Source organism: Pantoea phytobeneficialis (assembly GCF_009728735.1).
Taxonomy (GTDB): domain Bacteria; phylum Pseudomonadota; class Gammaproteobacteria; order Enterobacterales; family Enterobacteriaceae; genus Pantoea; species Pantoea phytobeneficialis.
The window spans coordinates 2,232,965-2,290,635 of record NZ_CP024636.1 but is presented as its reverse complement, the minus strand read 5'-3'; the positions used below and the strand labels follow the sequence as shown (position 1 = coordinate 2,290,635).

Sequence of the window (57,671 nt, the reverse complement as noted above, 5' to 3'; positions counted from 1 at the left end):
AGAAAGCCGAACTGGCGCTGCGCAAAGATAAAGATGACCTGGCGCGTTCGGCGTTGATCGAAAAACAGAAATTGACCGATTTAATCGCGGCGTTGCAGCAGGAAGTGACGCAGGTAGAAGAGACGCTGGAACGGATGAAAGGCGAGATTGGTGAGCTGGAGAAAAAACTCAGCGAAACCCGTGCCCGTCAGCAGGCGCTGACCCTGCGTCATCAGGCCGCCTCTTCATCGCGTGATGTACGTCGCCAGCTCGACAGCGGCAAACTGGATGACGCGATGGCACGTTTCGAATCATTCGAACGTCGTATCGACCACATGGAAGCCGAAGCTGAAAGCCAGCGTTTTGGTAAGCCGAAAAGCCTGGACCAGCAATTCGCAGAATTGAAAGCTGATGACGAAATCAGCCAGCAGTTGGCTGCACTGAAAGAAAAAATGAATCGCGGCGAATAATTGGGCTGCCCCCGCGACCGGTTAAATGATTAAGGAGAGTCAATGAGCGCACTTTTTCTGGCCATACCGCTGACCATCTTCGTGCTGTTTGTCGCACCGATTTGGTTATGGCTCCACTACAGCAACAAACGCAACGGCGGTGCGGAGCTATCATCAAACGATATGCAGCGTTTGCAGCAGCTGACCCAGGATGCACGCCGGATGCGCGAGCGTGTTGAAGCACTGGAAGCGATTCTGGATGCAGAACACCCGAACTGGAGGCAGCCATGAGCGGAAACAGCCTGAAGGGGCGCAAGCTGTGGCGTATTCCTCAGCAGGGCAAAGTGCGTGGCGTCTGCGCGGGCGTGGCCGAGTATCTCGACATTCCGGTGACGCTGCTGCGAGTGATTGTGGTGTTGTCGATGTTTTTTGGTTTGTTCGGCTTCACCCTGATCATCTACTTTATTCTTGGCTTTGTGCTGGATGTAAAACCCGATGATGAACCGGCTGACCGCGCGCCGAGCGCCAGCCAGTTGTTGGATGAGCTGGATGACGCGCTCAAATTCGATGAACGCCATGTGCGGGATATTGAACGCTACGTCACCTCGGAAACATTCAGTGTGCGTAGTCGTTTTCGTCAAATCTGATGCTGGAGGTTGCCTTGTCTGACCAACGTTTTTCTACTCTGCGCCGCCGCGCAGCACCGGCGTTGAAGTCGGCGGGGAAATTTATCATTATCAGTGCAGTCACTTACGCGCCTGGCGGCATTGCGGGCTGGGCGGTAAAATCGGTGGCGCGTCGTCCGTTACGTCTGTTACTGGCGGTCGCGCTGGAACCGTTGCTGAGCAAGGTGTTTAACCGCCTGTCAGCACGCTTCATCAGGGAGAGCGATGAAAAGACTGCAAAATGAATTGATGGCGTTGGTGAATCGCGGTGTCGATCGTCATCTGCGCCTTGCCGTGACCGGTCTGAGCCGTAGCGGCAAAACCGCCTTTATTACTTCGCTGGTTAATCAGCTTCTCCATGTCCACAGCGGCTCCCGATTGCCGCTGTTCAGCGTGGTGCGCGAAGAGCGTCTGTTGGGCGTGAAACGGGTGCCGCAGCGCGAATTGGGTACGCCGCGTTTCACCTACGACGAAGGCCTGGCCCAGCTCTATGGCACGCCGCCCATTTGGCCCACACCTACCCGGGGTGTCAGTGAAATCCGTCTCGCGCTGCGCTATCGTCCGGATGAATCGCTACTGCGGCATTTCAAAGATACCGCCACGCTGTACCTGGAAATTGTCGATTATCCGGGAGAATGGCTGCTCGATTTACCGATGTTGGCACAGGATTATGCGGGCTGGTCGCGGCAGATGCTCGGTTTGTTGCAGGGCGATCGCGCGATATGGGCGCAGCAGTGGCGCAGCCTGTGTGCCGATCTCGATCCCTATGCTCCTGCTGATGAAAACCGGCTGGCGGCGATTGCCGCTGCCTGGACCGATTATCTGCATCAATGCAAAAACCAGGGTCTGCATTTTATCCAGCCTGGCCGCTTTGTTTTACCGGGAGACATGGCAGGCGCACCGGCGTTGCAGTTTTTCCCGTGGCCGCAGGTGGAGGACATCCAGCGCCAGGCCCCGGCAGGCAGCAACTACGCGATGTTGCAGCAGCGATTTAACTACTATTGCCAGCATGTGGTGAAGGGCTTCTACAAGCATCATTTTCTGCGTTTTGATCGTCAGATTGTCCTGGTCGATTGTTTGCAACCGCTGAACAGCGGGCCGCAGGCGTTTAATGACATGCGACTGGCACTGACGCAACTGATGCAGAGTTTTCATTACGGTCAACGCACGCTGTTTCGCCGCCTGTTCTCCCCGGTGATCGATAAGTTGTTATTCGCAGCCACCAAGGCCGATCACATCACCGCCGATCAGCACGCCAATATGGTGTCGCTGTTACAACAACTGGTGCAGGATGCGTGGCAAAACGCGGCGTTCGAAGGTATCAGCATGGATTGTCTTGGCCTTGCCTCAGTGCAGGCGACCGAGAGTGGGCTGGTGGATCATCGGGGCGAAAAACTGCCAGCGCTGCGCGGGCATCGTCTTGAAGATGGCGAAGCCCTGACATTTTATCCCGGCGAAGTGCCGCCACGTTTGCCCGGCCACAGTTTCTGGCAGCAACAGGGATTTCAGTTTGAACAGTTCCGGCCGCAGCAGCTCGATGTTGATCGTCCGCTGCCGCATATTCGCATGGATGCCGCGCTGGAATTTTTACTGGGAGATAAATTGCGATGAACGATGAAACACCGTTAAAACCGCGGATTGATTTTGCCCGCCCACTGGAAAGCAACGTGGAGAAACCACTGCGTGCCGCGCAGACCTTCGACGCTGATGCCGAAGGAGCCTTTCTTGCTCTGCGTGAAGAGGAGCCGCTGGAGGAGGGCGCGGGTGAAAAAGCGGTGGAAGCCGCCCTGCGTCCGAAACGCAGCCTGTGGCGCAAAATGGTGGGGGCAGGCCTGGCGATTTTTGCTGTCAGCGTGGTGGCCCAGGGGGTGCAGTGGATGCATGATGCCTGGCTGACGCGCGACTGGTTTGCGCTGGGCAGCGGCGTGGCGGGTGGCTTGATTGTCGCTGCGGGTGCCGGAGCGTTGGCTGGTGAGTGGCGTCGGTTGTATCGCTTGCGCCAGCGCGCGGAGGAGCGCGATGTGGGGCGCGAGTTGCTGCACAGCCACGGCATCGGTCAGGCGCGTGCGTTCTGTGAAAAACTGGCGCAGCAGGCCCAACTCGATCAAGCGCATCCGGCGTTGCAACGCTGGCACGCGGCGTTGCATGAAACCCATAACGATCGCGAGATCGTCACGTTGTATGCCCAATTGGTGCAGCCAGTGCTGGACCGCCAGGCACGGCGCGAAATCAGTCGCCATGCCGCAGAAGCGACGCTGATGATCGCCGTCAGCCCGCTGGCGCTGGTGGATATGGCGTTTATCGCCTGGCGCAACCTGCGGCTGGTGAACCGCATCGCCACTGTTTACGGCATTGAGCTGGGCTATTTTAGTCGTCTGCGTTTGTTCCGTCTGGTGTTGCTGAATATGGCGTTTGCCGGTGCCTCTGAACTGGTGCGCGAAGTGGGTATGGATTGGGTGTCACAGGATATTGCCGCTCGCCTGTCAGCCCGAGCCGCACAGGGGATTGGTGCCGGGCTGTTGACGGCACGCCTTGGCATCAAAGCGATGGAGCTGTGCCGCCCGCTGCCGTGGCTGGAAGATGATAAACCGCGACTGGGTGACTTCCGCCGCGAGCTGATCGGCCAGTTGAAAGAAACCCTGAGCAAAAGTGAGGGCAAAGCAGGGCAGAGTGCTAAATAATCGCTGCCTGCTCACCTTTCACACTAAAAAGTCTGTGAAAGGTGAGATTTTCTTTGTTAATTGTGATTTTTGACGGGATTAATCGTGGTTGTTCCGTTACAATTTTGCCCATCGCCTGCCTCTGACTGTCAACTTTTCCTGACAGGCCCCTTCTGAGGCGTCGCAAGTTAGCGTATTATCACTAAAATCGAAACCTGATTAAGGCCATCGCAATGCGTTTGGAAGTTTTCTGCCAGGACCGTATCGGTCTGGCGCGCGAGCTGCTCGACCTGCTGGTTGCACGCAATATCGACCTGCGCGGCATTGAAATTGCCCCGCTTGGCCGTATCTACCTCAACTTTTCTGCCCTGGAATTCGAATCTTTCAGTTCGCTGATGGCGGAGATCCGCCGTACACCTGGCGTGACAGACGTTCGTACCGTGGCGTACATGCCGTCAGAACGCGAGCACCGTGCGCTCAGCGCCTTGCTGGTGGCGATGCCGGAGCCAGTGCTGTCTATCGACCTGAAATGCAAAGTCGAACTGGCTAACCCGGCAGCACAAAACCTGTTTAACCTCGACGAACAAAAGATCCGCAACCAGAATGCCGGTTCCTTAATCAGCGGTTTTAACTTCCAACGCTGGATTGAAAACGATCGCGTGGAAGCGGAAGTGCAACATGTGGTGATTCAGGGGCGTGATTTCCTGCTGGAAGCACGGCCAATCTATCTGGCGGAAGAAGAGGGGCAGAGCGATCAGCCGGTTGGCGCAATGATCACCCTGAAATCCACCGCCCGCATGGGACGTCAGTTGCAGAATCTGACTGTGACGGATGAATCGGAGTTTGATCATATCGTCGCGGTGACGCCGAAAATGCGTCAGGTGCTGGACCAGGCGCGCAAGCTGGCGATGCACGATGCCCCGTTGCTGATTGTTGGTGACACCGGTACCGGCAAAGATATGCTGGCGCGGGCCTGCCATCTGCGCAGCGCGCGCGGCAAGAAGCCGTTCCTCGCGCTGAACTGCGCCTCGTTGCCCGATGACGTGGCGGAAAGTGAACTGTTTGGTCACGCCGCAGGCGCTTATCCCAATGCGCTGGAAGGCAAAAAAGGATTCTTCGAGCAGGCTAACGGCGGTTCGGTGTTGCTGGATGAAATCGGTGAGATGTCACCGCGTATGCAAACCAAACTGCTGCGCTTCCTTAACGATGGTACTTTCCGCCGGGTGGGTGAAGAACACGAAGTGCATGTGGACGTGCGCGTGATCTGCGCGACGCAAAAGAATCTGGTGGAACTGGTGCAGCGCGGCGAATTCCGTGAAGACCTGTTTTATCGTCTCAACGTGCTGACGCTCAATCTGCCGCCGCTGCGTGAGCGCCCGCAGGATATCCTGCCGTTGACCGAGATGTTTGTCGCGCGCTTTGCCGATGAACAGGGGTTGCCAAGACCTCGGTTGTCACCGCAACTGACTGCTTTCCTGACACGCTACAGTTGGCCCGGCAACGTGCGACAGTTGAAAAACGCGCTGTATCGCGCGATGACGCAGTTGGAAGGATACGAGTTGCGCCCACAGGATATCGTCCTGCCGGAACAGGCGTTGGATGTGTCCATGGGGGAAGAGGCGATGGAAGGTACGCTGGATGAGATCACCAGCCGTTTTGAGCGTTCAATCCTGACGCGGCTGTATCTTTCTTATCCCAGTACGCGCAAGTTGGCGAAACGACTCGGTGTATCGCATACCGCGATTGCCAACAAGTTACGTGAATACGGCTTGAGCCAGAAGCGTAACGACAGCGAATAACCGGGAATGATCCCGTAACGGTGCGATTTATCGCGCGATTCTTTATCAGACGCGCGATAAATCGCGCCGCTACGGGTCAGTGCCGTGACTTAGTTCAGTGCAGCCAGCGCCGCATCGTAGTTCGGCTCGCTGGTGATTTCGTTCACCAGTTCGCTGTAAATCACTTTATCGTTCTCATCCAGTACCACCACCGCACGGGCGGTCAGGCCTTTCAGCGCGCCATCGGCAATCGCCACACCGTAATCTTCTTTAAATTCTGCACCGCGCAGCGTTGACAATGTCACCACGTTATTCAGGCTTTCAGCACCACAGAAACGTGACTGCGCAAACGGCAGGTCAGCGGAGATGCACAGCACCACGGTGTTGTCAGCTTTGCCAGCCAGTTCGTTGAACTTGCGCACAGAAGCGGCACAAACGCCGGTATCAATGCTCGGGAAAATGTTCAGGACTTTACGTTTGCCTGCATACTGAGAAAGGGTCACATCAGCGAGATCTTTAGCTACCAGAGAGAACGGTTTAGCCTGTGCGCCTGCCTGTGGGAACTGGCCTGCTACTGGCACCGGGTTGCCCTGGAAGTGAACATTCTGAGACATACGATTTCCTTTTAACGATGAAAAAATCTGACTTTTACTTGGTCAGAACAGGTATAGCCGTTGTTTATGACATATTTTTTAAGGGTTTTCGAGGGCAAATCGTAGCGGAAACTGCGCCAGCTCGCATTTAAGTGATGGATTTAAGGAGAAATAATGAGAAAGGTGAAAAGTTATCCGGAAGCCTGGCCGCTGCATTCCCCTTTTGTGATTTCGCGTGGTAGCCGCACCGAGGCGCAGGTGGTGGTGGTGGAAATGGAAGAAAATGGCGTTCGTGGCATCGGTGAGGCCACGCCTTACGCGCGCTATGGCGAAAGTGAAGCCTCGGTGCTGGCGCAGATTGCCTCAGTGCTGACGCCGTTGCAGAACGGTATGACGCGCGCGGCGTTACAGCAGGCGCTGCCGGCTGGCGCAGCACGTAACGCGATTGATTGCGCCCTGTGGGATCTGGAGCGCCAGCAACAGCAGCAAAGCCTGGCTGAGTTATGTGGCGTCACTCTGGCATCGCGCATCGTCACCGCCCATACCGTCAGCATCGATACCCCTGACGCTATGGCCAGTAGCGCGCTGGCGCTGTGGCAACATGGTGCGCAGCTTTTGAAAATAAAGCTGGATAATAACTTTATCAGCGAACGTCTGGTCGCCATTCGCAGCGCGGTGCCGGAGGCCACGCTGATTGTCGATGCTAACGAATCGTGGCAGGCAGAAGGTCTGGCGGCGCGCTGCCAGTTGCTGGCCGACCTCGGGGTAGCAATGCTGGAGCAACCATTGCCCGCGGCGCATGACGCCACGTTAGCGAATTTTATCCACCCGCTGCCGATTTGCGCCGATGAAAGCTGCCACACGCGTGACAGCCTGGCAGCCCTGCGCGGGCGTTATGACATGGTGAATATCAAACTGGATAAAACCGGTGGCCTGACGGAAGCGCTGGCGTTGGCGGTCAGTGCGCGGCAGCAGGGCTTCGCTATTATGCTCGGCTGTATGCTGTGCACCTCGCGTGCAATTCGGGCGGCCTTACCGCTGACGCCGCTGGCGCAATTCGCCGATCTCGACGGCCCCACCTGGCTGGCCGCAGATGTGGAACCGTCGTTACACTTTGCCAACGGTGTGCTTATGCCTGCGGCTGCCAGCGTAGCAGATTGATCATGGTTTCCAGATAGACTTCGGTGGCTTCGTCCACCGAAATCGGTGGCATTTCGGCGGTGATGCACAACAGGCCGATATCGTCGCACCAGCTACCGAAGGAGCCTGGCGTGGCATAACCGACGCTGCTCACCACCGGCAATTGGGTTTGCTGCGACAGCCACTGCGCCAGCTCGCTGTGATGGGGATCATCAATGCAGGCGAGCGGTTCATGCCAGGTCACCACCCAGCGTGGTTTAAGTTGATGGATTAGCTGGCACAACGCCTGGGTTTCCGGTTCGGAAGAGGGATGCTCTCCAGTCGACAACACCACATCGCGCTCATCCGCCACGCTATTCCAGCGATACACGGTGTCACCGCTTTGCCAGTTGGCGGCCGGGAAATTACGGTTGAGATCGACACCGCGTGCATTGGCGCGCAGCCCAAGCTGACATCCGTCAGGATTCACTGCCAGAATAACGTGATGACGGCGCAGGGATTCCGGCAGGGTACGCATGGCGCCGGACAAGGTGGCGACCGCCGCGTTCTCATCGCCGTGGGTACCGGCAATGATCAAACCGCTATCGGCGTCTGCCGCTGGCGCAGGAAACCACAGTAGCGGGGCACCCAATACCGATTGCCCATATTGTTGCCAGACAGCATCCAGCGTGCCGCGCAACGGGCGCGGGTGTAGTGACGACATAAGCAAACTTCCTCGTAGCAGCGCGGTTTATCGCGCGTGTTTTAATGTGCCAACAATTCCCGACATGACGCGAAGTGTGACCGTGGCTCCAGCCTCAACATAACGGTAAACAGCACATCAGAAAATAGCTATTTATCAATCATCAATCTGCGATAAAGTGCCAAAAGTCGCTGGCGGCGCCTCCCTTTTTCGCAGCCGCCTTTTTTCGGGTAAAAGGAGTGGTGATGAAAATAGCGTTTCGCAAGACCCTGGCTGCCTTAATGGTTATCGGTGCTATCACACCGGCGTTGGCCGCTTCCGTGCCATCCGGGGCGCAGTTGGCCCCGGTGCAGGAAATCGTGCGCCACATCAAAGATGAACCCGCCTCGCTCGACCCGATGAAAGCCGTCGGTCTGCCGGAAATCCAGGTGATGCGTGACCTGTTCGAAGGACTGACCAATCAGGATGCGCAAGGTCATATCGTGCCGGGTGTGGCGCAAAGCTGGAGCAGTAACGACAACAAAACCTGGATTTTCAACCTGCGTAAAGATGCGCGCTGGTCCAATGGTGATCCGGTCACCGCCCAGGATTTTGTTTACAGCTGGCAGCGCCTGGTTGATCCGAAAAACAGCTCACCCTCCGCCTGGTTCGCGGCCCTGAGTGGTATCGAAAATGCCGAGGCCATCACCAAAGGCCAGATGAGTGCCGATAAACTTGGGGTGACGGCACTGGATGGCAATCGACTGAAGGTGACATTGTCACGCCCGGTCCCCTGGTTCCCAAGTATGGTTGCCAATGCCGCTTTGTTTCCGGTGCCTGAAAAAGTTATCGCCGAATCCGGTGATGGCTGGACGGCGCCGGGCAAGCTGGTCGGCAATGGTGCCTATCAGCTTCAGTCGCGGGTGGTGAACGAGAAAATTGTGCTGGTGCGCAACCCGCATTATTGGGATGACGCCCATTCGGTGCTGACTAAAGTCACCTTTATCCCCATCAATGAAGAATCAAGCGCCACCAAACGCTACCGTGCCGGTGATATCGATATCACCGAATCCTTCCCGAAAAACATGTACGCGTTGTTGAAGAAGGAGCTGCCGGGTCAGGTCTATACCCCGGACCAGCTAGGCACTTACTATTACGCCTTTAACACCGAAAAAGGCCCAACGGCGGATGTACGGGTGCGCAAAGCGCTGACATGGACTATCGATCGCCGCATCATCGCGGAAAAAGTGTTAGGTACCGGTGAAAAACCGGCCTGGCATTTCACGCCGGATGTCACCGCAGGTTTTACCCCGCAGCAGAGCTATCTGCAACAGCACAGTCAGCAGGAGTTAAACGCTCAGGCCAAAGCGCTGCTGAGTGCCGCCGGGTATGGTCCGGCTAAACCGCTGCACCTGACGTTGTTGTATAACACCTCAGAAAGTCACCAGAAGATCGCTATCGCGGTGGCGTCGATGTGGAAAAAGAATCTGGGGGTTGATGTCACGCTGCAAAACCAGGAGTGGAAAACCTACATCGACAGCCGTAACAGCGGTAACTTCGATGTGATCCGTGCCTCCTGGGTGGGAGATTATAACGAACCGTCCACCTTCCTCAGCCTGCTGACCTCCAGTCATACCGGTAATATCGCGCGTTTCCGTAACGCGGATTATGATGCGGTGATGGCAAAAGCCAGTAACGAGACGAGCGCGCAGGCGCGTAATCAGGACTACAACCGCGCCGAGCAAATTCTGGCGATGCAGGCCCCGATTGCGCCGATTTATCAGTACACCAATGGGCGTCTGATTAAGCCGTGGGTGAAGGGCTACCCGATCACCAACCCGGAAGATGTGGCCTACAGTCGCGAACTGTGGATTGCTAAACACTAAGTTACCTTTCTGGCGGCCTTTCTGGCCGCCTGTCATGTTTGCTCACAGCCTGAAGATTGCAACTCGTCGCCGCCACGCTAGACTGTATCGTATTGATTTTGATAGAGAGGCGAGTACGTGAACGTCATTGAAGGTAAAGCATTGCAGGTTTCGGATGCCATTGTGGCTTGTCAGCTTGACGGTCAGGGGGGATTGATCGCCATTGAGGACACTGACGTCGTCAATTGTGAGCGCCCCTGCTGGTTGCACCTCAATTACACCCAGCAGCAAAGCGCTGAATGGTTGCAAAACACCCCGTTAATTCCCGACTCGGTGCGTGATGCGCTGGCGGGCGACAGCATGCGCCCGCGTGTTACTCGTCTGGGTGATGGCTTTATGATTGTGCTGCGCAGTGTCAATCACAACAGCGACTCGCGCCCGGACCAACTGGTGGCGATGCGGGTGTTTATTAATGACAAACTGATTGTCTCGACGCGACGTCGCAAGGTGTACGCGATTGATGAAGTGCTTACCGATCTGCAAAACGGTAACGGTCCGGTGGACGGTGGTAGCTGGCTGGTTGACGTTTGTGATGCACTTACCGATCACGCCAGCGAATTTATTGAAGAGATGCACGATAAGATTATCGAGCTGGAAGATGCGCTGATGGATCAGCAGATCCCACCACGCGGTGAGCTGGCGCTGCTGCGCAAGCAATTGATTGTGATGCGACGTTATATGGCCCCGCAGCGCGATGTCTATGCGCGACTGGCGAGCGAGAAACTCGGCTGGATGGATGATGATGAACGGCGGCGTATGCAGGATATCGCCGATCGCCTGGGTCGTGGACTGGACGATCTGGATGCCGGTGTGGCGCGCACCGCCGTGCTGACCGATGAAATTGCGTCGGTGATGGCGGAAGCGATGAACCGTCGTACTTACACCATGTCTCTGCTGGCGATGATTTTCCTGCCGACTACTTTTTTAACCGGCCTGTTTGGTGTCAACCTTGGTGGGATACCGGGTGGCGCGTGGCATATGGGCTTCAGCGTTTTCTGTTTTTTACTGCTGGTGTTGGTGGTGGGACTCGCCTGGTGGTTAAGACGGCGTAAATGGTTATAAGCGCATTGCGAATGTTAACAATGGGTTATCGAAAGGTAACTCGCTGTAAATTAAGGCCAGAAGGTCAAAAAAGCGGAAAAAAACTGATCGACGTCAATATCCGCAACCGACAACAGGGGCAAACTCTCTCTCGCAGGTGAATGCAACGTCAAGCGATGGGCGTTGCGCTCCATATTGTCTTACTTCCTTTTTTGAATTACTGCATAGCACATTTGATTCGTACAACGCCGGCTTATCCGCCGGCTTTTTTTTGCCCGTTTGCCAGTGCCGCTGACCTTTTCCTATGCTTAAAGGACATTCGCAACCAGGAGAAGGGCATGCAAACATTCCACGCCACCGATCCCATTCCAACCGATCCACCTCCCATCCCGGAGCCGATTCCGCGTCCACAACCGTTGCCGGAACCTGATCCGCCATACGATCCCGAATATCCACCGATCATCGATCCACCGCCACATCGTTAATAAAAAAGGCGCGTAGCCGAAGCGACGCGCCTTTTTTGTGCCGGGAGAAATTACTTAATCTGCAATACGTCGAGACGGGCGCTTAAATCGGGTGCGTCTTCCTCTTCCGGCTGCCAGCCCGCAGGTTGTACCGGCAGCGATTCGCGGTCAAACGCCAGATCGCCACCGTCAACCACCGCATCACCGTGCTGAATACCTTTGAAATCAAACAGATTGATATCAGCCATATGCGAAGGGACGATGTTTTGCATCGCGCTGAACATGGTTTCGATCCGTCCCGGATAGCGTTTATCCCAGTCACGCAGCATATCCGCCACCACCTGGCGTTGCAGGTTAGGCTGAGAGCCGCACAGGTTACACGGAATAATCGGGAACTGACGGGCTTCGGCAAAGCGGATGATGTCTTTCTCGCGGCAGTAGGCCAGCGGGCGGATCACGATATGCTTACCATCGTCACTCATCAACTTCGGTGGCATACCTTTCATTTTGCCGCCGTAGAACATGTTCAGGAACAGGGTTTGCAGGATGTCATCGCGATGATGTCCGAGCGCGATTTTAGTACAACCCAGTTCCGTCGCGGTGCGGTAAAGAATGCCACGACGCAGGCGTGAACACAGCGAACAGGTGGTTTTTCCTTCCGGGATTTTCTCTTTAACGATGGAGTAAGTGTCTTCGTTAACGATTTTATACTCAACGCCCAGTGCATCCAGATACGCTGGCAGCACATGTTCCGGGAAACCGGGTTGCTTCTGGTCGAGATTGACCGCCACCAGCGAGAAGTTAACCGGCGCGCTTTGTTGCAGATTGCGCAGAATTTCCAGCAGGGTATAGCTGTCTTTACCTCCAGACAGGCACACCATGATGCGATCGCCTTCTTCAATCATATTGAAATCGGCAATCGCTTCGCCCACGTTACGACGCAGACGCTTTTGCAATTTGTTCAGGTTGTACTGCTCTTTTTTTGTATTATCTTGATTATGTTGCATTATTTACTGTCTCAGCCAGCGATTTTCAGCAAAAGGGGCATGACGGGGGCACTATCCACTACCAGGCGACTGTAGCGTTCAGTATTTTAACCTGCTTGCTATTCATCTCTTCAATCCCCGTAGCATTAATCTGGTACACCCTCTGCGCATTCTCGATCCCCATCTGATTCGCAATAAACGACGGGACCGCACCTGCTGGCATCAGCCAGCAGGCAAAAAGTATGTCGCGTATGGTACGGATTACGGCGGCGAATGCCAGCACGTTTTATAGCAGCATTCCAGGCTGCCTCCGATCATGCTCGGTGCTGAAGGGTGACGTTGACGATAAGCCGTTTGGTAACGTGGAATACACCCTTGCAAAAAGTAATAAGTATCATTATCTTTCGCGATCTGCGCGCATAGAATGTAGTAGTAAAGCGAAAAATACAGGCAAAAAAAGCAAGGTCAATTTCAATTTGTCGATGATTGCCCGGCAAGGTGATCTTAATTTAAATCAATGAAATATAAGTATTTATTTGTATTGTTGACATCCATTTTTTTGCCAGGGAAGTGGCGGGGGCATCTGTAGCGGAAAAGCTAAAATTTATATTTACTACTACAATTCCTCATGTTTGAATGATTATCAATTACATTATCAACTGCGCCTTGTCTTGATAACAATACCGGACCTGCCGATCACGCACTTCCGCGCAACAACAGCCGGCAGCATGACAGGATTGCGTCAGAGTATGAAAAAACAGTTTGTGATAATTGCCAGGGAAAAAAATCAGAAATGAATGAATATAAAAATATTCAACACCACAAGCGCCCTTTGGGGAAAATATGGCTTGCGGTTTACAGTGGTGCGTTAATTTCTTCAGGTGGCAGCTATGCCGCTACCGACAATAATACCTTGACGGTGACTGCCGCCCAACAGACAGAACAACCCGACACCGGATATTCCAGCCCAACTACGTCGGTCGCCAGTAAAACGCCCACCTCTAAACTGAATGAAGCGCAGTCGGTGAGCGTGGTGACAAATAAACAACTGAGTGATTATCAATCCACCACCCTGTCCGATGCTATGCGTTTTGTTAGTGGCGCTGCGCAGGCGAATACGCTGGGCCAGACGGAAGATGGTATTGTTCGCCGCGGCTTTGGTTCAAACTCCGATGGTTCTGTGTTCCGTGACGGTATCCGTAGTAGCCAGGGACTCAATCTCGATGCCACCACGGATCACGTTGAAGTGTTGAAAGGGTCGTCTTCGCTGTTATACGGTATTTTAAATCCCGGTGGGATGATTAATGTCGTGAGTAAAAAACCGCAATATGAGTGGCACACAATTGTTGGTGGACACTACAACAGTACTGGAGGCGGTGCAGGAAATATTGATATTACCGGCCCACTGGGCAATGGTTTTGCTTTCCGTCTGATTGCCGAAAAACAAGCGCAGAACTACTGGCGCGGATACGGTAACGAAAAACATAATCTGCTGGCACCTTCATTACAGTGGTATGGCGAAAAAGCCAGTTTTAATATCAGCTATGAAAGTTATCAGTATGATATTCCGTACGATCGCGGCACGGCATTCATTAATGGGAAACCGATCAATATCGGTTATAAAACCCGTCTGGATGATTATTCCAACCATGCGTGGGGGCGTAATCAGACCTTCAACAGCTACTGGGATTATCAGTTCAATGACATTTGGTCGACCCGCGTTACCGTAGGGATGAACCAGCGCAAGTACAACAGCAATACCGTGACAACCACCGCCATTAATACAACCACCGGTGTCGTTACGCGACGTCCGGATGCCTTCCGCGGCTTTAACCACAAAACAAAATATGTTTCGTGGGATGCCATCGGGACGCCCGAAATATTTGGCATGACGCATAACCTGGTGGTCGGTACTGATTATGAAATGAACCAAACCTACCGGGCACACGCTTATAACGGTACAAAAAATACTGACTTCACTCTGAGCAACCCGGTTTATGGATTAGCAACCATCACCGACAGCAGTACGGAAAAAACTGCCGACAGTAATTTGCTCAATCGCATTCACAATCGCTCGGTCTATTTTAAAGACAATATTGACCTGACGTCGCAATGGACCGTGGTAGCTGGCGCTCGTTATCAGCACTTCGAACAACGTGAATCAAGAGGCAGTGATTCCACTCTGACTTATAGCGATGAAGGTAATAAGTTTTTGCCTCAAACAGGGCTGATTTATAAGCTGACACCGACAGTATCTTTCTATGGCAGTTTGAGTAAATCGTTTACGCCATCGACTAATCCGGATGACAACGGCGACGTTGAAGCACCGGAACAGGGTACGACCTATGAAGTCGGCAGCAAATGGCAGATGACACCGGCACTGCTTGCCACGGTTGCGCTCTACCGTATAGATGAGCGCAATGTTGCCTTAGCATTAAACGATGGAACCTATGCCGTAGATAAAGCTCGTTCCAGTGGCATTGAATTAGAGGTTAACGGTGAGATTTATCCTGACTGGGATATTAGCGCCAATTACAGTTACAACGAGGCGAAAATCGTTAACGATAAAACCGACCCGACTAATAATGGCAACCGTCTGCAAAACGCACCACGAAATTCTGGCGCGGTCTATTTAAGCCACGATCTGCGCTTCAATCTGTTGCCGGGCAGTTTCCGTATTGGCGGCGGGGTTCGTTATATGGGCACGCGTGCGGGTGATCCGAGCAACAGTTTCACCCTGCCTGCTTACACCGTCGCGGACAGTTTTATTGGCTGGGACAATCAACTGCTGGGTAAAAAAACGCATTTACAATTGAACCTCAACAACTTGTTTAACAAGCACTATTACACCTCAAGTGGCGGCAATTTGCGCGTTGCTGAAGGTGAAACGCGCAATCTGGTGCTCAGCGCAAGCGTCGAGTTCTGAGGCTGAGGTTCTTCACAGTTATTCCAAAATAGTTCAGGAATACCAAACGGCTCTGTTGGATAGGGAGCCGTTTATTATTACGACCATGACGTCATGGGTGGACATTAAGCCCGCAGCACCAATCGCTATACACAAATGATAATTATTATCATAAACTCTGGTGGTGCTGACCAAGGAGCGATAATGAAGCCTGAAGCGAATGCGATCCTGAACACCGATTGCTGCATTGTTGGCAGCGGTCCGGCCGGGTTGATGCTGGGGTATCTGCTGGTGCGTGCTGGTCTGCGGGTGGTGGTGATTGAAAAACATGCCGATTTTCTGCGTGATTTTCGTGGAGATACCATTCATCCTTCGACCCTGGAGATCATGCATCAGCTTGGTCTGGTGGAGGAACTGCTGCAACTGCCGCATCAGCGTGCCGAAAAGTTACAGGCGGAAATCGCCGGTCAGGAAGTGACGATGGCCGATTTCTCCCGCCTTCCCGTCCAGTACCGTTTTATCGCCTTTATGCCGCAATGGGATTTCCTCAACTTTCTCGCACAGCAAAGCGCGCGCTTTGCCGGATTTACCTTGCTGCAATCCACCACATTTGATCGCTTCATCGACAATCAGGGGCGCGTGGGTGGCATTCACGCCATCACCGAACAGGGGCCGGTGGAAATCCGGTCGCAGCTGGTGGTCGGCGCTGATGGACGAAACTCCGCCGTCCGTGCCGCTGCCGGGTTAACCAGCCAGGCGTTTGGTGCGTCGCGCGATGTGGTTTGGTTCCGGCTGGATAAGCAGCAGGGCGATCCCACCTGGGGTATGGGGCATAAAGGGCCACGGCAAAACTTTATCGTTATCGACCGGGGTGAGTATTGGCAATGTGGCTACACCATCCCCAAAGGAGAGTTTGCTGCGCTGCAAACGGCGGGTCTGGAGCCATTCAAGGCGGCGATTGCGCAAGTCGCGCCCTTTGATGTGGCACGACTGTCTCAGATTGACGACTGGCAGCAATTTAAGTTGCTGTCGATCCGTATTGACCGCCTCGATAGTTGGATGAAACCCGGTGTACTCTGCATCGGTGATGCGGCGCACGCCATGTCGCCGATTGGCGGTGTTGGCGTGAATCTGGCGATACAGGATGCGGTCGCCGCCGCCAATTATCTGACGCAGCCGTTGCGCAGGGGAGATGTCACCCTGCGTGACCTGGCGAAAGTCCAGAAGCGGCGTCAGTTCCCGACGGTGGCCACCCAGTTCCTGCAAATTAAAATGAGCAGCAATAAACGCAAGCCCGGTAAGAAAAGCCCGATGCCGACCCTTATCCGTCGTTTCCCGTTCCTGCGTTTTGTGTTTGGTCGCCTGATCGGGCTGGGATTCCGGATGGAGAAGCCGCGTTTTTCCGGTTAATTGCCGCTCAGAATAAAGATCAGCATTCTTTGCCCGAATTATTTGTGCATTTATTGATCTGCGCGAAGATTTTGCATGCGCCACGCTGACAGGATGAAGGCATGAGTTACTTTAGTTTCTAAAGGGTGAGGAGAGGCGGATGCAAACTTACGATATGGTTTTTGAAGAAGCGTGCCGGTTAGTCGGTCAATGTTACCTGGAACTGGCACAGCGTGGCGTGGCAACAGAAAAAGATGTGTTGGCAACGGAGTTACAAAATCTGCAACTCCGTTACCGCGAATTAACCGGTTCCCCCAACCGGGCGGTGGAGATGGCAATCACGCAACTCAAGCCCTGTTAATCATCATCAAGCCCGGCCATCTGTGCCGGGCTTTGTTTATCACTCGCTTTTCTCCGCTTTGCCAGCCAGCTCCGCTAACCGCTGATAACGTTGGTTAGCGGCCTCGCTGGCATCCCGCCACAACTGCGCAGCGGCTTCCGGTTGTTCGGTTTGCAACTGGCGGAAGCGCTGCTCATTCATCAATGCCTGCTCCAGCTCGGAAGTCGGTGGGCGCGAATCCAGTGACAACGCAGCTTTTCCCTGTTCCGCGCGTTGCGGATCAAAACGATACAACGGCCAGAATCCACTGGTGGTCAGCAGGCGCATCTGTTCATGGCTATACGCCAGGTCATAGCCGTGTTCTTCGCACGGGCTGTAGGCGATGATCAGCGAGGGACCGGGCCAGGCTTCGGCTTCCTGTATCGCTTTCATGGTTTGATTCAACTGCGCGCCGAGGGAAATCTGCGCCACATAAACATGCCCGTACAACAATGTCGCCATGCCGAGATCTTTACGTGCCTTGCGTTTTCCCTGCTCACCAAATTTGGTGACTGCGCCGAGCGGGGTGGCTTTTGACGCCTGACCGCCGGTGTTGGAATAACATTGCGTATCCAGCACCAGCACATTGACGTTCTCGCTCAGGCTCATCACATGATCCAGCCCGCCGTAACCAATGTCGTAGGCCCAGCCGTCTCCGCCGATTAACCACACCGATTTATCAACCAGCGCATCAGCCGCAGAGATTAACGCCTGAGTAGCGGCGTGCGGCGCATTCTTCAGCTCAGCACGTAGCTGACTAATCTGTTCGCGACGTTGTGAAGTGGTGACGTTGTCACTTTTTAGTGCCGCCACTAGCGCTGCTGGCAACGCAGAGGCGCACTGATCCAGCAAGCGCAGGGCACGCTGGCGCTGCTGATCAACACTCAGGCGGAAGCCAAGGCCGAATTCGGCGTTATCTTCGAACAGCGAATTGGCCCACGCCGGGCCGCGCCCTTCGGCGTTGGTGGTGTAAGGCGTGGAAGGCAAATTGCCGCCGTAGATGGAGGAGCAACCTGTTGCGTTGGCAATCAACAGTCGATCGCCATACAGCTGCGTGAGGATCTTGATATACGGCGTTTCACCGCAGCCGGAACAGGCTCCCGAATATTCAAACAGCGGGGTGATCAGCTGTGAGGTACGGATATCAATACGCTCCAGTTGTTCTGCGGTGATCTCCGGCAGGGCGAGGAACGCGTCATAATTGATTTTCTCCGTTTCAACGTGTTCCAGCCGCGATTGCATATTGATGGCTTTGATTTCCGGGTGCTGGCGGTCGCTGGCGGGACAGACTTCGACGCACAGATTACATCCGGTGCAGTCCTCGGGAGCGACCTGCAACACGTATTTTTGTCCGCGCATATCACGCGATTTGACATCCAGCGACGCCAGACTGGCGGGGGCACCCTCCAGCGCTTCCGGTGTCACGACTTTGGCGCGAATGGCAGCATGTGGGCAGGCGGCGACGCAATGGTTGCACTGGGTACACAGGTCGGGCTGCCAGATGGGGATCGCTTCCGCAATATTTCGCTTTTCCCACTGCGTGGTGCCGGTAGGCCAACTGCCATCCGGCGGCAGGGCGGAAACCGGTAACTTATCGCCCAGCCCGGCCAGCATGGCGGCGGTGACGGTTTTAACAAAGTCGGGGGCATTGTCGGCAACCACCGGTGGGCGATGTGGGCTGCTCGCATCCACCGCCTGCAACGGCACTGCTTCCAGCGCCTGTTGTGCCATTGCCAGCGCCTGCCAGTTACGCTGCACCAGCTCCTCGCCTTTGCTGCGATAACTGCGGGCGATGGCGTTTTGCAGTTCGGTCAGGGCGCTGTCGCCTGGCAGAATTTGTGTCAGTTGGAAGAACGCCATCTGCATTACGGTATTGATACGCGCGCCGAGCTGGCATTCCCGCGCAATTCGCGCTGCATTAATCACATAAAAACGCGCCTGTTTATCGTTGAGCTGCGTCTGTACCTCCTGCGGCAGGCGATGCCACACTTCATCGACGGCATAAGGGGTATTCAGCAGAAAAATGCCGCCTGGTTTCAGTTGATCGAGCATCGAATATTTGTCGATAAATTGTAATTGGTGGCAGCCAATAAAATCGGCCTGCTGAATCAGATAGGCCGACTGAATCGGTTGCTGGCTGACGCGTAAATGTGAAACCGTCAGGCCGCCCGCCTTTTTCGAGTCGTAAACGAAATAGCCCTGCACCTGCCACGGTGTGGCGTTGCCGATAATTTTCAGGTTGTTTTTGGTGGCACTGACGCTGCCATCGCTGCCCAGCCCGTAGAACAACGCTTCAAGATGGGCGCGATTCGGCACAATGTTGGCTTCAGGCGGCAACGAGAGATGGGTGACATCGTCATAAATCCCCACGGTGAAGCGTGCAGGCGGCTGTGGGCGTTGCAATGCACGGAACACCGCCAGCACCGCATCGGGAGCAAATTCTTTCGACGACAAGCCATAACGCCCGCCACACACCTGCGGCAGAGTGCTGCGTTCTCCACGACTAAAGGCTTCTGCCAGCGCGGTCATCACATCAAGAAACAGCGGTTCACCCAGCGCGCCAGGTTCTTTGGTGCGATCCAGCACCGCCACACGTTGCGTCGTTGTCGGCAACACGCTTAACAGATGTTGAGCCGAGAACGGTCGATACAGACGTACCTTGACCAGCCCGACTTTCTCACCGCGTTGTAGCAACTCATCAATGGCCTCTTCAGCGGTACCGCAGCCGGACCCCATCATGACAATCACCTGTTCCGCCTGCGGATGGCCATAAAACTCAAAGGGTTGGTAGCGGCGGCCAGTTTGTTCCGCAAACGCCATCATGGCGTTTTCGACATGTCCGGTGCAGGCGTCATACCAACGGTTGGTTGCTTCACGCGACTGGAAGTACGTGTCCGGGTTGGCCGAGGTGCCGCGAACGGTGGGGTGATCCGGCGTCAGGGCGCGGGCGCGATGCTGCGCAATCGCCTGCTGCGGCATCAGCGCCAACAATGTTTCGTCACTGAGCGGCACGATTTTGTTGATTTCGTGTGAGGTACGGAAGCCATCGAAGAAATGGATAAACGGGATGCGACTGTTGAGTGACGCCATCTGGGCGATCAGGGCAAAATCCTGCGCTTCCTGCACGCTGGAGGCGCAGAGCAGCGCACAGCCGGTCTGGCGCACCGCCATCACGTCGGAGTGGTCGCCAAAGATGGATAACGCATGGGTGGCGACGGTGCGTGCGGCGACATGCAGTACAAACGGCATCAATTGCCCAGCCAGTTTGTACAGGTTAGGGATCATCAGCAGCAACCCCTGCGATGAGGTGAAGGAGGTGGATAACGACCCGGTTTGCAACGCGCCATGCACGGTGGCTATCGCCCCCCCTTCGGATTGCATCTCAACCACGCGTGGCACATCGCCCCAGATATTGCGGCGGCCTTCCCCGGACCAGCCATCGGCCAGTTCAGCCATGGTTGAACTGGGGGTTATGGGATAAATGGCGATAACTTCGCTGGTGCGGAAGGCGACAGAAGCCACTGCGCCATTGCCGTCGACGGTAATCATAAATCGTCCTTTGCTTCGCTGAGAATGCCCGTAAACATTACGTCATGCTTTATCGCGCGATACGGATTGCCATAAAGTTTCCGGGGTTAATTATCTCAGTCTAGCAAAGCGGGCAGGCATCACTTTCTCATCCGTGTGATGTCAGTGGCTTGTCGCACCACTGACTAAGGTTGCTGCTTTTTACATCATGACGGGTGCGGATAAGAGGTGAAAAAAGGGTAATCAGGATAATTCTGGTTGCAAAGTGTGAAAGAAAATTTTGTAAAAAGCTGTGTCGCCTCTCGACCCCTTGCTGCACCTGACATATGCTGGTTCGAATTTTTCCCCCGAACCGCCCGGAGCCTGATCGATGAAAGCCGCTTCCTTCCTGCTGGCCGGTGTTGCGCTGTTACTTTCCGCTTGCAGCAGCAATAGTGATAATGAACCGCCACAACAGGCGACCGCTGCGCATATTCAACCGCAGGTGGTGATGTCGTCATTGGCTGAAACTAACTGTGCCAATGCCGGGGGAACACTGGCGTTTTCACGCCAGTTAGATGGTTCGCGCATCGGCATGTGCCAGATGGCGAATGGCCGTCGCTGCGATGAGCAGGCGCTGATCGGTGGAAGCTGCGCCCGCTAACGCAGGCGCCGGGTGTCAGGCTTTCACCTGGTTAGGGCAAGTTTCACCGCGTTCCAGCTGACCCAGATTGTTTAACGTGGTTTCGGAGATGGCGGTCAATGCTTCCGCCGTCAGAAACGCCTGATGGCCGGTAAACAGCACGTTATGGCAGGCAGAGAGACGACGGAACACGTCATCCTGAATGACATCATTCGATTTATCTTCAAAGAACAGATCGCGTTCGTTTTCATACACGTCCATCCCCAGAGAACCGATTTTCTGCTGCTTCAGCGCATCGATTGCTGCCTGTGAATCAATCAAGCCGCCACGGCTGGTGTTGATAATCATCACGCCATCTTTCATCTGGCTGAAGGCCGCGGCATTCAGCAGATGGTGGTTTTCTGGCGTCAGCGGGCAGTGCAGGGTGATGACATCCGATTGTGACAGCAGGGTTTTTAGATCAACATATTCGGCTCCCAATTCCAGTGCCTGGGCGCTGGGATAGGGATCAAACGCCAGCAGGCGCATACCAAACCCTTTCAGAATACGCATCGCCGCCACGCCAATCTTGCCGGTGCCGACGATCCCGGCAGTTTTACCGTGCATATTGAAGCCGGTTAAGCCATCCAGCGAGAAGTTCGCATCACGCGTACGTTGATAAGCGCGATGGATACGCCGGTTGAGCGTCATCATCAGGCCAACTGCATGTTCCGCAACGGCTTCTGGCGAATAGGCGGGAACACGCACCACCTGCAAACCGAGAGCGGCAGCAGCGTCCAGATCGACGTTATTAAAACCGGCACAGCGTAGCGCGATATATTTCACGCCCAGCGCAGCCAACTCCTCCAGCACCACTTTGCCGCCATCATCATTCACGAAGATGCACACCGCATCACAGCCTACGGCGTTCTTGGCTGTGGTTTCCGTCAGCAGAAAGTCGAAGAACACCAACTCGAATCCATAGCTGGCGTTAACATGTTCAAGATACTTCTGGTCATACTGTTTGGTACTGTAAACCGCAACTTTCATTGTTTCGCTCCTGAAAAATGGCATGTTGGCAGAGGACAGGATAACGTTTTCTGGTCGAAACAGCGCGCAATGATCGCATGCCACCGGGTAAAACCTTCATTTACCCGGTATAACATGCCATCATCTTCGTCAGGATTTTGTAAGGAACAGGAACGTTAGCTGCCATGACGCGGGGCCTTCGCCGAACACTTGCTGCGCTACTGGCGCTGATACTGCTGCTACTGGGACTGCTGCTGACGGTGACGCAATGGTTACCCCGGCTGGCAGGCATCTGGCTGCCGGAAGATACCCGCGTGGAGCTGAACGGCGCGCCAGGCTGGCAGCAGGGTGGCCTCTATTTCCCGGCAGTGCGTTACCTGGCGGGTGATTGTGAGCTGGCGAAAGTCAGCGATGCCATCCTCGGTTGGCACCAGCATCGCTGGCAACTGCACGCCCGCCAGGTACAACTCGACAGCAACTGCCTGCAATCGCTGCCGCAAAACACCACCCCGAACGATGCGCCACGTACGCTGGCGCAGTGGCAGGCATTGCTGCCCGGCGCGGATATCCACCTTGACCAACTGGTGTTGCTGCCGTGGCAGCAATATGCCGGGCAGTTTGATCTCACCCTGGATAAAACCGCGCAGCAACTGCGTTATCAGGGCGAGAATCTTACCGTTGACGCCCGTCTGCAAGGACAACAACTGCAACTCTCGCGGTTGACGCTAACGCAACCGTTGCTCCCCAAACCACTGGATCTCCAGGGTACGCTGACGCTGCCCACCTTTGCCGACGGCCTTCCGGTCGCGGGTGAGTTAACGGGGGATGCAAGTCTGAGCCAATGGCCGCAGCCACTGCGGCTGGCGCTGAACTGGCAGCAGCAGCAAGGGACGCTAACCGTGAGTCAGCAGGGCGACGATCAGCCGTTGCTGCAACTACCGTGGCAGGTCGATCAACAACACATTCGTATTACCCAGGGACACTGGCGCTGGCCACAGCCCGATCAGCCGCTGTCGGGCGGTCTGGCATTGACCTTAACCGACTGGCAGCAGGGACTGGATCACACCCAGGTTCAGGGACGATTTAACCTGCTGACACAAGGCAAAGGGGGCAAGGGCAACCTGGTGTTGAGTGTCGGGCCAGGGACGCTCAGCCTGAATAACAGCGCCTTGCCATTCCAGCTTACTGGCGAAAGCAAATTCGCCCGGTTGCAATTATATGGCGCCATCCCCGGCGAGTTGCAGGGGATGCTGACCGATCCGCAGCTGGTGTTGAAACCGGGTGCCTTGTTGCGCCTGCGTGGTCGGTTGTTGTCAACGCTGGAGGTGGATGAGGCGCGCTGGCCGCTGGCGGGCGTGACCCTGAGCAGCGAGGGGATCAACGGACGTTTGCAGGCGATTCTGCAAGCGCACGACCCCAGTTTTGGCCGTTTGCGGCTGCACCTCGACGGGCGCGCCACGCAATTCTGGCCGGACAGTGGACGCTGGAACTGGCGCTACTGGGGCGATGGCATGATGCAGCCGCTCAACGCTAAATGGGATGTCAAAGGGACCGGCAGTTGGCAGGATACCCTGATTAGCCTGGATACGCTGGACACCGGATTTGACCAACTGGCATATGGTATGGCGCAGGTGAGCAAACCGCGTTTGACCCTGACCGCACCGGTACGCTGGCAGCGCGATGCGCAGCAACCCAGCTTTGCTGGTGGCTTTGTGTTGAAATCCGGCCAGACGCATTTCAGCTATGGCGGCTGGCTGCCGCCGTCAGAGCTTGAGTTTGCGGCCAAAGGCAGCGACCCCAGTCAGTTTATCTGGCACGGCCAGCTTAAGGCGGGTGAGATCGGTCCGTTGCGGGTGAATGGTCGTTGGGATGGTGCGCGTCTGCGCGGCCAGGCCTGGTGGCCAGCACAATCACTGGCGGTATTTCAGCCGTTGCTCAGTAGCGATTTGAAGATGCGCATTCAGTCTGGTCAACTCCAGGCACAGGTGGCTTTCTCCGCCGCTACCGATCAAGGTTTCGAGGCGGGTGGTCACTGGACAGTGAAAAATGGCAGCGTCTGGATGCCGGATAGCGAAATCAACGGCATCGATTTCTCGCTGCCGTTTCGACTGAAGGCCGACCAGTGGCAGTTGGGACGACGTGGGCCGGTTTCTTTGCGCATTGCTGAAATAAAAAACCAGTTTGCCTTGCAGAACATCACTGCCGATTTACAGGGGCATTATCCGTGGCAGGAACGTCAGCCGTTGCGGCTATCTAACGTCAATCTTGACCTGCTGGGCGGGCATGTCAGCCTGCCAGATCTGCGCCTGCCACAGCACGAAGCGGCGCTGATTTCTCTGCGTGACATTGATCTCAGCCGCCTGATCACCGCCATCAAACCAAAGCAATTTGCCATGTCCGGCAAGGTGAATGGCGAGCTGCCGCTGTGGGTCAACAATCCGCGCTGGCTGATTGAAAAAGGCTGGATTGCCAATGGGGGACCACTGACGTTTCGCATGGATAAAGATATGGCCGATGCCATCACCACAAACAACATTGCCGCAGGCGCGGCGATGGACTGGCTGCGCTATATGGAGATCTCCCGCTCATGGGCCACGCTGGATCTGGATAACTTTGGCAATCTGACCCTGCAATCTGAGGTAAAGGGCACCAGCCAGTTCAGCAACCGGCGGCAGTCGGTCAATCTTAACTACCGTCATCAGGAAAACCTGTTCCAGCTGTGGCGCAGCCTGCGCTTTGGCGATAATTTGCAATCCTGGGTGGAGCAAAACGCCACCCTGCCATCCAAGAAGGATCCCCAACCATGAGCCTGAGGGCATTACTGGTGCTGGCAGCCGGGCTGCCGCTGATCGGCTGTGTGCCGCGCATTGAAGTTGCTGCGCCGAAAGAGCCAATCACCATCAATATGAATGTGAAAATCGAGCATGAAATCCACATCAAGGTCGATAAAGATGTGGAAGCGCTGCTGAAAAATCAGAGCGGTTTATTTTGAGGAGGGCAGCGATGAAACAAAAAGGAATCGCGTGGTTGCTGGCGATGCTGTTGGTACCTTCCGCCTGGGCACTGACGCTTGATCAGGCACGTCAGCAGGGGCGCGTCGGCGAAACCCTGAGCGGTTATATTGCGGCGCGTCAGCAGGACAGTGAAACCCTGGCGCTGGTGAAACGTATCAATGAGGGACGCAGCCAGCAATATCAACGCGTGGCGCAGCAGAACAATCTCACCAGCAGTGAGGTGGCACGCATTGCCGGGGAAAAACTGGTGGATCGTGCCGGTGCTGGCGAATATGTGCAGGGCATCAATGGACAATGGTTGCGCAAATAGCAAAAAAAACCGGGCACTCAGGCCCGGCAAAAAGATAGCATTCTTTTTAAAGATTACGCAGCAACAATCTCTTTGATCGCGTCTTTCGCATCGCTGGCCGCTTTGGTCGCCACTTCCGGACCGTAAGCGATACCTTCTGCGAACACGAAGTTCACATCAGTGATGCCGATGAAGCCGAGGAACAGCTTAACGTACGGCGTCAGCAGGTCAGTCGGGGTATCTTTGTGGATGCCGCCACGGCTGGACAGAATCACTGCACGTTTACCTTTCACCAGACCTTCCGGGCCTGCTTCGGTGTAACGGAAAGTTACGCCAGCACGGGCAATCAGGTCGAAGTAGTTTTTCAGCTGAGTCGGGATGTTGAAGTTGTACATCGGCGCAGCGATAACTACGACGTCATGAGCTTGCAGTTCAGCAATCAGTTCGTCTGACAGAGCCAGCGCTTCTTGTTGACGCGGAGACAGCGGTGCGTCAGACGGACGCAGCGCACCCACCAGCTCACCGTCCAGAACCGGGATCGGATTCGCGGCCAGGTCACGAACGGTGACGGTATCACCTTTGCTCTGTGCCTGTTCAACATAGAAATCAGCCAGTTGGTTGGACTGAGAGTAACCGGCGAGGATGCTGGATTTCAGAACTAATACTTTGCTCATGGTGTTTTCCTGTTTGTTACGCGGAAGGCTTACCGCTCAATGCGTTACACTCTACGGAGATCCCCCTGCGGTGAAAAGCGCAATATTTCGAGAGCTATGTTCGAATTTATTGAATAAGGCCGCACGCGCGGTCAGGGCGGCAGGGGCAAATTATGCTATGATGCCGTCCATTAATTGATTGAATCCGCCGTGATTTTCGGCCGGCAGCGCACCGGTTGCCCTGCCACAACAGGTAACTCATTACTATGTCATCATCCGTTACTTCTCCTTTAGCGCCGCTCTGGACGCGACTTGATAACCTGATGTTACGCGATCGCCAACGGTTACAACGGCGACTCCAGGGCGCGACAAAAGTAAAAAATCCTGAAGCACAACAGGGGATTGCGACCGATCTGGCCGCCGAGTTCACCCTCGCGGAGCAGCGCGTGGCGCAACGTATGGCGGCTACGCCGCGCATTACCTTTCCGGAAAATCTACCGGTCAGCCAGAAGCAGCAGGCGATCGCTGAAGCGATTCGCGACCATCAGGTGGTGATCGTTGCCGGTGAAACGGGTTCGGGGAAAACCACGCAGTTACCGAAGATTTGTCTGGCGCTGGGCCGTGGGGTTAAAGGGTTGATTGGTCATACGCAACCCCGCCGTCTGGCGGCGCGCACCGTAGCGAACCGCATCGCGGATGAACTGGAGACGTCACTCGGTGGCTGCATCGGCTACAAGGTGCGTTTTAATGATCAGGTCAGCGACACCACCCAGGTGAAGCTGATGACTGACGGTATTTTGCTGGCAGAAATCCAGCAGGACCGCCTGTTGTTGCAATATGACACCATCATCATCGATGAAGCGCATGAACGTAGCCTGAACATCGATTTTCTGCTCGGTTATCTGCGCGAATTGCTGCCACGCCGTCCCGATTTGAAGGTGATCATCACCTCGGCGACCATCGATCCTCAGCGCTTTTCACGCCATTTTCACAATGCGCCGGTGATTGAAGTCTCCGGGCGCACTTTCCCGGTGGAGGTGCGTTATCGTCCTGTGGTTGAAGAAGCCGAGGATACCGATCGTGACCAGCTTCAGGCGATTTTCGATGCGGTGGATGAACTGGGACAGGAAAGTCGGGGTGATATCCTGATCTTTATGAGTGGTGAACGCGAAATTCGCGATACCGCCGATGCGCTGATGAAACGCGATTTGCCGCATACCGAGATTCTGCCGCTGTACGCGCGATTGTCGAATGCCGAACAGAACCGGGTGTTCCAGTCGCACAGTGGACGCCGCATCGTGCTGGCGACCAACGTGGCGGAAACCTCACTGACCGTGCCGGGTATTAAGTACGTTATCGACCCCGGCACGGCACGTATCAGCCGCTACAGCTACCGCACCAAAGTGCAGCGCCTGCCGATTGAGCCGGTTTCCCAGGCATCGGCTAATCAGCGTAAAGGCCGCTGTGGTCGCGTCTCGGAAGGTATCTGTATTCGTCTCTACTCAGAAGACGATTTCCTCAGCCGTCCTGAGTTTACCGACCCGGAGATTCTGCGTACCAACCTCGCGTCGGTTATTTTGCAGATGACTGCGCTCGGGCTGGGCGATATCGCTGCCTTCCCGTTTGTCGAAGCACCGGATAAGCGCAATATCCAGGACGGGGTGCGTCTGCTGGAGGAGCTGGGGGCGATCACCGTCAATGAGGATGGTCACTACAAACTGACGGCATCAGGACGGCAACTGGCGTTGCTGCCGGTCGATCCGCGTCTGGCGCGCATGGTGCTGGAAGCGCAGAAATTTGGCTGCGTACGTGAAGCGATGATCATCACCGCTGCGTTGTCGATTCAGGATCCGCGAGAGCGTCCGGTGGAGAAACAGCAGGCATCAGACGAAAAACATCGGCGATTTGCTGACAAAGAGTCAGATTTTCTCGCTTTCGTTAATTTGTGGAACTATCTCCAGGAACAACAAAAGGCGCTGTCGGGCAATCAGTTCCGTCGCCAGTGTAAAAGCGACTATCTCAACTATCTGCGTGTGCGTGAATGGCAGGATATCTATACCCAGTTGCGTCAGGTGGTGCGTGAACAAGGTATGCCGGTCAACAGCGAACCTGCGCCTTATCGAGAAGTACACTGCGCGTTGCTTACGGGCTTGCTATCACATATCGGGCAGAAAGACGCAGAAAAACAAGAGTTTACCGGCGCACGCAACGCCCGCTTCTCCATCTTCCCCGGTTCCGGGCTGTTTAAGAAGCCGCCCAAGTGGACCGTGGTGGCGGAGCTGGTGGAAACCAGCCGTCTGTGGGGACGCATTGCGGCACGCATCGATCCTGAATGGATCGAACCACTGGCGCAGCATTTGCTGAAGCGCAGCTACAGCGAACCGCACTGGGAAAAAGCCCAGGGTGCGGTAATGGCCAGTGAAAAAGTGACGCTGTACGGTTTGCCGATTGTACAGGCGCGCAAGGTCAACTACGGCCAGATTGATCCGCAGCTAAGCCGTGAATTGTTTATCCGTCACGCGCTGGTGGAGGGGGACTGGCAGAACCGTCACGCCTTCTTCCGCAGCAACCAAAAACTGCGTAGCGAAGTGGAAGACCTGGAACATAAATCACGCCGCCGTGACATCCTGGTTGATGATGAAACCTTGTTTGCTTTCTACGACCGACGTATCGGCAGCGAGGTGGTTTCCGCGCGCCATTTTGACAGTTGGTGGAAAAAGGCCAGCAAAGAAAACGCGGATTTGCTCAGTTTTGATAAGCAGATGCTGATCAAAGATGGCGCGGAAAAGGTCAGCCAACTCGATTACCCGAATTTCTGGCATCAGGGCAACCTGAAGCTGAAACTCAGTTACCAGTTTGAACCGGGCGCAGATGCTGACGGGGTGACGGTGCATATTCCGCTGCCGCTACTCAATCAGGTGGAGGAAGGTGGCTTTGAGTGGCAGATCCCGGGCGTACGCCGCGAGCTGGTGATTGCGTTGATTAAGTCATTACCGAAACCGGTTCGACGTAATCTGGTGCCCGCCCCGAACTATGCTGAGGCCTTCCTTGGACGCGTTACGGCGCTGGAGCTGCCGTTGCTGGATGCGCTGGAGCGTGAGTTCCGCCGCATGACCGGTGTCACCATTGACCGCGAAGCCTGGCAGTGGGATCAGGTGCCCGATCACCTGAAAATGACGTTCCGCGTGGTTGACGAACACAACCGTAAGTTGCAGGAAGGCAAGGACCTGCATCAGTTGAAGCAGGCGCTGAAAGGCAAAGTACAGGAAACCCTGTCGAAAGTGGCGGATGATGGGCTGGAGCAGAGCGGCCTGCATATCTGGAGCTTTGGTGATTTGCCACAAAGCTATGAACAGAAGCGGGGCAGTTATCAGGTCAAAGCCTGGCCTGCGCTGGTGGATGAAAAAGACAGCGTTGCCATCCGCCTGTTCGACAGCGAACAGGAACAACAAAAGATGATGTGGCGCGGTCAGCGGCGTTTGCTGCTGCTCAATATCCCGTCACCGATCAAATATCTGCATGAGAAGCTGCCGAACAAAGCCAAGCTCGGTCTGTACTTTAACCCGTACGGCAAAGTGCTGGATTTGATTGATGACTGCATCGCCTGTGGCGTGGATAAGCTGATGGGTGAAGCCGGTGGTCCGGCGTGGCAGCAGGAGAATTTCGAGCAGCTACGTGACAAAGTGCGTGCCGAACTGAATGAAACGGTGGTCACCATCGCGAAGCAGGTGGAGCAGATTCTGACCTGCGTATTCAATATCAACAAACGCCTGAAGGGCCGGGTGGATATGTCGCTGGCGCTGGCGTTGGCTGATATCAAAAATCAGATGAATGGCCTGGTATACCGTGGTTTCGTCACCAGCAATGGCTGGCAGCGGCTGGCGGATACCTTACGCTATTTGCAGGGCATCGAACGCCGTCTGGAGAAGCTGCCGGTGGACCCGCACAGCGATCGGGCGCGGATGTTGAAAGTGCAGGCGGTGGAGCAGGCGTGGCAGAGCTGGCGTAACAAGCTGCCGCCGCAACGTCAGGACGATGCAGAGGTGCTGGCGATTCGCTGGATGCTGGAAGAATTACGTATCAGCTACTTTGCTCAGCAACTGGGCACCCCTTATCCGATTTCGGATAAGCGTATTGTGCAGACTATGGAGCAGATGGGATGACCTTCGTATCGGCGCGATTTATCGCGCCGATACGGGGCATTAGCGCAATGCTATTGCGCTAATGCTTCCAGCTTGTCCCGGAACGAGGTGACGGCAATCGCACGGTTATCCGCACGATAACGGTCGGCCGGGGCAGGTGCCGAGCTTTGTACCGCAATCAGCTGCCAGCCATCATCTTTCTTCAGCAACAACGGTGAACCGCTGTCGCCGGGCAGGGTATCGCATTGATGCGATAGCACCGCGCGTTGCGCCCAGCCAGTCACCAGGCAATCGCTGTGTGAATACAGCGTATCCAGATGATCTTCCGGGTAACCCGCCTGTGTCACTTTACGACCGGTGGCTTTCAACGCATCGGTTAAATCGCCGCGTGATCCATCAAACAAGGGAATCGGGGTAATCGCCGAGGGTGGATTGTGCAGAATCACCAGACCGTAATCATAAGGGGCGGCGTCAGGCGGGACGATCCAGCCTTCGCCATCGGCTTTTAACTTACGCGCCAGCGACGGTTCGACGCGGGCGTCGATATCATGGATTTCATAACGCCAGCCCTTGCTGCCTGCCATAAAACGCAACGCCACCGGTTTGTCGAACTTACCGGGCGGGGTGAGCAGGCAATGACCGGCGGTGAGCGCCAGATGGGCAGAGATCAGCGTCGCGGTGCACAGGTTGCCACTTTCGGTCTCCAGTTGACCAATGGCGTCCCAGGGGGCAGCGCTGACATCGCTGATCGCTTTGCGGTGATCCTTGCCAAAGAACAGGGTTTTGATGTCATCAGGGCTTGGCCCGTCTTCATCATCGGCATGTGCTGCGAGGTTAAAGCTGAAAATACCAACAAATAACAGGATAGCCAGGCGCATAGTTCTCTCAATGGCGAGAATAAGTAGAGGTTTTTGTCATCACGCTTGAGCGATAACTATAGTCGGAGAGCGGTAAAAAAGGGAGAAATATTGGAATAATCAGCACGCTACAACGACTAAATAAAAAAACTGGCTGCGACAATGCCGCACAGGATCACCACAATCAAAATGATTTCGAAGCGATAGCGACGCACCATATTCCGCTACTCCAGTAAACAAACACCCGGCAGAACCGGGTGTTTTCAATCATTAATGCAAGGTCGGGCGCGCGAAGGCAACCTTATTTAGCGGCTTTTTTGGTCGCTTTTTTGTGGTGCTTTTTAGCAGCCTGAGCTTTCTGTGCAGCAGGTTTAGTTACTTTTTTGTGGTGCTTTTTAGCAGCCTGGGCTTTCTGTGCAGCCGGTTTGGTTGCTTTTTTGTGGTGCTTTTTAGCAGCCTGGGCTTTCTGTGCAGCTGGTTTGGTTGCTTTTTTGTGGTGCTTTTTAGCAGCCTGAGCTTTCTGTGCAGCCGGGGCTTTCTTAGCTACTTTTTTGTGCTTCTTGGCAGCCTGAGCTTTCTGAGCAGCGGCTTTCTTGTGTTTGTGCGTAGTTGCTTTGTGCTTAACCGGTGCAGCAGTAGTGGTTGCAGCAGCAGCCGGAGCCGGAGTAGCAGTGGTTTCAGCTGCGAAAGCTACAGAAGACAGACCCATAGCAGCGGCGATCACCAGCGCAAATAATTTTTTCATTGCAAATTCCTCGAACTATTTTTTCATGTGTAGCCCACTGCGGGGCCGGTGAAATGACTATATGTAATCGCAACAGTTCTTTCCGTGAGGGATTGGTATCGGCGTGTAACGGAATGTACAAAGGTGGCGGCGCGATTTATCGCGTGGGTTTTTATACGGCGAAAAAGGCGCGATGAATCGCGCCGCTACGAAAACGCCGCGCAGTTTAATCAGTCAGGTAACGTTGTTCAAGATGCTGACGGAAATAGGCCGGATTTAAGGTTTCTCCGGTGGCGTTCACCAGTAACTGTTGGGTGGGGAAACGACTGCCGTGTTGCCAGATGTTTTGTTGCAGCCAGTCAAACACCGGTTGCAGCTCGCCGTGCTGAATCAGCTCGCTAATCTGTGGAAGCGCGCGTTTAACCGCCTGGAACAGTTGAGCGGCATACATTGCGCCCAGGGTGTAAGTCGGGAAGTAGCCAAAGGCACCGTCTGTCCAGTGAATATCCTGCATGCAACCGTCGCGGTAATTACCACGGGTGTCGATACCCAGAGATTGCTGCATCTTTTCGTCCCACAGCGCAGGAATGTCATCAACTTCAATTTCGCCTTCAATCAATGCGCGTTCGATTTCGTAACGCAGGATGACATGCGCCGGATAGCTCAGTTCATCGGCATCGACGCGAATGAAACCAGGTTTCACGCGTTGGGTCAGCCGAATAAAGTTTTCACTGCTCAGGGCAGGTTGATCACCCATCAGGGCAATAACCTGCGGCTGGATATGCTGGAGAAACTCGCGGCTGCGTCCAAGTTGCATCTCCATAAACAGGCTCTGCGATTCATGCATCGCCGTGGAGCGTGCAAGCGCGACCGGCTGGCCGCGCCACTGCTGCGGCAGGTTTTGCTCATAACGGGCATGACCGGTTTCGTGGATCACCCCCATCATGGCGCTGAGGAAGTCATTCTCGTTGTAGCGCGTAGTGATACGGACATCTTCGGGTACCCCGCCACAAAACGGGTGAGCGCTGACGTCGAGGCGGCCATGATTAAAATCGAAGCCCAGCGTCGCCATCAGGCTCAGGCCGAGCTGCTTTTGTGCCTCAATGGCAAAGGGACCAACCGGGGCGAGGGTGGTCTGATGCTGTTGCTTTGCCACCACCTTTTGCAGCAGATCCGGCAGCCAGCTTTTTAAATCACCAAACGTCTGGTCGAGTTGGGCGCTGGTCATCCCCGGTTCGAACACATCCAGCAGGGCATCGTAGCGCGAGTTACCGGACGCTTCGGCGCGCAGTTGGGCTTCTTCGCGGCTTAATTTCACCACTTCCTTCAGATTGGCGGAGAAACCTTGCCAGTCGTTGGCCGGACGCTGGGTACGCCAGGCATGTTCGCAGCGTGATCCCGCGAGAGACTTGGCTTCCACCAACGAGGCGGGCAGCAGGGTAGCCTGCTGCCAGGCACGCTGCATTTCCGTCAGGTTTGCCTGCTCAACATCGTTGAGCGACTCCTGCTGCGCCGCCGCGAACAGGCCACCAAGGCGTTTATCGGTCAGCAGTTCGTGCATAAACACGCTCAGTTCCGCCATCGCTTCGCCCCGGGCACGGCTGCCTCCGGCTGGCATGGCGGTTTGCATATCTACGCCAGCAATGGCACCTAAATGACCAAAACGAGACAGGCGCAGAAAAGTGCGGCTAAGTTCCTGATAAGCTGAGGACACAGGCAAACTCCTTGTTAAGTTAAGCGCGAGGGGATTTCCCGCAACGGTAAGTCAACCGGCCAGCAAAAGCGAACGCTGGCTCCGCCCAGCGGGCTGCTTTCAATGGTGACGTTGCCCTGCAACGCCAGCGCGATGGAGTGGACAATCGCCAGCCCCAGACCACAACCCCCGGTGGCGCGATCGCGGCTGGGATCGAGTCGTACAAAGGGTTCAAACACGCGTTCGCGTTCTTCCTGCGGGATGCCGGGGCCATCATCCTCCACCTGCAAACAACCAACGCTGCCGTCAAACCACAGGCTGACACGCAACCGTGACTGGGCGTAGCGCAGCGCATTGTTGACCAGGTTATCCAGTACGCGTTCCATCAAACGGGTGTCGGCAACGCCGTAGTTTTCACGTTGCGGAATGTCGAGATCGATTTGCGCCTGTGGATTGATCGCCTGTACATCTTCAATATGCAGCCGCAGCCATTCAGCAAGATCGAACGATTTCAGGCTCAGGTCGACCCGAGGGCGGTCGAGACGTGCATAGGTGAGCAACTCTTCAATTAGACTCTCCAGCTGCCCGATGTCACGATTAAGCGCGGCAGATTCGCTTTCGCTGAGGTTTTCGCTCATCTCCAGGCGGTAACGCAGGCGTACCAGCGGGGTGCGTAATTCGTGGGCGATGCCGTCAATCAGCTGCTTTTTGCTGGCGACCAGCGTGTTGATGTTATCAGCCATCTGGTTGAAAGCCACGCCGAGGCGGAACAGGCTGGAGGTGCTGTCGAAATGGGTACGTACGTCCAGCTCGCCGCGGCCGAAGCGCTGCGCAGCTTTTTCCAGCCGCAGCATCTCTTTCCAGTGCGGGCGCATCCAGATAAACACCGGCAATGCCAGCGACATGCCGATAAACGCCAGCAACGCGATATCCAGCAGGCGCATCTGGTGCAGATAAAACAGATAAGGGATCGGGCCGACCGACAATACATAGTGGCTGCGCGGGATGTGTTGCAGGAAGGTGTATTGATCGTCGAGCGCGACGATTTCCCCCGCGCGCAACCGCTTCATATTCAGCTCATCAAGTTCATATTTACTCATTGGCTCGATGTGCAGGTCAAACGAGAGGTTGAGATCGAGGCTACGAATGGTTTTGTTCCAGTCATGTGGCGGGATCTCGCGCAACTCGCTGCGCATCAGAAACAGTGAGCTGGCCATTAAATCGTTCATCGACTGGCGTCCGGCGCGTTCGGCCGTGAATTTGTACACCAGCCCAACCAGCAGGGTCATCACCAGAAAACAGACAAACAGCAGCAGATAGAACTGGATAAAGAGCTTTCTCATGCGGTTCGGGTATCCCAGGCCTGCGGCGCGAACAGATAACCTTTGTTACGGATGGTTTTGATGCGAAACGGCTCGGTTGCGCTGTCGTACAATTTTTTGCGCAGGCGCGAAATTGCCACATCAATGCTGCGATCCATCCCGTCATAGCTGACGCCACGCAGGGTTTGTAACAGCGCATCGCGATTGAGGATCTGTCCGGCGTGGTTCGCCAGCTCCCACAGCAGATCGAAATCAGCGGTCGACAGGGTGATGTTTTCATCAAACAGCGTGACCTGACGATTCAGCGCATCGATGGTCAGCGAGCCAAAACGCAACACTTTTTGCGAGCTTTGGACCGCCGGTGCGATTTCCGGCTGGCCGATGTGCGCCTGGCGTAAATGAAGACGCAGACGTGCCAGCAGCACAGCGGGTGGGGTGGTTTTGAGAATATAGTCGTTGGCACCCATTTCCAGCGCCAGAATGTGGTTCATATCGCTATCCAGCGAGGTCAGCAACACAATCGGTCCTTGCCAGCTGGCGCGTAAGTCGCGACACAGGGTCATACCGTCTTTCCCTGGTAACATGATATCCAGCATCACCAGGTCAGGATCCGCAGCGGCAATGGTGGCTTCAGCGCGATCGCCGCGCGTTTCCACGATCACGTCAATATCATGACGCCCAAGGTAGGCGGCAATCAGTTCGCCGACTTCCGGTTCATCTTCCACATATACAATCTTGTTCATAATCCACTGCGACTGGTGAGTATGGACAGCAGCATAGCTTTTTCGGCCTTTCAGCTCTATGCTACAGCACGAAATATCCTTTGCTCTCTGGTATCCGCACGGTGAAATGTGCCATTATTACCGACGCGTTGTAGCGCAAGGTTCGGAACCGTAATGAAAAACAGGAGGAGTGCGAGGGTGTCTGATAAAGAGCTGGCTTCAGCCGGATACAGTGACCGCATCTGCTTCAATTACAGTGATTTCCTTTCCGCCTCGTGTAAAAAACGCTGGAGCTTCGTCGATGCTATCTATGGAGTGTTGCCAATTTTCGGCATGGTCACCCGTAAATCAGCGCACAGTTTACAGGCCAGCGATGACCATCTGAAAGAATTAGCATTACAAATCATTTCAACCCAGGTCAGTGACGAGATTAACATTGCTCGCCTGATTACCCTTGCTGAACAGCAGCACATCAGCCGCTTTGATATCCAGTTACCTTATCCGCTGTCGACGGAGCAGCTTGACGCTATCCATCATGAATACCGTAAGCCGCTCAACCTGACACAGCAGGGCGACCTGCTGTGTGTCACCATTCCCGGCAAGCCGCATTAATTCGCCAGCTGCCACACGGCGGGCAGGGACGCGGCCATCAACATCATAATCGCGATACGTTCCAGCTGTGACAGCGCGTTGCTGGCACGGCCGCCACGGCGCGCATAGAGAAACAGCAACACACCCGGCGCGTACAGCACCACCGAAAGCAGCAGATGCAGTGGACCAGAGGCGTACAGCAGCCAGATGCCATACAGGCTGGCACCGATGCCGGTCAGCATCAATAACGGTTTCTGCTGGCCGCGTACCACCTTGATCAGGTAAAGGCCAACCAGCAGATAGGGCACGAGGATCATCTCGGACGCGATGGTCAGCAAGGTATTGTAATCGGCGCCGGTGACGGCAATCAGAATCAGACAGACCTGAACGCTAGCGTTGGTGAGCCATAGCGATGCCGCAGGCGCGTTGTGGCGATTCTGGCGGGCGATGCTGCGCGGGAAGGCCCCTTGCTGCGCCGCGAGGAACGGCACTTCGGCTGCCATAATGGTCCAGCTCAGATAAGCGCCGCACACCGAGATAATCAACCCGATGGCAATCACCGCGTCACCCCAGTGGCCGATCAGATGCTGCATTAAGCCCGCCATCGAGGGATTGCGCATCTGCGCCAGTTCGGCACGCGGCACCACGCCAAGCGACAGCAACGTCACCAGCAGATACACCAGCAGCGCCGCCAGCACTGCCAGCAGGGTGGCGCGTCCGACATCTTTCTTATGGCGGGCGCGAGCTGACACCACCACTGCACCTTCCACGCCGATAAATACCCACAAGGTAATCAGCATGGTCTGCTTTACTTGTTCCCACAGCGGTTTGCCCAGGGCAACGCCAGTGAAATCGAGACGGAAACGGTCGAGGTTAAACGCCAGCACGGCCAGCACCACAAACAGCAGCAACGGCACCAGTTTACCCAGAGTTGCCAACAGATTGATGCTGGCTGCCGTCTGCACCCCGCGCAGCACCAGGGCGTGGACCAGCCACAACAGCACCGATGCACCGAGCATCGCCTGCCAGGTGTTGCCGTCACCAAAGACCACATGACCCGGACTGTCAGTGAAAAAACTCAGGGCGGAAAAAACAATCACCAGATAGGAGACGTTGGCTATCACTGCGCACAGCCAGTAGCCCCACGCAGAGCAGAAGCCCATCAACTCACCAAATCCGGCACGCGCATAGGCGAAGATGCCGCCATCCAGCTCCGGTTGCAGACGCGTCAGAAACAGCATCGCCAGTGAGAGCAACAGAATTCCGACGCCGGTGATTAACCAGCCAATCAGCAATGCCGCAGGACCGGCAACTGCGGCCATATTTTGTGGCAGGCTAAATACCCCTGCGCCGAGCATTGAACTGAGCACCAGCGCGGTGAGCGCGCTAAGACCTAATTTTTTATCCAAAACGCCATTCCTGAACAGCAGAGTCTGCTGGGTAAAAACGATTCCGCTGGAGATTAATGCGACGAATTGCCGTCGTTAACACGGAATACCCTGAAAATCAGGCGGCAGATTCTACGGAGTGCAACACGGGAAGGCAATGCATGATGATGCAGAGATGCTCAGCATTTATGCAAATAGCAGGGCGACGGGTGCCGCCCTGTAGGGAGATTACTTGAACAGATCAGCCGTGACGGTCAGGTTACCGCCGCTCTGGTTCTGCCACTGACGGGTGACATGGTAGAACTTCGCCCCTTTATCCGCGGCGCGTTTTGCCACTTCTTCAGAGATCTCAGTCGGTGAACCGAAGTGGCCGGTAAAGGTCACGGTATCAAACGGCTGCATTTGTGCCGCCGTGATGGCATTCACTTCCTGAATTTTGGTGCCGTTTGGCAGGGTGACGGTATAGCGCTGGCCGGTGGAGGATTGGGTTTCAAAGAAACGACCTACACTGTTGCTTGGCGTTTCTGATGAAGCAACACCCGGGATCTCCACTTTCTTCGCTTCTGCGCCACCGGCTGCCAGCGCAGCTTTACCGGCTTCAGAATCGGCCGGAATCAGGTTCGGGCTTTGTACCTTACGTTCTTTGGCATCGGCCTTGTAGACATAGGCCGTCACGTACTGGTTGCCACCGTTGTTGGCGTCAATTTGACGAATAATAAAGAAGGAAGCCGCACCTTTCTCTTTGGCCGCTTTCGAAATGGCGTCGTTGACGTCCGGCTGGCTGGAAAAGAAGCCGCTGACGGAAACGGTATCGAACGGTTCCAGACGGTAGGCTTCCGCTTTCGGCAGCGCTTTAACGCCGTTGTAGGTCAGGTATTCCGTCGTTTTGGACGCTTCTGGGGCATCGGCATGATACAGGTCAGCCGTCACACGCCAGTTACCACTGTTACCGGTGGCATCGTTGATGCCCTGGATATAAAAAGAGGCTGCGCCCAATTCGTCTGCACGTTTTGAGACAGCGTCAGCAGCGTCGCCAATGGCGTTGAAACGGCCGGTGATATTAATACGTTCGAATGGCTTCAACGCGGCCGCTTTTTCCGGCGTCAGTTCCTGCGCAGCAAACGCATTGGCTGCCAGCAGAGATAACAAGGTGGACGCCAGAATGGTGTTCTTCAGCTTCATAAAAATGATCCTTCGCCTTACGCAAAAATGAGTACGAAAACGTGCTGGACTCTTGATGTATAACAGATTAGCCGCTGATTATTGCATGTAATAATCAGCCTGTCTCAGCCAATTTATGCGGCCTGAATTGACAATCATCCCGAATTATTCATTTGGTTGTCATCACTATCTGCTATGGCGTTTTTTTGTGCGCGTTACCACTAAATCTGGTAATACTTAGTACCGTAATAGTTAAAGCATTGTTAAATAAAGGTTTTTAATAACACTTAATTCGCCGTGACACGATTTTGCTCAGCATATAATTTTTTATTATGGCCGAAATCTAGTGGCAAAACGCGGCAATCAATCTTTGCTTCTGAATATTTGTGTGAATGTCATAAGTATGCATTATCGCTGTGGATCGCTATTCATATTTTCAGTAGGTTATAAAGACTTTGTTACATTGCGCATTTCGCTCATAAGTAGCTGAAACATTGTTTCAGTTGCATGAGCTTGTGCCGCTTACAGACCCTCATCCTTTAACCGATGAAAGGAAACAGTATGTTAATTGGGATACCCAAAGAGCGGTTAGCCAACGAATCGCGCGTGGCTGCCACGCCGAAAACCGTTGAGCAACTGATCAAGCTGGGATTCAGCGTAACCATCGAGCAGGGCGCAGGTATTCGGGCCAGCTTCGATGATGACAGTTTTGTTGCCGCAGGCGCGACCATCAGCAACACCGACGCGGTGTGGCAGTCTGATATCGTGCTGAAAGTGAATGCACCTGATGATGACGAGATTGCCCTGACGCGTGCAGGTAGCACGCTGGTGAGCTTTATCTGGCCTGCGCAGAACCCGGCGCTGCTGGAGAAACTCGCGGCACGTAACGTGACCGTAATGGCAATGGATTCAGTACCGCGTATTTCGCGTGCTCAGGCACTGGACGCACTCAGCTCCATGGCGAATATTGCGGGCTATCGCGCTATCGTTGAAGCCGCCCACGAATTTGGCCGCTTCTTTACCGGACAGATCACCGCCGCAGGTAAAGTGCCGCCCGCCAAAGTGATGGTGATTGGTGCAGGCGTGGCGGGTCTGGCTGCGATCGGTGCGGCGGGCAGTCTTGGCGCTATCGTGCGTGCCTTTGATACCCGTCCGGAAGTGAAGGAACAGGTGCAGAGTATGGGCGCCGAGTTCCTTGAGCTGGACTTCGAGGAAGAAGCGGGCAGCGGCGACGGTTACGCTAAAGTGATGTCAGAAGCCTTTATTAAGGCAGAGATGGAGCTGTTTGCTAATCAGGCGAAAGAGGTCGACATCATTGTCACCACCGCCCTGATCCCTGGCCGTCCGGCACCGAAACTGATCACCAAAGAGATGGTCGCCAGCATGAAACCGGGTAGCGTGATCGTCGATCTCGCGGCACAAACCGGCGGTAACTGCGAGTTGACCGTGGCGGATAAAGTCACACTGACCGAAAACGGCGTGAAGATCATCGGTTATACCGATCTGCCAAGCCGTCTGCCGACCCAGTCATCCCAGTTGTACGGCACCAACCTGGTGAACCTGCTGAAGCTGCTGTGTAAAGAGAAAGACGGTCAAATCACCGTTGATTTCGAAGACGTGGTGATTCGTGGTGTCACCGTCATCCGTGAAGGCGAAGTCACCTGGCCGGCTCCGCCGATTCAGGTATCTGCTGCGCCAAAAGCGGCACCGGCTGCCGTCGCGCCGAAAGAGAAAGTCGAGCAGAAACCGGCGTCACCGTGGCGTAAGTTGGTGCTGCTGGCGCTGGCCGTGGTGTTGTTCGCCTGCCTGGCGAATGTAGCGCCACCGGAGTTCCTGTCGCACTTTACCGTGTTTGCGCTCTCCTGCGTGGTGGGTTACTACGTGGTGTGGAATGTCAGCCATGCGCTGCACACGCCGTTGATGTCGGTCACCAATGCGATTTCCGGCATTATCGTGGTTGGTGCGGTGTTGCAGATGGGCCACGGTGGTTGGGTTACGCTGCTGGCGTTTATCGCGGTGCTGATCGCCAGTATCAACATCTTTGGTGGCTTTACCGTCACCCAGCGCATGCTGAAAATGTTTCGTAAGAATTAAGGGGTAACAACATGTCTGGCGGATTAGTCACTGCAGCATACATTGTTGCCGCGATTCTGTTTATTTTCAGCCTTGCAGGTCTCTCGAAACACGAGACGTCAAAGCAGGGTAACATTTTTGGTATGAGCGGGATGGCGATTGCGCTGCTCGCTACGATCTTTGGCCCCAACAGCGGCAACGTTGCGTGGATCCTGCTGGCGATGGTGATCGGTGGTGCGATTGGCGTACGTCTGGCGAAGAAAGTCGAGATGACCGAGATGCCGGAGCTGGTGGCGATTCTGCACAGCTTCGTGGGTCTGGCGGCGGTACTGGTGGGCTTCAACAGCTACCTCGACCACGCACCGGGTCTGTCGGCGGTGATGGAAAATATCCATCTGACCGAAGTGTTCCTCGGTATCTTTATCGGTGCGGTGACCTTCACCGGTTCGATTGTCGCCTTTGGTAAGCTGCGCGGTAAGATTTCATCTCGCCCGCTGATGCTGCCGCATCGTCATAAGCTTAACCTGCTGGCGTTGGTGGTATCGTTCCTGCTGCTGGTGTGGTTTGTTCGTACCGAAAGTACCGGCGCACAGGTGTTCGCGCTGTTGCTGATGACCGTGATTGCGCTGGCGTTTGGCTGGCATCTGGTGGCTTCTATCGGTGGTGCCGATATGCCGGTCGTGGTGTCGATGCTGAACTCCTACTCAGGCTGGGCAGCCGCAGCCGCCGGTTTTATGCTGAGCAACGATCTGCTGATCGTCACCGGTGCGTTAGTGGGGTCGAGCGGTGCCATCCTGTCGTACATCATGTGTAAGGCGATGAACCGTTCCTTTATTAGCGTGATTGCCGGTGGTTTTGGTACTGACACCAGCGTCGGTGGTGAAAGCGAAGAAGCCGGTGAACACCGCGAAATCAACGCAGAAGAAACCGCTGAACTGCTGAAAGCGTCATCTTCGGTGATCATCACCCCAGGCTACGGCATGGCAGTGGCGCAGGCGCAGTATCCGGTGGCGGAAATCACCGAGAAACTGCGCGCGCGCGGCATCAAGGTACGTTTCGGTATCCACCCGGTGGCAGGGCGTCTGCCTGGTCATATGAACGTGCTGCTGGCGGAAGCGAAAGTACCGTACGACGTGGTGCTGGAGATGGATGAAATCAACGATGATTTCAGCGATACCGACACCGTACTGGTTATCGGCGCGAACGACACCGTCAACCCGGCCGCGCAGGAAGATCCGCGCAGCCCGATTGCGGGTATGCCGGTCCTGGAAGTATGGAAAGCGCAGAACGTTATCGTGTTTAAGCGTTCCATGAATACCGGCTATGCCGGGGTGCAGAACCCGCTGTTCTTCAAAGACAACACCCAGATGTTGTTTGGTGATGCGAAGGCCAGCGTAGAAGGCATTCTGCGCGCGTTATAAAACAAAAAGGGCGACATACCGTCGCCCTTCATTATCTGTAGCTGCGCGATTTATCGCGCGGCTTTTTCTGCCAGCGAGCACAGCAGGTTAGTCGTCATCATCCTCTTCGTCATCATCATCAAGCTCGATCGGCGATTTAAAGTCATCAGGTTTGATGGCCAACAGATCGCAGCGCAGATGATCAATCACCTGTTCCGCTGTATTTCCCAGGAACGCCGCCGACAACCCGGTGCGACCGATGGTGCCAAGTACCACAATACCGGCACTAAGATGGCTGGCGATATCCGGGATGACTTCTTCCGGTAAACCTTTCGCGACGTGGGTAAACTCTTCGCTAATCGAGAACTTCTGCCGCAGCGCTTTCATCGCCACCAGATGCTGACCGCGAATGGCGTCGTTATACACGCTGGGGTCAAAATCCGGCAGTTCGATAGCGATATTGATTGGGGTAATCGGGTAAGCACCGACCAGATGCACTTCGGTATGGTTGACCATTTCGGCCAACTGGGTGGTTTCGCGAATCAATTTTTGATTGAGAGCGTCATGATGGGGTTCTTCGCTGGCGAGGTTCACCGCCACCAGCGCTTTACCGCCTTCCGGCCACGGCTGATCTTTTACCATCCATACCGGGCAAGGGCATTTACGCAGCAGGTGCCAGTCGGTGGGGGTAAAAATTACCGCTTCCAGACGATCGTGCTGATGCGCCATCTTCAGCACCAAATCGTGATGATGGGTCATCACCTCATGAATAATCGCTTCGTACGGACGGTTGTGCCAGATAACCTTAATTTCAATATCAACGCCCGCCTCCAGATAAGCGTGGGCCTGCTCGCGGATCCATTCGGTACGCTGGCTGATCACACCTTTACGCATGTTGGCGCGCTCATCCGGCGACAGCAGGGTGGTCATTTCGTAGGAGAAATCATAGATAGGCAGGAAAGCTTTGATTTTTCCGCCGATACGTTGATTGAGATAAACCGCACGCCGCAGCGCGGGTTGATCATCCTGTTGTGCGTCAATCGCGACCAGAATATTTTGGTACCGGGACATAGGGCAATCTCCTCAAAACCAAAGCAAGTTGGGTTAAAGATAGCCTAAGTTATGACAGTGCTGAAAGGAAAAAGTTGTTGCCGGATCAATAAAATAACAATTATTGATCCGGCTGAGTATCAGGCGGCTTGCTCAGTCTGACCAGCAAGTTCTGCCAGCATTGAGTGGTTTTCGATAGTGATATATTTGCCTTTTACCGCCAGCATGCCACTTTTCTGGAAACGACCGAGTAAACGGCTGATGGTTTCTACGGTTAGTCCCAGATAGTTACCAATATCGCCACGCGTCATGGTTAAGCGGAACTCACGTTGGGAGAAACCACGTTGACCAAAACGGCGCGACAGGTTCCAGATAAAGGCGGCGAGACGCTCCTCAGCATTCTTCTTGGACAGCAACAGAATCATGTCCTGATCGCCTTTGATCTCACCACTCATCAGACGCATCATCTGCTGACGCAGTGCGGGCATTTTACCGGAGAGGTCATCCAGGGTTTCGAACGGGATTTCGCACACCATCGCGGTTTCCAGCGCTTGCGCAAAGCTGGGATGATGGGCGCTAACAATGGCGTCAAAACCGACCAAATCACCTGCCAGATGGAAACCCGTAATTTGCTCGTCACCCTGTTCGGTGATGGTGTAGCTTTTGATGGTGCCCGAGCGAATGGCATACAACGATTTCAATTCATCACCGGCTTTGAACAACGTCTGGCCTTTTTGAATGGGCTTTTTGCGTTCAATAATATTATCCAGCTGATCCAGTTCGTGTTCGTTCAGCGTGAAGGGAATACACAACTGGCTGATACTGCAATCCTGGCAATGGATGGCACAACCGCCAGACTGAATACGTCGAATGCTGCGTTTTTCCGGGATCATAATATGTACGCTCGATGATTATTGACTGCCGTCAATTTTAACATTTTTTCATGCAAAGGGCACTCGTCCGAGCTGTAATAATCCTCAAAAAAAGTGTGGCTGGCGCAAAAATAGTTGATCAGCGCTAACTCCGCTATTTGCGGATAATTTCTACAACGGGAATATTGATCTGGCACGTTTTGTTGACACTCAGCGTGCATGCTAAGCTTGCAACGCTAAATTGTCCTGGGAGAAAAAACCATGAACCTCGATGATGATGATCTGTTCCGCGATGCCGTGGGTGATGTGACACCGTTGAAAGATTGCGCGAATACCCAGTGGCTGCGTGCGCCCTCGACCAGGGTGCCGCAACGTATTGAGGAAGAAGAGAACTTTCTGACGCGTGGTTTTCTGGAAATTATTCCGCTGGCGACGCCGCTGGAGTATAAAGCGGACGGTATCCAGCAGGGCGTGTTGGACAAATTGCGGCTGGGCAAATATCCGCTGGATGCCAGCCTCAATCTATTGCGTCAGCCGGTTGAAACCTGCCGTCAGTCGCTGTTCAGCTTTATGATGCAGGGGCGCAAGCAGGGGTTACGTAATTTGTTGATCATCCACGGCAAGGGACGTGATGACGAGTCACATGCCAATATCGTGCGCAGCTATGTGGCGCGCTGGCTGACACAATTCGACGAGGTGCAAACCTTCTGCGTCGCGCAACCCCACCACGGCGGGGCCGGGGCGCTGTATGTTGGCTTGCGTAAAACCGATCAGGCCCGCCTGGATAACCGCGAACGGCACGCCAAGCGCAGCCGTTAGCTGTGGAACTTACGGATGGTGGCCATCAACACCTCTGCGCTCAGGCTCAGGGTATTGCCGGTACGGGTGATAATACCGACCGGCTCACCTGGCCCGGCTGACGAGATGGGCAGGGCGCACAACGCATTATGATTTAAATCCTCTTTAACCGCCCCGGAAGGCACAAACCAGACATAGTCGTAGCGTAACGCCAGCTGGCGTGCCAGGGACGTTGAGGACGTTTCCACGCAGTTGGCGGGGAGTGAACAATCTTGTTCATCCAGCATTTGTTGCGCGATACGACGTGGGGCCGTGCCCTCCGGGGAGATCACCACGGGCCACTGCATCGCGCGCGATAGCGTGACGTTGTCACTCAACAGCGGATGCTCCGGGCGTACCACCAGCTTTAACGATTCAAGAAACAGCAACTCGTAAGTCAGGCCCGCCATCATTTCACTGTCGGCCATACGGCCAATACCGATATCAAATTCGCCAGCCCGCAGGCCCGCTAACAACACATTATTATGCAGCGTCGCCACCTGTACCGTGGTGTTGGGTTGCTGCTGGTGAAAGCGATCTAAAATTTGCGGCAGCATACCCATTGCGGCGGTGGTCAGCGCGCCGAGGCGGATGACCATCGGGCGTCCGGGTAACGGTGAGTTAAAGCTTTGTCCTGCATGATTCAGGGCATCCAGCACCTTAATCGCGTGGGTCAGGAATTGTTCGCCCAGGGTGGTCAGTTGGGCGCCGAGACGACCGCGTTCAAATAAACGTGCTCCAGCCAGTTCCTCCAGCTCATTAAGGGTTTTCGAGAGTGCAGGCTGGCTCAGGTTCAGCGTTTCTGCTGCCCGACCCAGCGTGCCTTGTTGCGCGACAGCAACAAAGGTATGTAAATGGCGCAAGCGAATGCGCTGATTGAAAAGGATATTTTTGTCCATAACCTCACACTTAATGAGATTTCCGGGTTGCAGGCAACTGGCAAAACGAAATTCTGTTAACTTACCTGCAAAATTATATTAACAATATTAGCTTGCAATACGGCAAACGCATAAGCTGCTGTTATCACAATAAATCCCGAATATTCATCTGGTTGAGTCGTTATCAGCTTCTTAAGTTTCAGATGCTTAAGATGGCTAAGCCTGAATAATTCTCAGTTACATTCAAAAATCCTGCCCGTTATTATTAACAATGCGCTATCATAAGCGCCGTTTTTTTTACCAAAACTGATGTTTAAAAGCAGGAGTTCGGCCGTGACCAGCGTTGAAGCAGTAGATGTACGCCAGCTGATTAATCAGAGCACGCTGAGTCGCTGGCAAAAGCGCTTAATTGCGCTCTGCTTCCTCGTCGTGGCGCTGGATGGCATGGACATCGCGCTGATGGGATTTATCGCGCCGACGCTGCGCGCGGCCTGGGGTGTCAGCAATCATCAACTGGGTATGGTGATCAGTGCGGCCTTGATTGGACTGGCGCTGGGCGCGGTGTTCGCCGGGCCGCTGGCGGATCGCTATGGTCGCCGCATGATGATTCTGCTTAGCGTCCTGTTCTTTGGCTTGTGGACGTTGGCCACAGCGATGGCGCAGAACATCGAACAGATGATGCTGTTTCGTTTTCTCACCGGGCTGGGATTAGGCGCGGCGATGCCGAATGTTGGCACCCTGGTGGCGGAATACGCGCCGGAACGCCGCCGCTCCTTCATTATTACCGTGGTGTTCTGCGGGTTTACCTTTGGCGCGGCCTCCGGTGGTTTTGCCGCTTCCTGGCTCCTGCCTCGTTATGACTGGCACTCGGTGATGTTGTTGGGCGGAATGCTACCGCTGGTGGTGTTGCCTTTTCTGCTGCGCGGCCTGCCGGAGTCGGTACGTTTTCTCATCAGCCGTCAGGCACCGGCGGCACGTATCCACGCCATTCTCGACCGCATGTTGCCGGGCGCGGTGCAGGCCAACAGCCATTTCCACAGCGTTGAACCCACCACCGTGCGTGCTGGCGCAATTGCCACCGTCCTCTCACGCCGTTATTTGTTTGGCAGCCTGATGCTATGGGGCGGCTACTTCATGGCGCTGTTTCTGGTCTACCTGGTCGGTAGCTGGTTACCGTCGCTGGTCCATACCCTTGGCATGTCAGTGACCGCAGCCGCGATCATCACCGCGATGTATCAGGCGGGCGGCACCCTCGGCTCGCTGTTTACCGGTTGGCTGATGGACCGTGTTAACGCGAATCTGGCGCTGGCGGTGATCTACTTCTGTGGCGGCATCGCCATTGTCGCGATGGGTTTCTCTCCGGCGCGGGTCGACCTGATGAGCGCCATCGCTTTTTGTAGCGGTTTTTGTTTTAACGGTGCCAACACCGGGATGAATGCGTTATCCGCCAGCTATTATCCCACGCATGCACGCGCCACGGGCTCCAGTTGGATGCATGGCGTGGGGCGGGTCGGGGCGATCCTCAGTGCCTTTATCGGCGCGGAACTGCTTTCCCTCGGCTGGTCATTCAGCCATATCTTCCTGATGCTGGCGCTGCCGGCGCTGCTGACCACCGTGATGCTGTTGCTGAAATGTCGTTTTGGTGACCCGCGAGCCGCCGACGAGTGACAGCGCGATCACACTTCGAGGAAATTGTTACCCGGCGCTAAAGGGTTGATCTACATTAGCATCACCCCCGTAGCACAAGGTGATGACCATGGACAATTTCCTCACCAGCGATGCCATCCGCACGCTGTTTTCCCAGGCCATGTCGGCGATGTACCAGCAGGAAGTGCCGCAGTACGGTGTGCTGACCCAACTGGTCAGCGCCGTGAATGAACGCGTGCTGGAAGCCAATCCTGATCTGAAAAACCGTCTGGCGGCGGCGGATGAACTGAGCCGCCTGAGTGTGGAGCGCCACGGCGCGATTCGTGTGGGCACCGCAGCAGAGTTAAGCATGTTGCGCCAGATGTTTGCGGTGATGGGGATGTATCCGGTGGGTTATTACGACCTGTCGCAGGCCGGTGTTCCGGTGCATTCCACCGCGTTTCGTCCGGTCAGTGACAGCGCGCTGCGACGTAATCCGTTCCGGGTATTTACCTCGTTGCTGCGGCTGGAGTTGATCAATGATGAGGCGTTGCGTGCGAAAGCCGCCGACATTCTGGCGGCGCGCGACATCTTCACGCCACGTTGCCGGGCGTTAATCGCCCAACATCAGCAACAGGGTGGTCTTAACGCGGCGGATGCGGCGCAGTTTGTCAAAGAGGCGCTGGAAACCTTCCGCTGGCACGCCGATACCACGGTCGACAGCGCCACCTATCTGGCGCTCAGCCATCAACACCGTTTGATAGCCGACGTTGTCTGCTTCCGCGGCTGTCATATCAACCACCTGACGCCCCGCACCCTGGACATTGACCGGGTGCAGACGCTGATGCCGACACGCGGTATCGATCCCAAAACCCTGATTGAAGGTCCACCACAACGTCAGGTGCCGATCCTGCTGCGTCAGACCAGCTTTAAAGCGCTGGAGGAACCGGTGCATTTTCGCGATGGTTTTCAGGGTACGCACACCGCCCGCTTTGGTGAAATCGAACAACGTGGCGTGGCGTTAACGCCGAAAGGTCGCGCCCTGTACGACAAACTGCTGGCGGAAGCAGGTACCGGTAAGGACAACCAGCAGCATCAGCAGCATCTGGCGGAGGTGTTTCGCGCCTTTCCCGATGATGAAGTCAGCCTGCGCCGCGAACAACTGGCGTGGTTCAGCTATCGGCTGACGGAAAAAGGGATTCAGTCACCGCCCGGAGCCGAAGAGAGTATGGAACAGTTGATGGCAGAAGGACGCTTGCTGGCGGAACCGATCACCTATGAAGATTTTTTGCCGGTCAGCGCTGCGGGGATTTTTCAGTCCAACCTGGGTGATGAGGCGCACGTCCGCAGTGCCGGTCATGCCAGCAAGGCGGCGTTTGAAACGGCGCTCGGTGCGGCTGTGCAGGATGAAATGGTGTTATATCAACAGCTGCAACAGCGCAGCCTGGCGCGTTGTGGTCTGGCATAAGATAAAAAAAGCCGGTCTGCGTCAGGCAGACCGGCGGTTTTTTTCATTATTGCAGGCGCGGATTGCGCACCAGCGTATACTTCCCGGCACCCAAAAACATAATGGCAAGTGCGCCTAGCGTGTAAAGGGCTTCCGTCTCCAGGGACCATGCACCGACATCCGTCAGATGCCAGACAACCCCCATTTTTACCAATAGCGTGGCGACAATCATGTTGATCACAATAATGAAGGCCGCAGGGCGCGTCATTAAGCCAACGATCATCATAATGGGTGCCAAAATTTCCCCGATGTAAGCACCGTAAGCGATGAAACCTGGCATGCCTCTGACGGTGAGCAGATGTTCGATCCATGCCACTCCGTGGACCACTTTAAATTCACCGTGGAACAGCAGCAAACCGCCAAATGTCAGGCGGAGCAGCAGCTTAGCGAAATCCGGGTGATCACACATCCGGGTAAACAGTTGGTTAATTCCACCAAACATCGCGCTTCTCCGTCTCGCCAGGTTAACGTGTAACCTTAATGTAGACTGCCAAACGTTTGCCAGCCAAAAAATTTGAACGAGATGTTCAGCATTTCGCGTGATGATTCAGCTTAATCTGCAAATTCCTGAGCGACATGGACATTCGCCCCGGTCCTGCAAATAATGGAGAAATGATGATCAGGGAAGCCGAAATGAAAAACCAACGACGTCTGAGGATCTTGACTGCGGAAGGAGAACTCAGAGGCTCAATGGATGATGAGCTGTTTGTCTTCAAAGGTATACCCTATGCCGCGCCCCCGGTTGGCGCGTTGCGCTGGCGGCCACCGCAGGCGCTGCAACCCTGGCAGGGTGAACGTGACGCCACGGCATGGGGGCCGGCCAGCTGGCAAAATCGGGACTATTGTCTGCTTGCCGGTGGTGGCGACCCGGGTCATTTCAGCGAAGATTGTCTCTACCTTAATGTCTGGACGCCAGATATTGAACCCGCGCGCCCGCTCCCGGTGATGGTGTGGCTGCACGGCGGTGGATTCAGCATCGGCGCAGGCAGCCTGGATCCTTATCGCGGCAAGGCGCTGGCAGCGCAGGGCGCGGTGGTGGTGACGCTCAACTATCGCCTCGGCCATTTCGGCTTTTTTGCCCATCCGGCGCTGGATGCAGAGTATCCCGCCGACAGCGTGGTGAATAATTTCGCCCTGCTTGATCAGATCGCGGCGCTGCAATGGGTGCAACGTAATATCCCGGCGTTTGGCGGCGATCGCCGCAATATCACGCTGTTTGGCGAATCGTCAGGCGCGCGTAGCGTGCTGTCCTTGTGCTGCTCGCCATTGGCGGAGGGGTTATTTCATAAGGGCATAGTACAGAGCGCCTACAGCCTGCCAGATACGCCGCGCGTGCAAGCGCAGCAGGTAGGTCAACAGGTGGCGGCCCATTTTGGACTGGCTGCGAATGCCAGCGCCAGCGATCTCCGTGCGTTACCGGCGGATGGATTCTGGCCGCTGCAACGCCCGCTGGCGCTTGGTCCGGTGCCGATCAGCGGCGATATCGTCCTGCCACAACCGATGTTGGCGACCTTTATGGCTGGCAGGCAGCATCGGGTTCCCTTGATGATCGGCAGCAACAGCGATGAAGCCAGCGTTCTCGATTTTTTTGGTGTGGATGCCACCCAGGTTCTGCAACAGCTACGCCAAAAAAATCGCCTGAGTTATCAGTTAATTAAATGGTTATATGATATCCACGATGATGCCCTGCTCGGGCGCGCCGTGGCTCGTGATATGGCCTTTTCCGTGCTGCCATTATTGGTCGTGCAGGCCCAACACAATATTGGTATGTCTGGTTGGCGTTATTGGTTTGATTACGTTTCTGAACAGTCGCACGACCTCTATCCCCACGGTGCCTGGCACGGTAATGAAGTCCCCTATGTGTTTAATACCTTAGATACGCAGACGCCAGCCGAGGGCCGCAGTTACACCGCCGCTGATTATGCTGTTGCGACGCGCCTCAGCGCCCTGTGGATCACCTTTGCCCGCGATGCCAGCGAATTCAGTTACCAGTTGCGCAGTGAGATTGACTGGCCGGTGTGGCGTTCAGATAACGATGTCACCCTGATGGTTGGCCGTGATGCGGAAAAACCGTTCAGTTTGCAGCGCCGGTTTATGCGCGGGCGGCTGCGTCTGTTCCGCCTGATGATGCGCAGCATGGTGAAACTTTAGTTCACTGGCTAATGGTTAAATTTCGCAAACCTTTTTTTAAAACAAATTTTCCTGCATCCCTCTGATTTCATTCATACAATCTTTTCCTTTGCCCGAGCGAACCAGCAATTTATTAGCTTACGAAAGCGGTACATTTTCTGAATCTACTGCCGATAAACGCAATATGCCCGATTTTATCGGGCCTCCATTGCGGTTCACATCAAGGGATTTCGTATGGGTATCTTAAAAAATTTTACTATTCGCGCCGTTATGCTGACCATTCTCGGGCTGTTTTGCCTGTTATGGTGTGCCGTCGGCTTATTTAGCGTCCATTCTCTCAATGCTCTGGGTGAGGGTAACGAAGTGGATCGTCAACTGGTGAATCAGATGACGGTGCTCAGTAAAGGTAATGATCAATATTTCCGGGTGGTGACGCGTCTTTCTCGCGTGATGGAAATGCGTGCGGCGGGCACCGAGTTGCCTGCTGATGCGTTTGCTACGGTCCAGCAGGCGCTGGACAGCATGAAGCAGCAGCTCGAACAATTCAAAGCGATGGCACCCGGTCCGATGGATGCCGACACCGCCAATAGCGTGATTGCCAACTGGCAAAAGTTGTTGGATGAGGGGATTGCCCCGCAGGTTTCACTGGCCCAGCAAGGGACGCTGGACGCTTACCGCGCCCAGGCCAATAAAGTGACCCCGGCCCTGAGCCGTGCTTTTGGTGCCAGCGCCGAGAGTTTCAACCAGGCGGCAGGCATCAAGCTGGATGACACACGCGTCACCGTGGACAAACTGACCAATGTCACCAAGGTGATCATTCTGTCAGCGGTGGTGGTGGGACTGCTGATTCTGCTGTTTACTGACCGCTACCTGGTTGCCATGCTGGTGAAACCGTTGGATCGCATCCGCGATCACTTTGCGATTATCGCGCAGGGCGATCTCAGCCAGCCGGTGCAGGAGTTTGGTCGTAACTGTGTCGGTAAACTGGTGCCGTTATTGCGGGCGATGCAGGACAGCCTGCGTGAAGCGGTTAGCGCGATTCGCAGCGGGACAGAAAATATCTATCGCGGCGCGGCAGAAATCTCGGCAGGTAACAACGATCTCTCCTCGCGTACCGAGGAACAGGCTTCCGCCCTGGAGCAGACGGCGGCCAGCATGGAACAGTTAACCGCCACGGTGAAATTCAACGCCGATAACGCGCGTCAGGCCAGTTCACTGGCGGAAACCGCCACCGGCACCGCACAACAGGGTGGCCGTCTGGTGGGTGAAGTGGTCACCACGATGGCTGGCATCTCCGGCAGTTCGAAGAAAATCGCCGAAATCACTAACGTCATCAACAGCATCGCTTTCCAGACCAATATCCTGGCGCTCAACGCCGCGGTAGAAGCGGCGCGTGCCGGTGAACAGGGCCGCGGCTTCGCGGTGGTGGCAAGTGAAGTGCGTAACCTCGCACAACGCAGCGCCAACGCGGCGAAGGAGATTGCGACCCTGATTGAAGATTCGGTGCAGCGTGTCGAAAAAGGCTCGGATCTGGTGAACAGCGCCGGTCATACCATGAACGACATTCTGAAGTCGGTGCAGGATGTGAATGAGATCATGAAGCACATCGCCTCGGCGTCAGAAGAACAAAGCAAAGGCATTTCTCAGGTGGGCACGGCGGTGACGGAGATGGACAGCGTCACCCAGCAGAATGCTTCGTTGGTGGAAGAGGTGTCGGCGGCGGCCAGCGCTCTGGAGCGTCAGACGGAAGAACTTCAGGCATCGGTCGCCAAATTCCGTCTCGCACCCGCGACGGCGGCTATCGCCTCTGCCACGCCACCTGCGGCACCGTTACGTCGCCCGACGTTAAGCGCACCGCCTGCCAATCAGCCTAAATCGGCCAGCGCAGACGAGTGGGTTTCTTTCTGAGGCTGACAAAGCCACGCCACCAGTTCCTCAAGGAACGGTGGCGCATCCCGCTCTGCACGATGGAGCAAGCTGTAACTCGCCCCGGTAGTGACGCAGTGGTCAAACGGGGCGATCAGTCGGCCATTCGCCAGATCGTTCTGGACCAATGACATATCCGCCACCGTTACGCCAAATCCCTGAATCGCCGCGCTGATCGCCAAATCCATAGTGGCAAAGTGTTGATTACGTGCCACGGGGACGCTGACCTGCTGCGCATTCAACCACAACTGCCAGTCACGCGTGTCATTAGTGGGGTGCAGAAAGGTAAAACGCGCTAACCCGGCCACGTTAGCGGGTGGCGTCACGCTGCTGGCCAGCACCGGTGTCAGGCGCTCATCAAACAAGAGGATGGCCTCCGCCGGCGCACTGCCATAGACGATTGCCGCATCAAAATTATCCAGTTGCGAGGCATGGTCGAGGGTGGTGGTGAGCGCCACATGGATCTCCGGCCGTTCCTGCTCCAGCGCCACGAGGCGCGGCACCAGCCAGCGCATCGCGCAGGTTGGGGCTTTCAGCCGAATCGACACATTGCTGCGGCTGGCTTTCTCTGTCGCATTCACCAGCATCGCAAAACCTTGCTGTAACTCCGGCAGCAGGGCTGCGCCTTGCGATGTCAGGTGCAAGCCTCGCGCATGGCGCTCGAATAACGCAAAGCCCAGCCAGCTCTCCAGGGATGCAATTTTGCGGCTCACCGCGCCCTGGGTGATGCATAACTCGTCGGCGGCACGCGTCAGATTGAGGTGACGTGCCGTGACCAGAAAGGCGTGAATGGCGTTGAGTGGCAGAGCGGAGCGGGACATAACAGCCTCAGCTATGATTAAAAGTCATGGCTATTATGACAACAATTCGCTTGTCGACTCAAGTGACAGACCGTTGAATAGAAATCTGATTTCCTTACGTGGTTATGCAATCCTTTAGGCGGAGTTACCATGTCCATCCAATCCAGTGTTCAGACTTCTTCAAAATTACCCGATGTTGGCACCACCATTTTCAGCGTGATTGGGCAGCTTTCGGCACAACACAAAGCCATCAACCTGTCCCAGGGCGCGCCTAACTTCCCGTGCGATCCGCAACTGGTTGAACTGGTCAGCAACGCGATGCGCGAAGGACATAACCAGTATGCGCCGCTTACCGGTTTGCCGGCGTTGAAAGAAGCGCTGGCGCAGAAAGTACACACCCTGTATGGCCAGCAATATGATGTGGGCAGCGAAGTGTTGATCACCGGCAGCGCCAGCCAGGGTATCTACATGGCGATCTCCGCGCTGGTGCATCCGGGCGATGAAGTAATTTTCTTCGAGCCGGCATTCGACAGCTATGCGCCCGTGGTGCGTTTACAGGGTGGTAAGCCGATCGGCCTGAAATTGCAGGTGCCGGATTTTGCCATCAACTGGGACGAACTGCGTGCCACCATCACGCCGCGTACCCGGATGATCATCATCAACACGCCGCACAACCCGAGTGCGCAGGTGTTAACTCCAGCGGATCTGGATCAACTGGCTCAACTGACGCGTAATACCGATATCGTGGTGCTGTCGGATGAAGTCTATGAACACATCGTGTTTGATGGACGTCCCCATTGCGGCATGGCGACACACCCAGAGCTGGCGCAGCGCAGCGTTATCGTCTCGTCATTCGGCAAAACCTTCCACGTTACCGGCTGGCGCGTTGGCTATGCGTTGGCACCGGCCGCGCTGATGACCGAAATCGTCAAAGTGCATCAGTTTATGATGTATGCCGCTGATACGCCGATGCAGGTTGGTTTCGCCCATTACCTGCAACGGCCGGAAAACTATTTGCAGCTGTCACCGTTCTATCAGCAGAAACGCGATCGTCTGATGTCGCTGATGAAGGATTCGCCGTTTAAGCTGCTGCCGTGCGCCGGTTCCTTCTTTGTTTTAGCCAGTTATGGACATTTCAGTGACGAGAGCGACAGTGAAATGGTAAAACGTCTCATCGTCGAACACGGTGTGGCAACCATTCCGTTGTCGGCGTTTTATATGGACGGCACAGACAATAAATTAATCCGTTTGTCGTTTGCCAAAGACGATGCGACATTACAGGCCGGTGCAGAAGCGCTCTGCCGGGTCAAAGGGTAACTCAAGGGTATAACAATGAAAAAATTAAACGCACTTTTTATCGCGCTGGGTATGCTGACCTCTGCTCATGCGTTGGCGCAGGAAACATTACGCTACGGCCTCGAATCACAATATCCGCCGTTTGAAAGCCGTAATGCACAGGGCGAGCTGGAAGGTTTCGATATCGAGCTGGGTAAAGCCATTTGCCAGACCGGCAACTTCAAATGTAGCTGGGTAGAAAGCAGCTTTGACGCGCTGATTCCGGCGTTGCAGGCGAAGAAGTTTGACGCCATCAACTCGGCGATGAACATCACCGAAGCACGCGCGAAAAGCATCGATTTCACCAAACCGATCTACCGTATCCCGACCATGCTGGTGGCAAAAGCGGGCCAGGGCCTGCTGCCGACCGCGGAGTCACTGAAAGGGAAAAACATCGGCGTGTTGCAGGGTTCCATTCAGGAAACCTATGCCAAGAAGCACTGGGAATCACAGGGCGTTACCGTCACCTCTTACCAGGATCAGAACCAGGTTTATAACGACATGGTCGCCGGTCGTCTGGATGGCACGCTGGTGATGTCAGCCGCAGGCCAGTCAGGCTTCCTCGATAAGCCGCAGGGCAAAGGTTTTGCGTTTGCCGGTAAACCGGTGGAAGACGACACCATCCTGGGTTCAGGCATCGGTTTTGGCCTGCGTAAGGGTGATGCCAAACTGAAGCAGGAGCTGGATGCAGCCATCACCAAGGTGCAGGCTGACGGCACGGTTACCAAGCTGGCCGCCAAGTTCTTCCCTGGCATCGACGTTAGCGCCGCGAAATAAAGTTTAAAACCGCGCGATGAATCGCACCGCTACGAAATGGTACAGGGTCGTAGCGGCGCGATTCATCGCGCAATGTTCCGTAGCGGCGCGATTTATCGCGCAATGTTTTGTTCCGTAGCGGCGCGATTCATCGCGCAATGTTTTGCGTTATTTAGCCGCTAAATAACACAACGCTTCCGCCACCTGATATGACTTCACAAACGACGGCACCGGCAAAAACTCAAAGCGAGAATGGAAGTTGTGCGCGCCGGTAAAGAAATTCGGCGTCAGCAATCCACGGGCTGACAATGCGGCACCATCCGTACCCCCACGCATCGGGATCACCTTCGGTTCAATGCCCAATTGCGCCAGCGCGCTAAAAATCAAATCAATCGCGCGGCGGTCTTCACCAATCGCATTGCTGATATTGCTGTAGGTATCATTGATACTCAGGGATACCGTACCGGTGGGATAGCGGGCGGCAATCTCATCGGTTACCTCCACCAACTGCTGTTTCTTCGCATCAAAACCCTTAAGGTCGAAATCGCGGATGGAGGCTTTCAGCACCGCGCGGCTGGCGTTGGCCTGCATATCGTTAAACCAGATATATCCCTCGCGGCCTTCGGTATGCTCCGGTGTCGCCAGACGATCAAAATGGTCAATAAAGTCATGCGCCATCAGCAGCGGATTGACCAGTACGCCTTTGCCAGACATCGGATGTGCCGCCACGCCGGTAAACACAATCTCGGCAGCGGCAGCGTTAAAGTTTTCGAAAACCACCTCACCCAATTCGCAGCAATCGATAGTCCAGGCGAAATCGACGTTAAAACGTTGCTCCAGATCGAGCGCTTTGGCTCCCCGCAAGCCAATCTCCTCATCCGGCACAAACGCGACCCGGATATCACCGTGGTCACCGTGCAGGTTCTCGAGCAACGTCATCACCACCGTGACCGCCGCTTTGTTATCGGCGCCGAGTACGCTGGTGCCGTCGCTAAAGATAATCTCCTGACCGAGGTAAGGGGCAATCTCAGGATGTTCCGCCACGCGCAGCCAGATATCCTGCTGAACGTTCAGACACAGATCTTCCCCCTGAAAAGTTAAGGTTTGTGGATGGATGTCTGGTGATAACCCAACATCGACGGTATCGATATGGGTAATAAAACCGATACGCGGTGCATCGGGACGATTGCCGCGCTTCAGCGCCGTCACCGTGGCATGCTCATCTATGATGATGTCTTCAAGCCCCAACTCGCGCAGTTCTGCGGCCAACAGCTCGGCCATGGCGTGTTGTGATGGCGTGCTCGGCAGCGTGGTGGATTTGGCATCGCTCTGGCTGGAGACCGCCAGGTAACGATAGAAGCGCTGAGTCAGTTGGCGGGCGAGTTGGTCTGTCATCACAATTCCTTATCAGTCTCATTGCGTGGTTGAGGGTTCGCAGCGCGACTAAATCATGTTAATTATTAATCAGATGAACGACTGATATACCGATGCTGGCTCATGGAAGTCAATAAAAAGCGAGAAACAAGATGAAAAATGTGATGGCAAAATTGGCGCTCACCGCGCTGGGTCTGGCGATCGCCAGCAGCGTTTCAGCCAAAACCCTGGTGTACTGTTCCGAAGGCTCACCAGAAAACTTCAACCCACAGCTTTACACGGCAGGTACCAGCGTCGATGCCAGTGCGGTGCCGGTGTTTAACCGGTTAGTCGATTTCACGCCAGGCACCACCGAGTTGGTGCCGAGCCTGGCGCAAAG

General features: G+C 55.1%; 51 protein-coding genes and 1 pseudogene (2 of these 52 running past the window's edge). 31 read left to right on the top strand and 21 right to left on the bottom strand.

What is annotated here, in order from left to right; translation table 11 throughout:
• The 7 genes from pspA to tyrR all read left to right on the top strand — a co-directional run.
• Positions 1 to 449: the 3' portion of a phage shock protein PspA gene (pspA, locus tag CTZ24_RS10655; protein ID WP_021183125.1), read on the top strand. It extends 217 nt beyond the left edge of the window; only the last 449 of its 666 coding nucleotides appear in the window; its start codon lies beyond the left edge, outside the window; it ends in the stop codon at positions 447 to 449.
• Between the two features lie 42 nt (positions 450 to 491).
• Positions 492 to 719, top strand: coding sequence for an envelope stress response membrane protein PspB (gene pspB / locus CTZ24_RS10650; RefSeq protein ID WP_013509216.1), 228 nt, complete (start codon positions 492 to 494; stop codon positions 717 to 719).
• Positions 716 to 1,075, top strand: coding sequence for an envelope stress response membrane protein PspC (gene pspC, locus CTZ24_RS10645; RefSeq protein ID WP_021183126.1), 360 nt, complete (start codon positions 716 to 718; stop codon positions 1,073 to 1,075). Before pspB ends, pspC begins: the two co-directional genes overlap by 4 nt.
• A 14-nt stretch (positions 1,076 to 1,089) precedes the next feature.
• A complete protein-coding gene (gene pspD / locus CTZ24_RS10640; RefSeq protein ID WP_021183127.1) occupies positions 1,090 to 1,338 on the top strand; it encodes a phage shock protein PspD in 249 nt (82 codons plus the stop codon).
• Complete coding sequence (locus tag CTZ24_RS10635) at positions 1,319 to 2,704, top strand: YcjX family GTP-binding protein (RefSeq protein WP_208723498.1); 1,386 nt, start codon at positions 1,319 to 1,321, stop codon at positions 2,702 to 2,704. The genes pspD and CTZ24_RS10635 overlap by 20 nt, the downstream gene beginning before the upstream one ends.
• Complete coding sequence (locus tag CTZ24_RS10630; protein ID WP_208723497.1) at positions 2,701 to 3,774, top strand: TIGR01620 family protein; 1,074 nt, start codon at positions 2,701 to 2,703, stop codon at positions 3,772 to 3,774. Before CTZ24_RS10635 ends, CTZ24_RS10630 begins: the two co-directional genes overlap by 4 nt.
• 212 nt (positions 3,775 to 3,986) lie before the next feature.
• Entirely contained in the window at positions 3,987 to 5,552 is a 1,566-nt protein-coding gene (tyrR, locus tag CTZ24_RS10625) for a transcriptional regulator TyrR (protein WP_021183131.1), read from the top strand.
• A gap of 89 nt (positions 5,553 to 5,641) precedes the next feature.
• Here the strand turns inward: tyrR and tpx are convergent, their stop codons facing one another.
• Complete coding sequence (gene tpx, locus CTZ24_RS10620; protein ID WP_021183132.1) at positions 5,642 to 6,145, bottom strand: thiol peroxidase; 504 nt, start codon at positions 6,143 to 6,145, stop codon at positions 5,642 to 5,644.
• Between the two features lie 153 nt (positions 6,146 to 6,298).
• Here tpx and ycjG point away from each other — a divergent pair, with 153 nt between their 5' ends.
• Positions 6,299 to 7,285 carry an L-Ala-D/L-Glu epimerase gene (gene ycjG, locus CTZ24_RS10615; RefSeq protein ID WP_208723496.1) on the top strand — a complete coding sequence of 329 codons (987 nt, stop codon included), beginning with the start codon at positions 6,299 to 6,301 and terminating at the stop codon, positions 7,283 to 7,285.
• Here ycjG and mpaA read toward each other — a convergent pair.
• Positions 7,254 to 7,967 (bottom strand): murein tripeptide amidase MpaA, encoded by a 714-nt coding sequence (mpaA, locus tag CTZ24_RS10610; protein WP_208723495.1) that lies wholly within the window; start codon positions 7,965 to 7,967, stop codon positions 7,254 to 7,256. The genes ycjG and mpaA overlap by 32 nt on opposite strands.
• A gap of 224 nt (positions 7,968 to 8,191) precedes the next feature.
• Here mpaA and CTZ24_RS10605 point away from each other — a divergent pair, with 224 nt between their 5' ends.
• The 3 genes from CTZ24_RS10605 (at position 8,192) to CTZ24_RS10595 (ending at position 11,376) form a co-directional block, all read left to right on the top strand.
• Positions 8,192 to 9,811: a peptide ABC transporter substrate-binding protein gene (locus CTZ24_RS10605; RefSeq protein WP_208723494.1), complete on the top strand. Its 1,620-nt coding sequence runs from the start codon at positions 8,192 to 8,194 to the stop codon at positions 9,809 to 9,811.
• A gap of 117 nt (positions 9,812 to 9,928) precedes the next feature.
• The gene (gene zntB, locus CTZ24_RS10600; protein WP_021183136.1) at positions 9,929 to 10,912 is read left to right on the top strand and encodes a zinc transporter ZntB; all 984 of its coding nucleotides are present in this window, start codon (positions 9,929 to 9,931) and stop codon (positions 10,910 to 10,912) included.
• 317 nt (positions 10,913 to 11,229) lie between these two features.
• Positions 11,230 to 11,376, top strand: a complete 147-nt coding sequence (locus CTZ24_RS10595; RefSeq protein ID WP_021183137.1) for a hypothetical protein — start codon at positions 11,230 to 11,232, stop codon at positions 11,374 to 11,376.
• 50 nt (positions 11,377 to 11,426) lie between these two features.
• Here CTZ24_RS10595 and ttcA read toward each other — a convergent pair whose 3' ends face one another.
• Both ttcA and CTZ24_RS26700 read right to left on the bottom strand, forming a co-directional pair.
• Positions 11,427 to 12,362, bottom strand: coding sequence for a tRNA 2-thiocytidine(32) synthetase TtcA (gene ttcA / locus CTZ24_RS10590; RefSeq protein WP_021183138.1), 936 nt, complete (start codon positions 12,360 to 12,362; stop codon positions 11,427 to 11,429).
• Positions 12,363 to 12,420: 58 nt separating this feature from the next.
• A pseudogene (locus tag CTZ24_RS26700) lies at positions 12,421 to 12,649 on the bottom strand (site-specific integrase); the annotation flags it as partial.
• Between CTZ24_RS26700 and CTZ24_RS10585 the strand changes: the two are divergent.
• The 4 genes from CTZ24_RS10585 (at position 12,584) to CTZ24_RS10570 (ending at position 16,996) form a co-directional block, all read left to right on the top strand.
• Positions 12,584 to 12,862 carry a hypothetical protein gene (locus CTZ24_RS10585; protein ID WP_208723493.1) on the top strand — a complete coding sequence of 93 codons (279 nt, stop codon included), beginning with the start codon at positions 12,584 to 12,586 and terminating at the stop codon, positions 12,860 to 12,862. The pseudogene CTZ24_RS26700 and the gene CTZ24_RS10585 sit on opposite strands and share 66 nt — an antisense overlap.
• 272 nt (positions 12,863 to 13,134) lie before the next feature.
• The gene (locus tag CTZ24_RS10580; RefSeq protein WP_021183140.1) at positions 13,135 to 15,267 is read left to right on the top strand and encodes a TonB-dependent siderophore receptor; all 2,133 of its coding nucleotides are present in this window, start codon (positions 13,135 to 13,137) and stop codon (positions 15,265 to 15,267) included.
• Between the two features lie 183 nt (positions 15,268 to 15,450).
• Entirely contained in the window at positions 15,451 to 16,656 is a 1,206-nt protein-coding gene (locus CTZ24_RS10575; protein ID WP_208723492.1) for an FAD-dependent oxidoreductase, read from the top strand.
• A 139-nt stretch (positions 16,657 to 16,795) separates the two neighbouring features.
• Positions 16,796 to 16,996 carry a DUF2767 family protein gene (locus CTZ24_RS10570; RefSeq protein ID WP_013509199.1) on the top strand — a complete coding sequence of 67 codons (201 nt, stop codon included), beginning with the start codon at positions 16,796 to 16,798 and terminating at the stop codon, positions 16,994 to 16,996.
• Positions 16,997 to 17,035: 39 nt separating this feature from the next.
• On the opposite strand, the gene nifJ is transcribed toward CTZ24_RS10570, so the two are convergent.
• Complete coding sequence (gene nifJ / locus CTZ24_RS10565) at positions 17,036 to 20,563, bottom strand: pyruvate:ferredoxin (flavodoxin) oxidoreductase (RefSeq protein ID WP_208723491.1); 3,528 nt, start codon at positions 20,561 to 20,563, stop codon at positions 17,036 to 17,038.
• Between the two features lie 349 nt (positions 20,564 to 20,912).
• Here nifJ and CTZ24_RS10560 point away from each other — a divergent pair, with 349 nt between their 5' ends.
• Entirely contained in the window at positions 20,913 to 21,185 is a 273-nt protein-coding gene (locus tag CTZ24_RS10560) for a putative hemolysin (RefSeq protein WP_021183143.1), read from the top strand.
• Positions 21,186 to 21,200: 15 nt separating this feature from the next.
• Here the strand turns inward: CTZ24_RS10560 and CTZ24_RS10555 are convergent, their stop codons facing one another.
• Complete coding sequence (locus CTZ24_RS10555) at positions 21,201 to 22,193, bottom strand: 2-hydroxyacid dehydrogenase (RefSeq protein ID WP_208723490.1); 993 nt, start codon at positions 22,191 to 22,193, stop codon at positions 21,201 to 21,203.
• Between the two features lie 164 nt (positions 22,194 to 22,357).
• On the opposite strand from CTZ24_RS10555, the gene CTZ24_RS10550 reads away from it, so the two are divergent.
• From CTZ24_RS10550 to CTZ24_RS10540, 3 genes are read left to right on the top strand one after another with little or no spacing between them, the layout of a single operon-like run.
• Complete coding sequence (locus CTZ24_RS10550; protein ID WP_208723489.1) at positions 22,358 to 24,979, top strand: YdbH family protein; 2,622 nt, start codon at positions 22,358 to 22,360, stop codon at positions 24,977 to 24,979.
• A complete protein-coding gene (locus tag CTZ24_RS10545; protein WP_013509194.1) occupies positions 24,976 to 25,164 on the top strand; it encodes a YnbE family lipoprotein in 189 nt (62 codons plus the stop codon). The genes CTZ24_RS10550 and CTZ24_RS10545 overlap by 4 nt, the downstream gene beginning before the upstream one ends.
• 11 nt (positions 25,165 to 25,175) lie before the next feature.
• Positions 25,176 to 25,496: a YdbL family probable chaperone protein gene (locus CTZ24_RS10540; protein WP_208723488.1), complete on the top strand. Its 321-nt coding sequence runs from the start codon at positions 25,176 to 25,178 to the stop codon at positions 25,494 to 25,496.
• A 53-nt stretch (positions 25,497 to 25,549) separates the two neighbouring features.
• Here CTZ24_RS10540 and azoR read toward each other — a convergent pair whose 3' ends face one another.
• The gene (azoR, locus tag CTZ24_RS10535; RefSeq protein ID WP_021183147.1) at positions 25,550 to 26,149 is read right to left on the bottom strand and encodes an FMN-dependent NADH-azoreductase; all 600 of its coding nucleotides are present in this window, start codon (positions 26,147 to 26,149) and stop codon (positions 25,550 to 25,552) included.
• 245 nt (positions 26,150 to 26,394) lie between these two features.
• Here azoR and hrpA point away from each other — a divergent pair, with 245 nt between their 5' ends.
• Positions 26,395 to 30,291 carry an ATP-dependent RNA helicase HrpA gene (gene hrpA, locus CTZ24_RS10530; protein ID WP_208723487.1) on the top strand — a complete coding sequence of 1,299 codons (3,897 nt, stop codon included), beginning with the start codon at positions 26,395 to 26,397 and terminating at the stop codon, positions 30,289 to 30,291.
• A 50-nt stretch (positions 30,292 to 30,341) separates the two neighbouring features.
• Here the strand turns inward: hrpA and CTZ24_RS10525 are convergent, their stop codons facing one another.
• From CTZ24_RS10525 to rstA, 6 genes are all read right to left on the bottom strand, one after another.
• Positions 30,342 to 31,148, bottom strand: coding sequence for a trypsin-like serine peptidase (locus tag CTZ24_RS10525; protein ID WP_021183149.1), 807 nt, complete (start codon positions 31,146 to 31,148; stop codon positions 30,342 to 30,344).
• Between the two features lie 116 nt (positions 31,149 to 31,264).
• Positions 31,265 to 31,345, bottom strand: a complete 81-nt coding sequence (ydgU, locus tag CTZ24_RS26975) for a small membrane protein YdgU (RefSeq protein WP_462982560.1) — start codon at positions 31,343 to 31,345, stop codon at positions 31,265 to 31,267.
• Positions 31,346 to 31,428: 83 nt separating this feature from the next.
• Positions 31,429 to 31,872, bottom strand: coding sequence for an acid resistance repetitive basic protein Asr (gene asr / locus CTZ24_RS10520; protein ID WP_021183150.1), 444 nt, complete (start codon positions 31,870 to 31,872; stop codon positions 31,429 to 31,431).
• Positions 31,873 to 32,077: 205 nt separating this feature from the next.
• Entirely contained in the window at positions 32,078 to 33,565 is a 1,488-nt protein-coding gene (locus CTZ24_RS10515; RefSeq protein ID WP_208723486.1) for a carboxypeptidase M32, read from the bottom strand.
• A gap of 14 nt (positions 33,566 to 33,579) precedes the next feature.
• Positions 33,580 to 34,887 (bottom strand): two-component system sensor histidine kinase RstB, encoded by a 1,308-nt coding sequence (gene rstB / locus CTZ24_RS10510; RefSeq protein WP_021183152.1) that lies wholly within the window; start codon positions 34,885 to 34,887, stop codon positions 33,580 to 33,582.
• The gene (rstA, locus tag CTZ24_RS10505; protein WP_208723485.1) at positions 34,884 to 35,609 is read right to left on the bottom strand and encodes a two-component system response regulator RstA; all 726 of its coding nucleotides are present in this window, start codon (positions 35,607 to 35,609) and stop codon (positions 34,884 to 34,886) included. The genes rstB and rstA overlap by 4 nt, the downstream gene beginning before the upstream one ends.
• Before the next feature lie 177 nt (positions 35,610 to 35,786).
• Between rstA and CTZ24_RS10500 the strand changes: the two genes are divergently transcribed.
• Positions 35,787 to 36,200, top strand: a complete 414-nt coding sequence (locus tag CTZ24_RS10500) for a hypothetical protein (protein ID WP_208723484.1) — start codon at positions 35,787 to 35,789, stop codon at positions 36,198 to 36,200.
• Here CTZ24_RS10500 and CTZ24_RS10495 read toward each other — a convergent pair.
• A complete protein-coding gene (locus CTZ24_RS10495; RefSeq protein ID WP_021183155.1) occupies positions 36,197 to 37,588 on the bottom strand; it encodes a basic amino acid/polyamine antiporter in 1,392 nt (463 codons plus the stop codon). The two genes, CTZ24_RS10500 and CTZ24_RS10495, sit on opposite strands and share 4 nt — an antisense overlap.
• Before the next feature lie 207 nt (positions 37,589 to 37,795).
• On the bottom strand, positions 37,796 to 38,749 hold the full coding sequence (ydgH, locus tag CTZ24_RS10490; RefSeq protein WP_208723483.1) for a DUF1471 family protein YdgH: 954 nt from the start codon (positions 38,747 to 38,749) through the stop codon (positions 37,796 to 37,798).
• Positions 38,750 to 39,289: 540 nt separating this feature from the next.
• Between ydgH and pntA the strand changes: the two genes are divergently transcribed.
• Together pntA and pntB are read left to right on the top strand one after the other, a co-directional pair.
• Positions 39,290 to 40,822, top strand: coding sequence for a Re/Si-specific NAD(P)(+) transhydrogenase subunit alpha (gene pntA / locus CTZ24_RS10485; protein WP_208723482.1), 1,533 nt, complete (start codon positions 39,290 to 39,292; stop codon positions 40,820 to 40,822).
• Between the two features lie 11 nt (positions 40,823 to 40,833).
• Complete coding sequence (gene pntB, locus CTZ24_RS10480) at positions 40,834 to 42,222, top strand: Re/Si-specific NAD(P)(+) transhydrogenase subunit beta (RefSeq protein WP_021183158.1); 1,389 nt, start codon at positions 40,834 to 40,836, stop codon at positions 42,220 to 42,222.
• 87 nt (positions 42,223 to 42,309) lie between these two features.
• Here the strand turns inward: pntB and uspE are convergent, their stop codons facing one another.
• Both uspE and fnr read right to left on the bottom strand, forming a co-directional pair.
• On the bottom strand, positions 42,310 to 43,272 hold the full coding sequence (gene uspE / locus CTZ24_RS10475) for a universal stress protein UspE (RefSeq protein ID WP_021183159.1): 963 nt from the start codon (positions 43,270 to 43,272) through the stop codon (positions 42,310 to 42,312).
• A gap of 119 nt (positions 43,273 to 43,391) precedes the next feature.
• Positions 43,392 to 44,144 (bottom strand): fumarate/nitrate reduction transcriptional regulator Fnr, encoded by a 753-nt coding sequence (gene fnr, locus CTZ24_RS10470; protein ID WP_021183160.1) that lies wholly within the window; start codon positions 44,142 to 44,144, stop codon positions 43,392 to 43,394.
• Positions 44,145 to 44,384: 240 nt separating this feature from the next.
• Between fnr and smrA the strand changes: the two genes are divergently transcribed.
• Positions 44,385 to 44,942, top strand: coding sequence for a DNA endonuclease SmrA (gene smrA / locus CTZ24_RS10465; RefSeq protein WP_208723481.1), 558 nt, complete (start codon positions 44,385 to 44,387; stop codon positions 44,940 to 44,942).
• On the opposite strand, the gene CTZ24_RS10460 is transcribed toward smrA, so the two are convergent.
• Positions 44,939 to 45,859, bottom strand: a complete 921-nt coding sequence (locus CTZ24_RS10460) for a LysR substrate-binding domain-containing protein (protein ID WP_021183162.1) — start codon at positions 45,857 to 45,859, stop codon at positions 44,939 to 44,941. The genes smrA and CTZ24_RS10460 overlap by 4 nt on opposite strands.
• Positions 45,860 to 46,171: 312 nt before the next feature.
• Between CTZ24_RS10460 and CTZ24_RS10455 the strand changes: the two genes are divergently transcribed.
• Positions 46,172 to 47,506 (top strand): MFS transporter, encoded by a 1,335-nt coding sequence (locus CTZ24_RS10455; protein WP_208723480.1) that lies wholly within the window; start codon positions 46,172 to 46,174, stop codon positions 47,504 to 47,506.
• 88 nt (positions 47,507 to 47,594) lie between these two features.
• Complete coding sequence (gene hglS, locus CTZ24_RS10450) at positions 47,595 to 48,932, top strand: 2-oxoadipate dioxygenase/decarboxylase HglS (protein ID WP_208723479.1); 1,338 nt, start codon at positions 47,595 to 47,597, stop codon at positions 48,930 to 48,932.
• A gap of 46 nt (positions 48,933 to 48,978) precedes the next feature.
• On the opposite strand, the gene CTZ24_RS10445 is transcribed toward hglS, so the two are convergent.
• Positions 48,979 to 49,413: a DoxX family protein gene (locus tag CTZ24_RS10445; RefSeq protein WP_021183165.1), complete on the bottom strand. Its 435-nt coding sequence runs from the start codon at positions 49,411 to 49,413 to the stop codon at positions 48,979 to 48,981.
• Between the two features lie 191 nt (positions 49,414 to 49,604).
• Between CTZ24_RS10445 and CTZ24_RS10440 the strand changes: the two genes are divergently transcribed.
• Both CTZ24_RS10440 and CTZ24_RS10435 read left to right on the top strand, forming a co-directional pair.
• Positions 49,605 to 51,122, top strand: a complete 1,518-nt coding sequence (locus CTZ24_RS10440) for a carboxylesterase/lipase family protein (RefSeq protein ID WP_208723478.1) — start codon at positions 49,605 to 49,607, stop codon at positions 51,120 to 51,122.
• 213 nt (positions 51,123 to 51,335) lie between these two features.
• Positions 51,336 to 53,009, top strand: coding sequence for a methyl-accepting chemotaxis protein (locus CTZ24_RS10435; RefSeq protein WP_021183167.1), 1,674 nt, complete (start codon positions 51,336 to 51,338; stop codon positions 53,007 to 53,009).
• On the opposite strand, the gene CTZ24_RS10430 is transcribed toward CTZ24_RS10435, so the two are convergent.
• The gene (locus CTZ24_RS10430) at positions 52,967 to 53,848 is read right to left on the bottom strand and encodes a LysR substrate-binding domain-containing protein (RefSeq protein WP_208723477.1); all 882 of its coding nucleotides are present in this window, start codon (positions 53,846 to 53,848) and stop codon (positions 52,967 to 52,969) included. The two genes, CTZ24_RS10435 and CTZ24_RS10430, sit on opposite strands and share 43 nt — an antisense overlap.
• 129 nt (positions 53,849 to 53,977) lie before the next feature.
• On the opposite strand from CTZ24_RS10430, the gene CTZ24_RS10425 reads away from it, so the two are divergent.
• Both CTZ24_RS10425 and CTZ24_RS10420 read left to right on the top strand, forming a co-directional pair.
• Positions 53,978 to 55,144, top strand: a complete 1,167-nt coding sequence (locus tag CTZ24_RS10425) for a methionine aminotransferase (RefSeq protein WP_021183169.1) — start codon at positions 53,978 to 53,980, stop codon at positions 55,142 to 55,144.
• Positions 55,145 to 55,159: 15 nt separating this feature from the next.
• Positions 55,160 to 55,939, top strand: coding sequence for a transporter substrate-binding domain-containing protein (locus tag CTZ24_RS10420; protein ID WP_021183170.1), 780 nt, complete (start codon positions 55,160 to 55,162; stop codon positions 55,937 to 55,939).
• A gap of 147 nt (positions 55,940 to 56,086) precedes the next feature.
• On the opposite strand, the gene pepT is transcribed toward CTZ24_RS10420, so the two are convergent.
• Positions 56,087 to 57,313 (bottom strand): peptidase T, encoded by a 1,227-nt coding sequence (gene pepT / locus CTZ24_RS10415; RefSeq protein ID WP_208723476.1) that lies wholly within the window; start codon positions 57,311 to 57,313, stop codon positions 56,087 to 56,089.
• A 131-nt stretch (positions 57,314 to 57,444) separates the two neighbouring features.
• On the opposite strand from pepT, the gene CTZ24_RS10410 reads away from it, so the two are divergent.
• Positions 57,445 to 57,671 carry the 5' end (the start) of an ABC transporter substrate-binding protein gene (locus CTZ24_RS10410; protein ID WP_208723475.1) on the top strand. The gene runs 1,369 nt beyond the window's last position, so 227 of the gene's 1,596 nt are visible here — the first part of the coding sequence; the start codon lies at positions 57,445 to 57,447; its stop codon lies beyond the right edge, outside the window.

Excerpts from the sequence above, each read along its gene's own strand:
- pspB (WP_013509216.1), top strand. The coding sequence starts at position 492 with ATGAGCGCACTTTTTCTGGCCATACCGCTGACCATCTTCGTGCTGTTT.
- pspC (WP_021183126.1), top strand. The coding sequence starts at position 716 with ATGAGCGGAAACAGCCTGAAGGGGCGCAAGCTGTGGCGTATTCCTCAG.
- CTZ24_RS10635 (WP_208723498.1), top strand. The coding sequence starts at position 1,319 with ATGAAAAGACTGCAAAATGAATTGATGGCGTTGGTGAATCGCGGTGTC.
- CTZ24_RS10630 (WP_208723497.1), top strand. The coding sequence starts at position 2,701 with ATGAACGATGAAACACCGTTAAAACCGCGGATTGATTTTGCCCGCCCA.
- tyrR (WP_021183131.1), top strand. The coding sequence starts at position 3,987 with ATGCGTTTGGAAGTTTTCTGCCAGGACCGTATCGGTCTGGCGCGCGAG.
- tpx (WP_021183132.1), bottom strand. The coding sequence starts at position 6,145 with ATGTCTCAGAATGTTCACTTCCAGGGCAACCCGGTGCCAGTAGCAGGC.
- ycjG (WP_208723496.1), top strand. The coding sequence starts at position 6,299 with ATGAGAAAGGTGAAAAGTTATCCGGAAGCCTGGCCGCTGCATTCCCCT.
- mpaA (WP_208723495.1), bottom strand. The coding sequence starts at position 7,967 with ATGTCGTCACTACACCCGCGCCCGTTGCGCGGCACGCTGGATGCTGTC.
- CTZ24_RS10605 (WP_208723494.1), top strand. The coding sequence starts at position 8,192 with ATGAAAATAGCGTTTCGCAAGACCCTGGCTGCCTTAATGGTTATCGGT.
- CTZ24_RS10595 (WP_021183137.1), top strand. The coding sequence starts at position 11,230 with ATGCAAACATTCCACGCCACCGATCCCATTCCAACCGATCCACCTCCC.
- ttcA (WP_021183138.1), bottom strand. The coding sequence starts at position 12,362 with ATGCAACATAATCAAGATAATACAAAAAAAGAGCAGTACAACCTGAAC.
- CTZ24_RS10585 (WP_208723493.1), top strand. The coding sequence starts at position 12,584 with ATGTCGCGTATGGTACGGATTACGGCGGCGAATGCCAGCACGTTTTAT.
- CTZ24_RS10580 (WP_021183140.1), top strand. The coding sequence starts at position 13,135 with ATGAATGAATATAAAAATATTCAACACCACAAGCGCCCTTTGGGGAAA.
- CTZ24_RS10575 (WP_208723492.1), top strand. The coding sequence starts at position 15,451 with ATGAAGCCTGAAGCGAATGCGATCCTGAACACCGATTGCTGCATTGTT.
- CTZ24_RS10570 (WP_013509199.1), top strand. The coding sequence starts at position 16,796 with ATGCAAACTTACGATATGGTTTTTGAAGAAGCGTGCCGGTTAGTCGGT.
- nifJ (WP_208723491.1), bottom strand. The coding sequence starts at position 20,563 with ATGATTACCGTCGACGGCAATGGCGCAGTGGCTTCTGTCGCCTTCCGC.
- CTZ24_RS10560 (WP_021183143.1), top strand. The coding sequence starts at position 20,913 with ATGAAAGCCGCTTCCTTCCTGCTGGCCGGTGTTGCGCTGTTACTTTCC.
- CTZ24_RS10555 (WP_208723490.1), bottom strand. The coding sequence starts at position 22,193 with ATGAAAGTTGCGGTTTACAGTACCAAACAGTATGACCAGAAGTATCTT.
- CTZ24_RS10550 (WP_208723489.1), top strand. The coding sequence starts at position 22,358 with ATGACGCGGGGCCTTCGCCGAACACTTGCTGCGCTACTGGCGCTGATA.
- CTZ24_RS10545 (WP_013509194.1), top strand. The coding sequence starts at position 24,976 with ATGAGCCTGAGGGCATTACTGGTGCTGGCAGCCGGGCTGCCGCTGATC.
- CTZ24_RS10540 (WP_208723488.1), top strand. The coding sequence starts at position 25,176 with ATGAAACAAAAAGGAATCGCGTGGTTGCTGGCGATGCTGTTGGTACCT.
- azoR (WP_021183147.1), bottom strand. The coding sequence starts at position 26,149 with ATGAGCAAAGTATTAGTTCTGAAATCCAGCATCCTCGCCGGTTACTCT.
- hrpA (WP_208723487.1), top strand. The coding sequence starts at position 26,395 with ATGTCATCATCCGTTACTTCTCCTTTAGCGCCGCTCTGGACGCGACTT.
- CTZ24_RS10525 (WP_021183149.1), bottom strand. The coding sequence starts at position 31,148 with ATGCGCCTGGCTATCCTGTTATTTGTTGGTATTTTCAGCTTTAACCTC.
- ydgU (WP_462982560.1), bottom strand. The coding sequence starts at position 31,345 with ATGGTGCGTCGCTATCGCTTCGAAATCATTTTGATTGTGGTGATCCTG.
- asr (WP_021183150.1), bottom strand. The coding sequence starts at position 31,872 with ATGAAAAAATTATTTGCGCTGGTGATCGCCGCTGCTATGGGTCTGTCT.
- rstB (WP_021183152.1), bottom strand. The coding sequence starts at position 34,887 with ATGAGAAAGCTCTTTATCCAGTTCTATCTGCTGCTGTTTGTCTGTTTT.
- rstA (WP_208723485.1), bottom strand. The coding sequence starts at position 35,609 with ATGAACAAGATTGTATATGTGGAAGATGAACCGGAAGTCGGCGAACTG.
- ydgH (WP_208723483.1), bottom strand. The coding sequence starts at position 38,749 with ATGAAGCTGAAGAACACCATTCTGGCGTCCACCTTGTTATCTCTGCTG.
- pntA (WP_208723482.1), top strand. The coding sequence starts at position 39,290 with ATGTTAATTGGGATACCCAAAGAGCGGTTAGCCAACGAATCGCGCGTG.
- pntB (WP_021183158.1), top strand. The coding sequence starts at position 40,834 with ATGTCTGGCGGATTAGTCACTGCAGCATACATTGTTGCCGCGATTCTG.
- uspE (WP_021183159.1), bottom strand. The coding sequence starts at position 43,272 with ATGTCCCGGTACCAAAATATTCTGGTCGCGATTGACGCACAACAGGAT.
- fnr (WP_021183160.1), bottom strand. The coding sequence starts at position 44,144 with ATGATCCCGGAAAAACGCAGCATTCGACGTATTCAGTCTGGCGGTTGT.
- smrA (WP_208723481.1), top strand. The coding sequence starts at position 44,385 with ATGAACCTCGATGATGATGATCTGTTCCGCGATGCCGTGGGTGATGTG.
- CTZ24_RS10460 (WP_021183162.1), bottom strand. The coding sequence starts at position 45,859 with ATGGACAAAAATATCCTTTTCAATCAGCGCATTCGCTTGCGCCATTTA.
- hglS (WP_208723479.1), top strand. The coding sequence starts at position 47,595 with ATGGACAATTTCCTCACCAGCGATGCCATCCGCACGCTGTTTTCCCAG.
- CTZ24_RS10445 (WP_021183165.1), bottom strand. The coding sequence starts at position 49,413 with ATGTTTGGTGGAATTAACCAACTGTTTACCCGGATGTGTGATCACCCG.
- CTZ24_RS10440 (WP_208723478.1), top strand. The coding sequence starts at position 49,605 with ATGAAAAACCAACGACGTCTGAGGATCTTGACTGCGGAAGGAGAACTC.
- CTZ24_RS10435 (WP_021183167.1), top strand. The coding sequence starts at position 51,336 with ATGGGTATCTTAAAAAATTTTACTATTCGCGCCGTTATGCTGACCATT.
- CTZ24_RS10430 (WP_208723477.1), bottom strand. The coding sequence starts at position 53,848 with ATGTCCCGCTCCGCTCTGCCACTCAACGCCATTCACGCCTTTCTGGTC.
- CTZ24_RS10425 (WP_021183169.1), top strand. The coding sequence starts at position 53,978 with ATGTCCATCCAATCCAGTGTTCAGACTTCTTCAAAATTACCCGATGTT.
- CTZ24_RS10420 (WP_021183170.1), top strand. The coding sequence starts at position 55,160 with ATGAAAAAATTAAACGCACTTTTTATCGCGCTGGGTATGCTGACCTCT.
- pepT (WP_208723476.1), bottom strand. The coding sequence starts at position 57,313 with ATGACAGACCAACTCGCCCGCCAACTGACTCAGCGCTTCTATCGTTAC.